Origin of the sequence: Sphingomonas sp. UV9, assembly GCF_004101245.1 — a bacterium.
Taxonomy (GTDB): Bacteria; Pseudomonadota; Alphaproteobacteria; order Sphingomonadales; family Sphingomonadaceae; genus Sphingomonas.
In genome coordinates, this window is sequence record NZ_SCIN01000001.1 from 996,107 (window position 1) to 1,050,350 (window position 54,244).

At 63.9% G+C, this 54,244-nt stretch carries 65 protein-coding genes, 2 tRNA genes and 1 pseudogene (2 of these 68 cut by a window edge); 33 read left to right on the plus strand and 35 right to left on the minus strand.

Annotated features, from left to right (window positions below; all coding sequences use genetic code 11):
* Positions 1 to 145, plus strand: the end of a protein-coding gene (locus EQZ23_RS04270; protein ID WP_240663213.1) for a GMC family oxidoreductase. It extends 1,403 nt beyond the left edge of the window; the window shows 145 of its 1,548 coding nt (coding positions 1,404-1,548); its start codon lies off the left edge, out of view; it ends in the stop codon at positions 143 to 145.
* A 115-nt stretch (positions 146 to 260) separates the two neighbouring features.
* Here EQZ23_RS04270 and EQZ23_RS04275 read toward each other — a convergent pair whose 3' ends face one another.
* Entirely contained in the window at positions 261 to 806 is a 546-nt protein-coding gene (locus EQZ23_RS04275) for a sugar O-acetyltransferase (RefSeq protein ID WP_276318453.1), read from the minus strand.
* A 5-nt stretch (positions 807 to 811) separates the two neighbouring features.
* Complete coding sequence (locus EQZ23_RS04280; protein ID WP_206364157.1) at positions 812 to 1,486, minus strand: DUF1349 domain-containing protein; 675 nt, start codon at positions 1,484 to 1,486, stop codon at positions 812 to 814.
* Positions 1,487 to 1,572: 86 nt separating this feature from the next.
* Between EQZ23_RS04280 and EQZ23_RS04285 the strand changes: the two genes are divergently transcribed.
* A complete protein-coding gene (locus tag EQZ23_RS04285) occupies positions 1,573 to 2,121 on the plus strand; it encodes a TetR family transcriptional regulator (protein WP_128453173.1) in 549 nt (182 codons plus the stop codon).
* Between the two features lie 14 nt (positions 2,122 to 2,135).
* Here the strand turns inward: EQZ23_RS04285 and EQZ23_RS04290 are convergent, their stop codons facing one another.
* The 8 genes from EQZ23_RS04290 to EQZ23_RS04320 form a co-directional block, all read right to left on the minus strand.
* Positions 2,136 to 2,561 carry an antibiotic biosynthesis monooxygenase gene (locus EQZ23_RS04290; RefSeq protein WP_128453174.1) on the minus strand — a complete coding sequence of 142 codons (426 nt, stop codon included), beginning with the start codon at positions 2,559 to 2,561 and terminating at the stop codon, positions 2,136 to 2,138.
* Complete coding sequence (locus tag EQZ23_RS04295) at positions 2,510 to 3,088, minus strand: aldehyde dehydrogenase family protein (protein ID WP_206364158.1); 579 nt, start codon at positions 3,086 to 3,088, stop codon at positions 2,510 to 2,512. Before EQZ23_RS04295 ends, EQZ23_RS04290 begins: the two co-directional genes overlap by 52 nt.
* A gap of 11 nt (positions 3,089 to 3,099) precedes the next feature.
* Positions 3,100 to 3,270, minus strand: a complete 171-nt coding sequence (locus tag EQZ23_RS20030; RefSeq protein ID WP_206364159.1) for a hypothetical protein — start codon at positions 3,268 to 3,270, stop codon at positions 3,100 to 3,102.
* Positions 3,271 to 3,353: 83 nt separating this feature from the next.
* Entirely contained in the window at positions 3,354 to 4,244 is an 891-nt protein-coding gene (locus EQZ23_RS04300) for a polysaccharide deacetylase family protein (RefSeq protein WP_128453175.1), read from the minus strand.
* Positions 4,241 to 4,729, minus strand: a complete 489-nt coding sequence (locus EQZ23_RS04305; protein WP_128453176.1) for a heme-binding protein — start codon at positions 4,727 to 4,729, stop codon at positions 4,241 to 4,243. The genes EQZ23_RS04300 and EQZ23_RS04305 overlap by 4 nt, the downstream gene beginning before the upstream one ends.
* 40 nt (positions 4,730 to 4,769) lie before the next feature.
* Positions 4,770 to 5,171, minus strand: coding sequence for an MAPEG family protein (locus EQZ23_RS04310; protein ID WP_240663216.1), 402 nt, complete (start codon positions 5,169 to 5,171; stop codon positions 4,770 to 4,772).
* Positions 5,172 to 5,173: 2 nt separating this feature from the next.
* Complete coding sequence (gene uraH / locus EQZ23_RS04315) at positions 5,174 to 5,566, minus strand: hydroxyisourate hydrolase (RefSeq protein WP_128453177.1); 393 nt, start codon at positions 5,564 to 5,566, stop codon at positions 5,174 to 5,176.
* Positions 5,563 to 6,795, minus strand: coding sequence for an amidohydrolase family protein (locus EQZ23_RS04320; protein WP_128453178.1), 1,233 nt, complete (start codon positions 6,793 to 6,795; stop codon positions 5,563 to 5,565). Before EQZ23_RS04320 ends, uraH begins: the two co-directional genes overlap by 4 nt.
* A gap of 99 nt (positions 6,796 to 6,894) precedes the next feature.
* Between EQZ23_RS04320 and EQZ23_RS04325 the strand changes: the two genes are divergently transcribed.
* Both EQZ23_RS04325 and EQZ23_RS04330 read left to right on the plus strand, forming a co-directional pair.
* The gene (locus tag EQZ23_RS04325; RefSeq protein ID WP_128453179.1) at positions 6,895 to 7,770 is read left to right on the plus strand and encodes a LysR family transcriptional regulator; all 876 of its coding nucleotides are present in this window, start codon (positions 6,895 to 6,897) and stop codon (positions 7,768 to 7,770) included.
* A 5-nt stretch (positions 7,771 to 7,775) separates the two neighbouring features.
* Positions 7,776 to 8,480 carry an HPP family protein gene (locus EQZ23_RS04330; protein WP_128453180.1) on the plus strand — a complete coding sequence of 235 codons (705 nt, stop codon included), beginning with the start codon at positions 7,776 to 7,778 and terminating at the stop codon, positions 8,478 to 8,480.
* Positions 8,481 to 8,752: 272 nt separating this feature from the next.
* Here the strand turns inward: EQZ23_RS04330 and EQZ23_RS04335 are convergent, their stop codons facing one another.
* The 3 genes from EQZ23_RS04335 to EQZ23_RS04345 form a co-directional block, all read right to left on the minus strand.
* Positions 8,753 to 9,703: a polysaccharide deacetylase family protein gene (locus tag EQZ23_RS04335; RefSeq protein ID WP_164913375.1), complete on the minus strand. Its 951-nt coding sequence runs from the start codon at positions 9,701 to 9,703 to the stop codon at positions 8,753 to 8,755.
* Between the two features lie 433 nt (positions 9,704 to 10,136).
* Complete coding sequence (locus tag EQZ23_RS04340) at positions 10,137 to 10,541, minus strand: hypothetical protein (protein WP_128453182.1); 405 nt, start codon at positions 10,539 to 10,541, stop codon at positions 10,137 to 10,139.
* Between the two features lie 179 nt (positions 10,542 to 10,720).
* Positions 10,721 to 11,068 carry a hypothetical protein gene (locus tag EQZ23_RS04345; RefSeq protein WP_128453183.1) on the minus strand — a complete coding sequence of 116 codons (348 nt, stop codon included), beginning with the start codon at positions 11,066 to 11,068 and terminating at the stop codon, positions 10,721 to 10,723.
* Between the two features lie 429 nt (positions 11,069 to 11,497).
* On the opposite strand from EQZ23_RS04345, the gene EQZ23_RS04350 reads away from it, so the two are divergent.
* Positions 11,498 to 12,307, plus strand: coding sequence for a MipA/OmpV family protein (locus EQZ23_RS04350; RefSeq protein ID WP_128453184.1), 810 nt, complete (start codon positions 11,498 to 11,500; stop codon positions 12,305 to 12,307).
* Positions 12,308 to 12,474: 167 nt separating this feature from the next.
* Here EQZ23_RS04350 and EQZ23_RS04355 read toward each other — a convergent pair whose 3' ends face one another.
* Genes EQZ23_RS04355 through EQZ23_RS04365 form a run of 3 tightly spaced genes read right to left on the minus strand, consistent with a single transcriptional unit; the run spans position 12,475 to position 15,311 of the window.
* Entirely contained in the window at positions 12,475 to 13,071 is a 597-nt protein-coding gene (locus tag EQZ23_RS04355) for a response regulator transcription factor (RefSeq protein WP_128453185.1), read from the minus strand.
* 14 nt (positions 13,072 to 13,085) lie between these two features.
* Positions 13,086 to 14,738 carry a response regulator gene (locus EQZ23_RS04360; protein ID WP_128453186.1) on the minus strand — a complete coding sequence of 551 codons (1,653 nt, stop codon included), beginning with the start codon at positions 14,736 to 14,738 and terminating at the stop codon, positions 13,086 to 13,088.
* 9 nt (positions 14,739 to 14,747) lie between these two features.
* Positions 14,748 to 15,311 carry a heme NO-binding domain-containing protein gene (locus tag EQZ23_RS04365; RefSeq protein ID WP_128453187.1) on the minus strand — a complete coding sequence of 188 codons (564 nt, stop codon included), beginning with the start codon at positions 15,309 to 15,311 and terminating at the stop codon, positions 14,748 to 14,750.
* Between the two features lie 334 nt (positions 15,312 to 15,645).
* Here EQZ23_RS04365 and EQZ23_RS04370 point away from each other — a divergent pair, with 334 nt between their 5' ends.
* Genes EQZ23_RS04370 through EQZ23_RS04395 form a run of 7 tightly spaced genes read left to right on the plus strand, consistent with a single transcriptional unit; the run spans position 15,646 to position 20,815 of the window.
* Complete coding sequence (locus EQZ23_RS04370) at positions 15,646 to 15,963, plus strand: hypothetical protein (protein ID WP_128453188.1); 318 nt, start codon at positions 15,646 to 15,648, stop codon at positions 15,961 to 15,963.
* 4 nt (positions 15,964 to 15,967) lie between these two features.
* Entirely contained in the window at positions 15,968 to 16,849 is an 882-nt protein-coding gene (locus tag EQZ23_RS04375) for a CsgG/HfaB family protein (RefSeq protein WP_240663348.1), read from the plus strand.
* A complete protein-coding gene (locus EQZ23_RS04380; RefSeq protein ID WP_128453190.1) occupies positions 16,846 to 17,871 on the plus strand; it encodes a hypothetical protein in 1,026 nt (341 codons plus the stop codon). Before EQZ23_RS04375 ends, EQZ23_RS04380 begins: the two co-directional genes overlap by 4 nt.
* A 59-nt stretch (positions 17,872 to 17,930) precedes the next feature.
* Complete coding sequence (locus tag EQZ23_RS04385) at positions 17,931 to 18,311, plus strand: response regulator (protein ID WP_164913377.1); 381 nt, start codon at positions 17,931 to 17,933, stop codon at positions 18,309 to 18,311.
* Positions 18,295 to 19,065 carry a YaiO family outer membrane beta-barrel protein gene (locus EQZ23_RS04390; RefSeq protein ID WP_128453192.1) on the plus strand — a complete coding sequence of 257 codons (771 nt, stop codon included), beginning with the start codon at positions 18,295 to 18,297 and terminating at the stop codon, positions 19,063 to 19,065. The genes EQZ23_RS04385 and EQZ23_RS04390 overlap by 17 nt, the downstream gene beginning before the upstream one ends.
* Positions 19,066 to 19,079: 14 nt before the next feature.
* Positions 19,080 to 19,424, plus strand: a complete 345-nt coding sequence (locus EQZ23_RS20170; RefSeq protein ID WP_240663219.1) for a hypothetical protein — start codon at positions 19,080 to 19,082, stop codon at positions 19,422 to 19,424.
* Positions 19,421 to 20,815: a glycosyltransferase family 2 protein gene (locus EQZ23_RS04395; protein ID WP_240663350.1), complete on the plus strand. Its 1,395-nt coding sequence runs from the start codon at positions 19,421 to 19,423 to the stop codon at positions 20,813 to 20,815. The genes EQZ23_RS20170 and EQZ23_RS04395 overlap by 4 nt, the downstream gene beginning before the upstream one ends.
* A 186-nt stretch (positions 20,816 to 21,001) precedes the next feature.
* Here the strand turns inward: EQZ23_RS04395 and EQZ23_RS04400 are convergent, their stop codons facing one another.
* The 3 genes from EQZ23_RS04400 to EQZ23_RS04415 form a co-directional block, all read right to left on the minus strand.
* A complete protein-coding gene (locus EQZ23_RS04400) occupies positions 21,002 to 22,801 on the minus strand; it encodes a sensor domain-containing diguanylate cyclase (protein WP_128453194.1) in 1,800 nt (599 codons plus the stop codon).
* Positions 22,802 to 23,272: 471 nt separating this feature from the next.
* Positions 23,273 to 23,346 (minus strand) — tRNA-Gly (locus EQZ23_RS04410).
* A 113-nt stretch (positions 23,347 to 23,459) separates the two neighbouring features.
* The gene (locus tag EQZ23_RS04415; protein WP_128453195.1) at positions 23,460 to 23,966 is read right to left on the minus strand and encodes a helix-turn-helix domain-containing protein; all 507 of its coding nucleotides are present in this window, start codon (positions 23,964 to 23,966) and stop codon (positions 23,460 to 23,462) included.
* 41 nt (positions 23,967 to 24,007) lie between these two features.
* Between EQZ23_RS04415 and EQZ23_RS04420 the strand changes: the two genes are divergently transcribed.
* From EQZ23_RS04420 to EQZ23_RS04475, 12 genes are all read left to right on the plus strand, one after another.
* Complete coding sequence (locus EQZ23_RS04420) at positions 24,008 to 25,117, plus strand: branched-chain amino acid aminotransferase (protein WP_128453196.1); 1,110 nt, start codon at positions 24,008 to 24,010, stop codon at positions 25,115 to 25,117.
* Between the two features lie 52 nt (positions 25,118 to 25,169).
* Positions 25,170 to 25,244 (plus strand) — tRNA-Gln (locus EQZ23_RS04425).
* 552 nt (positions 25,245 to 25,796) lie between these two features.
* The gene (locus EQZ23_RS04430) at positions 25,797 to 26,018 is read left to right on the plus strand and encodes a hypothetical protein (protein ID WP_128453197.1); all 222 of its coding nucleotides are present in this window, start codon (positions 25,797 to 25,799) and stop codon (positions 26,016 to 26,018) included.
* 471 nt (positions 26,019 to 26,489) lie between these two features.
* Positions 26,490 to 26,798 carry a metalloregulator ArsR/SmtB family transcription factor gene (locus EQZ23_RS04435; RefSeq protein WP_240663222.1) on the plus strand — a complete coding sequence of 103 codons (309 nt, stop codon included), beginning with the start codon at positions 26,490 to 26,492 and terminating at the stop codon, positions 26,796 to 26,798.
* A 317-nt stretch (positions 26,799 to 27,115) separates the two neighbouring features.
* Positions 27,116 to 28,042, plus strand: coding sequence for an MBL fold metallo-hydrolase (locus EQZ23_RS04440; protein WP_128453199.1), 927 nt, complete (start codon positions 27,116 to 27,118; stop codon positions 28,040 to 28,042).
* Between the two features lie 11 nt (positions 28,043 to 28,053).
* Entirely contained in the window at positions 28,054 to 28,473 is a 420-nt protein-coding gene (locus EQZ23_RS04445) for a YeeE/YedE thiosulfate transporter family protein (RefSeq protein WP_240663224.1), read from the plus strand.
* Positions 28,473 to 28,922 carry a DUF6691 family protein gene (locus EQZ23_RS04450; protein ID WP_128453596.1) on the plus strand — a complete coding sequence of 150 codons (450 nt, stop codon included), beginning with the start codon at positions 28,473 to 28,475 and terminating at the stop codon, positions 28,920 to 28,922. Before EQZ23_RS04445 ends, EQZ23_RS04450 begins: the two co-directional genes overlap by 1 nt.
* On the plus strand, positions 28,915 to 29,568 hold the full coding sequence (locus EQZ23_RS04455; RefSeq protein WP_128453201.1) for a peroxiredoxin: 654 nt from the start codon (positions 28,915 to 28,917) through the stop codon (positions 29,566 to 29,568). Before EQZ23_RS04450 ends, EQZ23_RS04455 begins: the two co-directional genes overlap by 8 nt.
* Before the next feature lie 71 nt (positions 29,569 to 29,639).
* The gene (locus EQZ23_RS04460; protein WP_128453597.1) at positions 29,640 to 29,834 is read left to right on the plus strand and encodes a DUF2892 domain-containing protein; all 195 of its coding nucleotides are present in this window, start codon (positions 29,640 to 29,642) and stop codon (positions 29,832 to 29,834) included.
* A gap of 38 nt (positions 29,835 to 29,872) precedes the next feature.
* Positions 29,873 to 30,361, plus strand: a complete 489-nt coding sequence (locus tag EQZ23_RS04465; RefSeq protein ID WP_128453202.1) for a TIGR01244 family sulfur transferase — start codon at positions 29,873 to 29,875, stop codon at positions 30,359 to 30,361.
* Positions 30,358 to 31,161 (plus strand): sulfite exporter TauE/SafE family protein, encoded by an 804-nt coding sequence (locus EQZ23_RS04470; protein ID WP_206364161.1) that lies wholly within the window; start codon positions 30,358 to 30,360, stop codon positions 31,159 to 31,161. Before EQZ23_RS04465 ends, EQZ23_RS04470 begins: the two co-directional genes overlap by 4 nt.
* Before the next feature lie 297 nt (positions 31,162 to 31,458).
* Positions 31,459 to 32,025 (plus strand): hypothetical protein, encoded by a 567-nt coding sequence (locus EQZ23_RS04475; RefSeq protein WP_128453203.1) that lies wholly within the window; start codon positions 31,459 to 31,461, stop codon positions 32,023 to 32,025.
* A gap of 1 nt (position 32,026) precedes the next feature.
* On the opposite strand, the gene EQZ23_RS04480 is transcribed toward EQZ23_RS04475, so the two are convergent.
* From EQZ23_RS04480 to EQZ23_RS04495, 4 genes are all read right to left on the minus strand, one after another.
* Positions 32,027 to 32,737 carry a Crp/Fnr family transcriptional regulator gene (locus EQZ23_RS04480; RefSeq protein WP_128453204.1) on the minus strand — a complete coding sequence of 237 codons (711 nt, stop codon included), beginning with the start codon at positions 32,735 to 32,737 and terminating at the stop codon, positions 32,027 to 32,029.
* Positions 32,738 to 32,844: 107 nt separating this feature from the next.
* On the minus strand, positions 32,845 to 32,967 hold the full coding sequence (gene cydX, locus EQZ23_RS04485) for a cytochrome bd-I oxidase subunit CydX (protein WP_128453205.1): 123 nt from the start codon (positions 32,965 to 32,967) through the stop codon (positions 32,845 to 32,847).
* Between the two features lie 25 nt (positions 32,968 to 32,992).
* Positions 32,993 to 34,132 (minus strand): cytochrome d ubiquinol oxidase subunit II, encoded by a 1,140-nt coding sequence (gene cydB, locus EQZ23_RS04490; RefSeq protein ID WP_128453206.1) that lies wholly within the window; start codon positions 34,130 to 34,132, stop codon positions 32,993 to 32,995.
* Between the two features lie 14 nt (positions 34,133 to 34,146).
* Positions 34,147 to 35,718 (minus strand): cytochrome ubiquinol oxidase subunit I, encoded by a 1,572-nt coding sequence (locus tag EQZ23_RS04495; protein ID WP_128453207.1) that lies wholly within the window; start codon positions 35,716 to 35,718, stop codon positions 34,147 to 34,149.
* Between the two features lie 118 nt (positions 35,719 to 35,836).
* On the opposite strand from EQZ23_RS04495, the gene cydD reads away from it, so the two are divergent.
* Complete coding sequence (gene cydD / locus EQZ23_RS04500) at positions 35,837 to 37,528, plus strand: thiol reductant ABC exporter subunit CydD (RefSeq protein ID WP_128453208.1); 1,692 nt, start codon at positions 35,837 to 35,839, stop codon at positions 37,526 to 37,528.
* Entirely contained in the window at positions 37,525 to 39,153 is a 1,629-nt protein-coding gene (locus EQZ23_RS04505) for an ATP-binding cassette domain-containing protein (protein WP_240663227.1), read from the plus strand. The genes cydD and EQZ23_RS04505 overlap by 4 nt, the downstream gene beginning before the upstream one ends.
* On the opposite strand, the gene EQZ23_RS04510 is transcribed toward EQZ23_RS04505, so the two are convergent.
* Both EQZ23_RS04510 and EQZ23_RS04515 read right to left on the minus strand, forming a co-directional pair.
* The gene (locus EQZ23_RS04510; RefSeq protein WP_240663229.1) at positions 39,154 to 39,867 is read right to left on the minus strand and encodes a Crp/Fnr family transcriptional regulator; all 714 of its coding nucleotides are present in this window, start codon (positions 39,865 to 39,867) and stop codon (positions 39,154 to 39,156) included.
* Entirely contained in the window at positions 39,857 to 41,176 is a 1,320-nt protein-coding gene (locus tag EQZ23_RS04515) for a radical SAM protein (RefSeq protein ID WP_128453209.1), read from the minus strand. The genes EQZ23_RS04510 and EQZ23_RS04515 overlap by 11 nt, the downstream gene beginning before the upstream one ends.
* A gap of 124 nt (positions 41,177 to 41,300) precedes the next feature.
* On the opposite strand from EQZ23_RS04515, the gene EQZ23_RS04520 reads away from it, so the two are divergent.
* The 3 genes and pseudogenes from EQZ23_RS04520 to EQZ23_RS04530 all read left to right on the plus strand — a co-directional run.
* On the plus strand, positions 41,301 to 42,029 hold the full coding sequence (locus tag EQZ23_RS04520; RefSeq protein WP_128453210.1) for an OmpW family outer membrane protein: 729 nt from the start codon (positions 41,301 to 41,303) through the stop codon (positions 42,027 to 42,029).
* Positions 42,030 to 42,107: 78 nt separating this feature from the next.
* Entirely contained in the window at positions 42,108 to 43,616 is a 1,509-nt protein-coding gene (locus tag EQZ23_RS04525) for an acetyl-CoA hydrolase/transferase family protein (RefSeq protein WP_128453211.1), read from the plus strand.
* Positions 43,617 to 43,646: 30 nt separating this feature from the next.
* Positions 43,647 to 43,748 (plus strand): annotated as a pseudogene (locus EQZ23_RS04530) (IS481 family transposase); the annotation flags it as partial.
* 522 nt (positions 43,749 to 44,270) lie between these two features.
* On the opposite strand, the gene EQZ23_RS04540 reads toward EQZ23_RS04530, so the two are convergent.
* The 6 genes from EQZ23_RS04540 to EQZ23_RS04565 form a co-directional block, all read right to left on the minus strand.
* Entirely contained in the window at positions 44,271 to 44,483 is a 213-nt protein-coding gene (locus tag EQZ23_RS04540; protein ID WP_128453212.1) for a hypothetical protein, read from the minus strand.
* A 97-nt stretch (positions 44,484 to 44,580) separates the two neighbouring features.
* Positions 44,581 to 45,399 (minus strand): pyrroline-5-carboxylate reductase, encoded by an 819-nt coding sequence (gene proC / locus EQZ23_RS04545; protein ID WP_128453213.1) that lies wholly within the window; start codon positions 45,397 to 45,399, stop codon positions 44,581 to 44,583.
* Between the two features lie 2 nt (positions 45,400 to 45,401).
* Entirely contained in the window at positions 45,402 to 45,905 is a 504-nt protein-coding gene (locus EQZ23_RS04550; protein WP_128453214.1) for a YbjN domain-containing protein, read from the minus strand.
* A 100-nt stretch (positions 45,906 to 46,005) separates the two neighbouring features.
* Positions 46,006 to 46,293, minus strand: coding sequence for an accessory factor UbiK family protein (locus EQZ23_RS04555; RefSeq protein ID WP_128453215.1), 288 nt, complete (start codon positions 46,291 to 46,293; stop codon positions 46,006 to 46,008).
* Positions 46,294 to 46,321: 28 nt separating this feature from the next.
* A complete protein-coding gene (locus tag EQZ23_RS04560) occupies positions 46,322 to 46,873 on the minus strand; it encodes a TspO/MBR family protein (RefSeq protein ID WP_240663232.1) in 552 nt (183 codons plus the stop codon).
* Positions 46,874 to 47,026: 153 nt separating this feature from the next.
* Positions 47,027 to 47,815, minus strand: a complete 789-nt coding sequence (locus EQZ23_RS04565) for a TlyA family RNA methyltransferase (protein ID WP_128453216.1) — start codon at positions 47,813 to 47,815, stop codon at positions 47,027 to 47,029.
* A gap of 183 nt (positions 47,816 to 47,998) precedes the next feature.
* Between EQZ23_RS04565 and EQZ23_RS04570 the strand changes: the two genes are divergently transcribed.
* Positions 47,999 to 48,670, plus strand: a complete 672-nt coding sequence (locus tag EQZ23_RS04570; RefSeq protein ID WP_128453217.1) for an alpha/beta hydrolase — start codon at positions 47,999 to 48,001, stop codon at positions 48,668 to 48,670.
* A 129-nt stretch (positions 48,671 to 48,799) separates the two neighbouring features.
* Here the strand turns inward: EQZ23_RS04570 and EQZ23_RS19735 are convergent, their stop codons facing one another.
* Complete coding sequence (locus EQZ23_RS19735; RefSeq protein WP_164913331.1) at positions 48,800 to 48,967, minus strand: hypothetical protein; 168 nt, start codon at positions 48,965 to 48,967, stop codon at positions 48,800 to 48,802.
* Entirely contained in the window at positions 48,964 to 50,892 is a 1,929-nt protein-coding gene (gene dxs / locus EQZ23_RS04575) for a 1-deoxy-D-xylulose-5-phosphate synthase (protein ID WP_128453218.1), read from the minus strand. Before dxs ends, EQZ23_RS19735 begins: the two co-directional genes overlap by 4 nt.
* Before the next feature lie 91 nt (positions 50,893 to 50,983).
* Here dxs and EQZ23_RS04580 point away from each other — a divergent pair, with 91 nt between their 5' ends.
* Complete coding sequence (locus EQZ23_RS04580) at positions 50,984 to 51,538, plus strand: GNAT family N-acetyltransferase (protein ID WP_128453219.1); 555 nt, start codon at positions 50,984 to 50,986, stop codon at positions 51,536 to 51,538.
* Here EQZ23_RS04580 and EQZ23_RS04585 read toward each other — a convergent pair.
* Entirely contained in the window at positions 51,535 to 52,002 is a 468-nt protein-coding gene (locus EQZ23_RS04585) for a transcriptional repressor (protein WP_128453220.1), read from the minus strand. The genes EQZ23_RS04580 and EQZ23_RS04585 overlap by 4 nt on opposite strands.
* Before the next feature lie 41 nt (positions 52,003 to 52,043).
* The gene (locus EQZ23_RS04590; protein ID WP_128453221.1) at positions 52,044 to 52,427 is read right to left on the minus strand and encodes a MerC domain-containing protein; all 384 of its coding nucleotides are present in this window, start codon (positions 52,425 to 52,427) and stop codon (positions 52,044 to 52,046) included.
* Between the two features lie 301 nt (positions 52,428 to 52,728).
* Here EQZ23_RS04590 and EQZ23_RS04595 point away from each other — a divergent pair, with 301 nt between their 5' ends.
* Both EQZ23_RS04595 and rplM read left to right on the plus strand, forming a co-directional pair.
* Positions 52,729 to 53,781 (plus strand): COX15/CtaA family protein, encoded by a 1,053-nt coding sequence (locus EQZ23_RS04595; protein WP_128453222.1) that lies wholly within the window; start codon positions 52,729 to 52,731, stop codon positions 53,779 to 53,781.
* Between the two features lie 125 nt (positions 53,782 to 53,906).
* Positions 53,907 to 54,244: the 5' portion of a 50S ribosomal protein L13 gene (gene rplM, locus EQZ23_RS04600; RefSeq protein WP_060524218.1), read on the plus strand. It continues 142 nt past the right edge of the window; 338 of the gene's 480 nt are visible here — the first part of the coding sequence; it begins with the start codon at positions 53,907 to 53,909; its stop codon lies off the right edge, out of view.

A 54,244-nucleotide genomic window follows, 5' to 3' on the forward strand; every position in this document is an offset into this window, starting at 1 on the left:
CGACCCGTGGGGCCGCAGCTTCGAGATCGACAATCTGTGGATTTGCGACAATTCGGTCTTCCCCAGCTCGCTCGCAGCCAACCCGGCACTGACGATAATGGCGTTGAGCATACGTACCGCGAACCGGATACTAGCGCGCGCATGAGGATCACGTGTGCTGCAAAACCCAATTGCCGACGTTCGCGGGCGCTTCTGACTTTCCGAACTTCGGACATTCATTCACATCCGGGCGAATTTTGGCGTGTATGAGTAATCGGCCACTATTTCAGCAGGCGAGCGGGATTGCCCGCAACGGTCACGCCGTAGGGAACATCGCGCGTGACGACACTGCCTGCGCCGACGATCGCATCGTCGCCGACGGTGACGCCGGGCAGGATCAGCGCGCCGCCGCCTATCCAGACGTTTCGGCCGATGGTGACCGGCCGGCCCAACTCGAGCATTTGACGCCGTTGAGCCGGATCACGCGGATGGTCTGCGGTGAGGATCTGTACGCCCGGACCGATCTGCGTACCCGCGCCGATCCGTACCGGGACGACATCCAGCACCGTGCAGCCGAAATTGAGGAACACCCCCTTATCCAGGTGTATGTTGTAGCCATAGTCGCAGTGGAACGGCGGCCTGATCGTCGCACCGCGCCCGGCATGGCCGAGCCCTTCCACCAGCAGCGCATGACGCGCCGCCGCCGTCGCCGTCGAGGCGTGGTTGTAGCGATCCAGCCAAGCGGCGGCGCGTGCTGCGTCCGCGACCAGTTCCGGGTCGTCGGCGGTGTAAAGCTCGCCCGCCAGCATGCGCTCCTTCTGCGTCATCGCGATCAACTCAGGTCGTGGAGATCCTTGCCGAGCGGCGCGGTAATGCTGAGGTCGGAGAAGCGTACGTCCAGTCCGGCACGTTCGGGCGTGCAGGCCATCGGTCCGACCTGATAGGAGGATGCGACCGGAAAGGGCGCGAGCCTGACCAGCGGCCAGGTCTTGCCATCCGCCGACACCTGCAAGCGCAGGACGCCCTTGGCGACGGTCGCGCGCATCCAGAAATCCTGCGCGTCATGCTCATAGGGGCCGGTCGCCCAATCGGACTTGCCGTCGGTCAGCACGCTGCTCAGCATGGCGCGCCCGTCGGACAATTCGATCCCCGCCTTGACCCAGCGCCGTTCGTCGACCCGCACCATGATGCCGGCCTGATCGTAGAGCTTCTGATACTGGCCGCGAATGCGCAGTTGGGCCGTGAACGCGGCAGGCGCGGTGAATCCAAGAAAATGACCACTGTCGCGGGTGAAGCCGTAATGCGTCTCGCGCCAGAAATCGCTGCCCTTGTCGGTGACGAGCGTCAGGTCTCCGCCGGGCGCGACCTTCCAGGACTTCGGCGCATTCAGCCAGCGACCGTTACGCCGCCCAAGCGCCGCGATGCCCGAGCCCTGCGCCGTCACCGCGCCGGCATTGCCCGCGATCGCAATCGCCGCAACGCCGCCGATCATCGTCCGCCTGCTCACCCGATCCTCCGTCACAGCCGCTACCTTCCAATAACCATCGATGTTATGTACATATGTACACATGCCGAGATCGAGGTAAAGAGGCGATGACCCAACAGTCCCGGCGCAACGATCCGGCGCGGCGGCAACGTATCATCGATGCGACACTTGCGGTCATCGCCGATCACGGCACCGCGGCGACGACCCATCGCCGCATCGCCGCGGCCGCACAGGTGCCGCTCGGTTCGGTCACCTATTATTTCGCGACGCTGGAGGATCTCCTAACGACGGCCTTCCTGCAATTGGCCATGGAGTCCTCCGCGGCCTTTCGCGCCCGTCTGGAAGCCGCGACGGACCGGGCAACGGCGTGCACAGCGGTGATCGACATCATCGCAAATCAGGTCTGGGCGGAACCCCGCACGCTGCTGTTGAGCTACGAGCTATACGCCTTTGCCGCGCGTCATCCCGCAGTCGGTGCCGTGATGCAGCAATGGATGGACAGTAGCCGCGATGCGCTGGGGCGTTTCTTCGACCCGCTCACGGCGCGCGCGCTCGACGCGCTGATAGAAGGTATCGGCATCCACAATTCGATCGATCGTGCACCCCTCGATCGTGATGCGGTCCGGATCATCGTCGAGCGAATTGCGGACTGTTAGCCGGGCAGATCCTTTCAGACCGCCAGCACACATGGCACGCCGGTCAGGGTCAGGACCATGCCGACGGTCTCCCGCCGCATGATCGCGATCGATGCGCCATTCATGTGTGCATCAAATGCGGCCTGGTCGGTATAGACCTCGTACAGCATGACGGTATCGGGCACGTCGTGCGGCACCAGAATCTCGAACGCATGCGTGCCCGGTTCCTCGGCCAGGCATCGGAGCCGGTGTTCGGCGAGGTGACGGACGAAGACATCACGCACGCCAAGTGCCAGGGTCATCGTTGCGACGATCGCGTCTTTGCCGCGCAGAGACTTTGCTTGCGCCGGGTTGTGATAGGTGACGTCGTCGGTCAGCAATGCGGGGAGTGCGTCCCAGTCGCGCGTCGTCACGATGCGATGCCATTCGGCGAGCGAGGCGTGGAGTGTGTCGGTCTGCATATCGGTGCTCCCTGCATCGCGCCGACAAAGGCCTGCGTGAACGCGTCGGCGATCCCGCGCTGGACGATGAAACGCTTGGCCCCGGTGCAGATCTGCCCGGCATTGCCGAGCCGACCGAAGATGCCACCCCCCACTGCTTTGGCCAGACCGCCATCGTCGAGGACGACGAACACGTCGCTGCCACCAAGCTCCAGCGTCGATTTCTTCAGCATCTCGGCGGCCCGTGCGCCGACCTTGCTCCCCGCGCCTTCCGACCCGGTGAGCGCGACACCCTGGATCCGGTCGTCGCCGATGAGTTCGGCGATCTTGGCGGCGCCGATATACAGGTTGGTGACGGCACCGTCGGGCGCTCCCGCCTGACGGACGAGATTCTCGAACAAGGCGGCGCACTGCGGCACGATCCCGGCGTGCTTGTACAGGACGGGGTTACCCACCGCGATGGCCGGCGCGACGACGCGGATGAGCTGGTAGATGGGGAAGTTCCACGGTTCGACCGCAAGCAGGACACCGACCGGATGGAACTCCACCCAGCCCTCGCCTACATCGCCAGCCGCGGGCTGCGGTCGCCGCGACACCAGTCCAAGCGATAGAGGGCGGCGGCGCGCGCGAGCGCCTGCTCGACATAGGCGTCGGAATGCTCGTCGAACGCCTTGATCGTCTGTTCGGTAAACGGGTTGGTCGCGCGATATGCCGTGGCGGGACCTTTCACAGGGAAACTCGCGGTAAGCCGACCTTGAAGATGAATCCACCAACCTCACCTGAAACCTCGGGAGGTATCGCCAACCTATCCCGTCAGGCAGGCTTGCCCGGTCCCTCCGCCATATGTTCCGCGATGGCGCCGGCCGTCGTCCACCAGATGCGAGGGTCGGCAGCCTCCCTCAACCGCGTCAGTACCCGGTCGAGATGGAGCGCACGGTGCGGCTGCCCCATGATGTAGGGATGAAGCGCAATGCCAAGCACCAGCGGGCGGCGATCGCATTCGGCCAGAAGCTGTTCGACCGCATCTGCGATCATGCCGGCAAACGTTTCGGCTTCTTGGTGGCGAGCGATGATAGAGGGGATGTCGTTGACCTCCTGAGAATACGGGATCGACAGGATTCCCTTGCCGCTCCGGGTATCCAGTCGTGTCGGCTGATCGTCATGTGCCCAGTCGAGGACATAGCCGAACCCTGCTTCTTCAAGCAGATCGGGCGTATTGTCGCTTTCCGAGATCCATGGCCCGAGCCAGCCGCGTGGGCGAACGCCGATGGCTTCGAATTCCTGAAGCGTACGCGCGATCATTTCGCGCTCCTCGTCTTCGCTCATGTGGCCCTCGGCCTGTGCATTGGTGCGGCCATGCGCGGCAATTTCATCACCCCGGTCACGGCACGCCTCGGCAAGCCCCGGACAATGCGTGATGATGGCGCTGTTGACGAGCGCCGTCGTCTTCAGTTCGAGCCGGTCGAACATCTCCATGAAACGCCAGGCGCCGACGCGGTTGCCGTAATCGCGCCAGGCGAAGTTCATGACGTCGGGATCGGTCTTGGATGGGGCCAGGGTTGCGCCCATCCCGTCGCCAAAGGCAAAAACCTCATGGTTCACGCCGAGGTACACCGCCAGACGGCGGCCTTCCGGCCAGCTATAATCGGGGCGGCCGATGATCGGGACGTACTCATACCGGCCGTGATGTGGCAGTTCCGTCATGGACGCATCCTCGCTTTGCCCAATACCTGCGCGATGGCCTCAGTCGCACAGCGCTCGTCATTGGCCGATCCACCTGATCCGGCGACGCCGATACCTCCGATCACGTCCCCATCAACGACAATCGGCATGCCACCGCCCAACAAGAGCAGTTCGGGTATCGTGACGAGGTTACGGGAGGTCGGGTCGCTTGCTGCACGCTGGGCCAGTACAGTCGTGTTAGCCTTGGTCGACAAGGCGGTGAACGCCTTGCGCTGCGCGGCGAGCGTGTTGTGCGGGCCGATGTCGTCGCCGCGCTGGAGCGAGACCAGGTTTCCGCCGCGATCAACCACCGCGACCACAGATTCCCGACCGATCGTACGGCACGAAGCGATTGCGGCGCCCGTCAGGCTGTTGGCGAGCGCCAGCGACACGGTTTTACGCTCGAGCGGTACCGCGGGTATTGTGGCGGCGATAGCCGCCGACAGAATAGCGACCAGGCTTAACACCGTGATGTGACCTTTCGAGGATAATCAGCGCGGGAACGCATTATGCGACACCTGCTGCGATCAGCGCGGCCCAACCGGCGAAGAATGCCAGCACAAGCCATGTCAGGATCGCCCCGCCTGCCCGCGGCACGTTGGAACGTCGCAGGTCCATTCCGATCGGATGAGCGATCCTCGCCACCACGAAGACCGCCGCGGTCAGCCCAAGCGGTAGGCTCGTACCCCGAGCAAGCTCGATCAGCGCCATGAGCGCCAGGACGAACGGTGCATATTCGACCAGATTGGCATGCGCCCGCATCCGTCCGGCGAGCAGATCCCCACCGCCGTCACCGATCAGCACATTGTAGCGGAGCCGCATGCGGAAGATCCGCAGGCCAAGCCACAGGTTGATCGTTCCAAGGGAGGCCGCTGCCGCCAGCGTGACGGGAAGCGTCATGCCAGCCATGCTCAGTTTCCCCGGTAGGTCGAATAGCCATAGGGGCTGACCACTACCGGGACATGATAGTGACCCGCCTTGTCGGTCACGCGGAACGTCAGCGTGATCTCTGGAAAGAACGGGCTCGCTGACGCGTCGGGGTAACCCGACATGTCGAACTGCAGCCTGTAAATTCCGGTGTCGAACGACTTAGGGTCTCCAAAACGGCGGACGCGGCCATCGGCATCGGTGGTCGCAGCCCCGACTTTCTGCCATCGTCCGTCAACGGCGCGCTTCGAGAGGGTTACAGGGACAGCCTTGCCGCCAACGCCTCGGGCGAGGTCGAGAACGTGAGTGGAAATGTCGGCTGCCGCGGCGGGGGTGGCGACTGCGCCGAGCAAGAGAGCGAGAGCGATGGGCTTCATGGACGATATCCTTGCTGAGTGTCGTATCGGGGAAAGACGGTATCGAGCCGGGATGTGCTCGATGGTACGATTGCGCCTCGCTGGACCAGACGACGGTCGCTGGGCGGAGCGGCGACCGCGGCTGCGGCGTTTTCCGCATCGACTATGACGAACGTCGCTTCGTCACCGACAGCCATGCCGTAGCGTTCGAGCCCCAAAACCATTGCTGCGTCCGTCGTGGCCATATCCAGTGCGGTTGCGAGATCGGCGTCCGTAAAGAAGCCTGATCGATATCCGATCATCCTTGCGCGGCCGAGCATGTCCGCATCGCCGTACGGCCACCAAGCATCGCGGATGTTATCGTTGCCGGCGAACACACGCACCCCCGCAGCGCGCAACAGGGTGATGGGCGGAAACGCACGATCGCCGGGCGCATTGGTCATGATCGCGACTCCGGCTTGCGCCAATATGTCCGCGGTGCGCGCCGCTGCGTCCAGATCAACGTCGCCGAGCGCATAAGCATGGCTGACTACGACCAGCCCGTTCAAGCCGCTCGCCATCGTTCGCGCTGCGATCCGACGAAGTTGCTCAATCCCCTGATTTCCGGGTTCATGGAGATGGATATCGATTTTCACGCCGTGCCGCTCGGCAATGCCGAAGACCACATCGAGGTGAGCATCGGCATCGCCATCGAACGTCGTTGGATCCAGCCCGCCAACGATGCCAGCGCCTTCCCTCACCGCGGCGTCGAGCAGATCGGCAGTGCCCGGTGAAGCGATTATGCCGGCCTGCGGAAAGGCGACAAACTCTACATCGACACGCCCGCGCCAAGGTTCACACGCGGCCATAACCGCATGCAGATTGGCAAGGCCTGTGGTGGCATCGATATCTATGTGGCTACGCATCGCGATCGTGCCGAATGCATGCGCTTGCGCGAGCAACGCATCGGCGCGATCAGTGATAGGCAAGGCATTGGTCAGCATCCGCTTTTCAATGTTCAACCGCTCCTGAAGGCCATCAGCCGGGCAGTGCGAATGCCACCGGTCGCCCACGAAGCTTTTGTCGAGATGGATATGGCCATCTACAAATGCGGGAAGCACGGGCAAACCTTTCAGGTCCACCTCGTCGGCTTCGGTGACAAGGAAACCGGGTTCAACAAACAGGCCGTCGCGCACTGCCAGATCGACAGTGCTGCCATCCTGAAGTCTCGCATTGCGAAACAGCCGTTCCGGCGGGGTGTCAGGAGTCATCAACATTCTCGGCGATAGTGAACATCTGAATTAGGAAAGCCTGAAAGCATTTGCTAATTAAATGTTTGAATATAGATCATTCGATTATAGAATGTGGTCATGCTAGATCCAAAATTGCTACGCACTTTCGTCGCCGTCGCTGATGCTGCCAGCTTCACAATCGCAGCGGATCGCCTCAATTCCACCCAGTCCACCGTCAGCCAACATCTGGGGCGGCTTGAGGCCGCGACCGGTCGCCAACTGATTGACCGGGCGGCACGCCCGATAGGACCGACCCCGGCGGGCGAACGCCTGCTTGGCTATGCACGACGATTATTGACGCTTCAGGCCGAGGCCGAAGCGTTACTCGCCGATCCCGCCGGTACAGCGACCATCCGCATAGGCGTGCCCGATGACATAGTGACGGCACCGATGAGCCAGAGGTTCGCGCAATTTGCAGAGCGCCATCGCGCCATCCGTCTTGACGTAACAACCGGATTGAGCAGAGATTTGTCGCGACGATTTCGCGCTGGCGAGTTTGACATCGCCATCGCCAAGGAGCCGGCAGCCGGCAACGATGCCCGCGCCAGCTTTCCCGAACCGCTCGCGTGGTTCGAAAGCTGCGAACTGTCCGGGGGCTGGCCTGATCCTATCCCCCTTGTGACGTTCCCATCGGGCGGACTTTACCGTGACCTCATGATCGACCGGATCGAACGCGAGCAGCGACGATGGTACATCGCCTTTACCGGCAACAGTCTCGGCAGTGTGCTGTCAGCAGTAGAGGCTGGGCTTGGCGTGTCCGTGCTGCCCGTCAGCACCGTCGCGGCACACGCCGTTCGTGCTAGTGGCATCTTTACTGCGGACGCACCGTTGGTGGTGTCGATCTATGCCTGGGAATGCGGTGGCGCGACAGGAGAGCTCGTCGCGGCGATGAGTGAAGCGCTGTCCAACCGTCCGGGCGAGCAGATCAATACAAAGCCCCTCAACAAAAGGTAATCTGCTTGCGTGCGTTTTTCGCTCCGATCCTTGCTGGTGCCACGTTCAGCGATCGGCTGTTGGCATGTACCGGTGCCGCCGTCGGGATCACGCTCACCGCGATCGTTACAGCGATGGCGTTCGGAGAAGGGTGGACGGCAATTCTGCTTGTTGCCCCGATGGGCGCGTCCGCGGTGCTCATCTTCGCCGTTCCGGCCAGTCCGCTTGCGCAGCCGTGGTCAGTGATTGGTGGCAACGTCGTCTCAGCTCTTGTTGGGGTTGGGATCGCAGCCATGGTGTCATCGCCCGCGCTCGCGAGCGGCTTGGCGGTCGGAGGCGCGATCTTGGCTATGTCGTTGCTGCGCTGTCTGCACCCTCCTGGCGGGGCTGCCGCACTGACCGCAGTCATAGGCGGACCGGCCGTCACGGCAGCGGGTTGGATGTTTCCGGTATTGCCTGTCGGTATCAATGCCGTGATCCTGACTGTCGCTGGGATAGTCTTTCACCTGCTATCCAGGCATTCCTACCCGCATCGTGCTGTTTCAATAATGGCCGGGCCTGCCGTTCCGGGAGGGGGTATTACTCCGCATCCTGAAGACCTCGACGCCGCGCTCGCAGACCTCGGTGAGACGTTCGACATTGGCCGTGAGGATCTCGATTTGCTCTTAGAGCGCGTGAGAGTGCATACGGCGATACGTCGCGCAGACAACGATGCTGGAAAACGGCGCTGACGCCCACACGGACAGACATTTCGGAAAGTGGCATTTTTGGTGTTGGCACCGTGCGGATGCTGAAAACCAGCTATCTACTATTAGGGTCGCAGCAAAACGGTTGTGATACCAGCATCGGCGAGAGTGCTGCGAGCGATCGGCGTCAATCTTTTCCCGTTTTCATGCTCGCGGCTGATTTTGGGAAGCCGCTCGCGTTCCCAAAACGCGATCCTTTTGGAAACGCCCTGGCCTTCTCGACCGCCCTGCCCAACCGGGAAGCTGCAAAAGCGCCCTTATGGCGTCTTACTGGCGTAGGCGCTGATCCAATCTGGTGGCTCCTGCTCCAGCCGCCCGTCGACCTTTACCTGTCGTTCCCGAGCCCATCGGTACGCCCACATGGGACCGAACTTCGTCGCGACCGCAGGCATCGCCGAATAGGCCGGGTCGGCTTGTGCCCGTGCGAGCGAAACGAACCCGTAGCCGGCTGAACGAAACAGGCCAAGTAGCGCTTCAATCGTTGCCGCGTTCAAGCGGTTGGCGTGTAGGAGCATGATCGCTGGCACATCGCGGCCAAGAACCTTGCGGTCCAGCTCGCCATAATAGGCAATCTGGACGCGGGTATGATCTAGATACGCCCGCCGGACCCGCTGCATCATGCCCTTATCGCGCTCGATGAGGGCGCGTTCGTAGGCATTGTTGAATAGGTAATCGGATGTGTCGATCGTGGATGCGGCCAGTTTGTAGCCATGACTGGCGAGAAGCTTCTCGATCGCGAGCCGTTTGGTCTCGGTGTCGCCGACGTGGTTCAAGGGGAAGCGGAAGAACGAGATGGGACGATCGCTCGATGTCGCCATTGGTCGGATGGTTGCTTCTCCCCCTGTTATCTCCTTCTCGATCCCCGCAACGTTGAGGTCGTTGCTGTCGAAATGACTGTAGCCGTGATTGCCGAGCGCTAAGAGGCCCTTGTTCCACTCGGCAAGTAGGCGAGGACCAGCAGGCCCAAGTGCCTGCACCTTGTCCTCGTTGACGAAGCCGGTTGCGGGAACGCGCGCGCGCCGCAGCACGCTGACGATGTGGCGCTGTGCTGCAATAGCGGCGTCAGGGGAGACGGTCGATCCGTCGCTGGCATACGGGAGATCATCGAAGGTGATCGCAACGACCCGACCGGCTTTTGCCGGCGTAGATCCTTCAGCGGAGGCGATGGCCGCGCAGGTGGCGAAGCCGACAAGCGCCAGTGCGGTCATCAAGGGCCGGCGAAAGGAACGAGCTGTGCGACGGACATTCATGACCTCAACACCTAGCCGATAGTAGGAGAGCGTGAGAAGCTTTCCCGTTTGACCATTCTAATCGGGAACACCGCTCGGATCAGCGGATATCATCCACCTCGAGCAGAACACGATAAGCGCTGTCTTCGCTCTGCATTGCTCGAGCCGCTTGCTCAGCCGTTATCGCACGCTGGAGACGTCGGCTACCGGCTGACTTTCCGCTGTCGTATTCGGCTATATAACGGTCGTCTTCGTAGGTGATCAGCAGACCCCATCCCTCGGTGGTGAGTTTTCGGACGGTCTAATATGTTTTGCGACAGGGACAAAAGGTAGCTCGCGACCAGAGCCAGCCGTTCGCGCTGGAGGAAGGGGCAAACGGACTATACCTCCCGGCGGAAATTTAACCCAGCACTCACGCCGACAAGGCTTCTGCCACTTCGACAACCCGACCGAGATGACTGTCGGATTTCAGCCAGGGGTTCGGCTCAATCGGTTGTACATTCCTATTAAAAAGCGATCCGGACCGGTCTTCCAAAGCGCGATACACCAACAACGGGGCAACCTTTTCGGCGTAAGTCTCGGCACTTTGAAAAAGCAGGCCGACAAGTATTTCTTGCATCCGCTGCGGTAAAGACGACTGACCGAGGACGCCAGACATGATGTCGGTCTTTATAGCTCCTGGATTCATGCCGAAAGGGTTGATGGCGGGGAAGCGAGCGGCCGTATTAATAACCAGCGTTTCATTCAAAATCACGCTATTGCTATGGGTAATCTGCCAGCGATAGTTATGTTCGGATTCAATATCGGCAAAGTTCAAGGATCTTTCGCCACCGGGACCCCCCAGATGAACAAACGTGGTTTCACCCGGCCCGGAAGCGTTCCCTGACTCAAATTTGATGCCATTTCCCGAACAATGGCCCACCTGCTCAGCGCGCTCGTTGCCAAGTCCTTTTCAAGTCCCTCCGACGTCACAGCGCGGCTCCTTCCGGTAAAGATTCAATGCGTGAACAGAAGCGCATCCCATGTTTCAACCGCTAAATCCTGCGCAACATTCCGGGCATTGACCAGAGATGAGAGATCAGCCGGGACAAACACTCTGCGGTGATGCGTAAGGTCCTTGAGCGACCGCCCAATGACGGTAACCTCAGCTCCCTTGTTAAGCAGTGACTGCGAAATGGCTCGAGCAAGACCACCAGTGCCTCCAAAGATCGCAACCTTAAGTCCCGAGAACGCCGATGGATCGGCAGCGAGTGCAGAGGGTTTCCAATCCTGCCTCAATATTCCAAACGATGATACTGGCGTCTCCTGGCCGACCCGTTCGTTTCTGCCGAACGGCAGGCGCATGCTTAAAGCCGGAGTGTCGGCTTTGCATCAAATGAAACTCAGTGGGGGCGCGGCTGGATCGAGCGCAATCATTTTCCCGGAAGAGGTAACGTCCAGAACATCTCAAACGGCTGCACTAGCTGTAGCGGCTCACAATGATGCGCGGCCGGAACTGCAATAGATGGCTCTTTCGCGCTCGGATTATGTGAAACGCTGGCGGTCGGGAAACACACGTTCGTTCACACGCAAATCACGTTCAGTACGACGGACACGAGATGTTTAGCGAGCGAAGCACGAATGGCAAAAATCGGTGGAAGCGGACATAGTATATAGTATGATACACTGAGTCCGGCTTTACCTTTTCCCCAGCTGCTCACAAGCCTCGAGCGTCAATCGCGGTAGGCACGTTCGCCGGCTTTGATCCGCTACCGAATGGAGTAAAAGCCTTCCATGACAGCACGAAAGTTCATGGCCCTCGCAGCCGCACCGCTCGCCTCGGCGCTGCTCGTCACCTGCCCTTCGCCAGCCGCGGCGCAGGCGGAGAGCGACACGAGCGGTGCCCGACGAACCCGTATCGCTCTGGGTCCCCAGATCGTGCCGAGCTTTCCCGGTGCCGACAGCGTCGGTATTCGCCCGCTCGTCGATGTTGCGCGCGCACGCGGCGACGAGCCGTTCGCCTTCGAGGCACCGGATGAAAGCTTTGGCTTCAGCGTAGCCCGCAAGGGCGCATGGCAGTTCGGCCCCGCGCTCGGCTTCGAGGGACAGCGTTCGCGCGACAACACGAACGGATTGCTGCCCAAGGTTGGCTTCACGTTTGAGTTGGGAGGCTTCGTCCAATATGAACTCACCTCGAATGTTCGGCTTCGAACCGAAGTCCGTCAGGGCATCGGTGGTCACAAGGGGCTGATCGGAACCGTTGGTGCCGACTATGTCATCCGCGACGCCGACCGATGGCTGTTCTCCGTCGGTCCACGCGTCACGGGTGTGAACGGTCGCTACAGCCGCGCCTATTTCGGAATCGATCCCGCAACCGCGATGACCGCATCGCTACCCGCCTTTCGGGCGAACGGCGGCTTGCAGGCGGTCGGCATGGCCGCAGGCGCCATCCGCCAGTTCAACGACAGCTGGGGGATCTACAGTTATGCCAAGTATGATCGGCTTGTTGCGGACCCTGGCAGGTCGCCAGTGGTGCGCGCATTTGGGAAGCGTGACCAACTCTCGGGTGGCGTCGCGCTAACCTATACCTTCGGCGGCAGTTGAACGTCCGCAACTGGGGCGACAGCCGCCGATCTGGCGGACGCCGCCACCACACGGAAAACGTCCGGTTTTCTCGCCGTCGGAAAATGACTGCGCTGCGGGTGACGCTGGAGGAGCGCCTGACTACGGCGAACACCGGACGCGGATTTTCAACGGGCGCTGCCACAGCATCAGAGAATGCCGCCCCGGAGCGACTTGATGACGATCTCGGTCCGGTTCCGCGCGTCCAGCTTAAGCGCAAGCGACCGGAGATGAAGCTTGACCGTCGTCTCCTGTATCCCAAGCGCCCTGGCGATGACCTTGTTAGCCTCGCCCTCGTGCAGCCGCCGCAGGACGTCCATCTCGCGGTCGGTCAGCTTGGTATCCGCGGTAGCCAAAGCGGGCAGGTCGGCCGGCGCGAAGCGTTGGCCGGATAGCATCAAGTGAACGGCGGCAATCATCGATTCCGCAGGCATTGCCTTGGGGATAATTCCCGACGCACCATCATTCAGCAACTGGACGGCCTCGCGCTGGCCCACAAAGCCTGACAAGATCGCATAGCGGCTCGCATTGCCGGTCATCAGTTTGCCAATGTCGACGAGCCCTTGCACCCCGGGCATATGCAAATCGAGCAGGACCAGGTCGAATAGGCCGTTGCCATCGAGCCTGATCTTGACGTCGGCCGCGTTTGTCGCGGTGACGACGTGCGCTTCAGGCCAATGCGCCTGAAGCATCGACGCGACGGCATCGAGCACTAGCTCGTGATCGTCCGCGATCAGAAATTTCATCCCTCCCCCTTTTTCTAGCCGGCAAGGTTCAGCCTTACCAATATGGCCTGCAGACTTTCGCCACTCGGCGGCTTGGCGAGTGTGGCATCAATCTCTGTCGGGATAGCCGATTTCAGTGCGTTGGAACATAAAATGATGGGCAAGTCGGGGCGAATTTGCTTGGCGCGTACTGCGAGCTCGTCGCCGCTTATCTCCGGCATGGACCGGTCGGTCACCAGCAGCTGTATAAAATTCGGCGCCTGTTCCAGAAATGCCAGGGCTTCGCGAGGGTCGGAGAAGCTGGCGACCTCCCATCCCCGTGCTCGAAACAGACGATCCAAGCGGTTCAATGCGATCGGGTCGTCATCGACAAGCAAAACATTGGCAATGGTGTCGGGCAGGATCATGTGTTCCGCAGTGTCCGCAGGAACATCCGCGTTAGCGCGTGCGGGCAAATCCAAGACGAAGACGCTCCCGACACCCGCTGTGCTGAAAATTGCCAAGCCACCGCCGCACGTCTCGACAAGATCCTTGACCGAAGTCAGGCCGATCCCGCGCCGACGCCCATTGGATTTGGTCGTTACGAACCGCTCGAGCGCGTGATCGAGAACGGCTTGATCCATGCCGATGCCCTCGTCATGGATGATGATCCGTGCCACCGCGCCGTCAATCGCGGAGCCAAAGATAAGGCGGGCAGCGGGGGCGAAAGGCAGCGTTGGTGGCGCATATCCGGGCAGCATCTCCACCTCGATCCGCAAGACGCATCCGGTCCCGGTCATCGCCTCGATCGCATTCTTGAACATATTGGTCATCGAACGCGCAAAGAGCGTGGGTTCTGCCAAAACAAAGAGCGGCGTGTCCGGGACCTTGCAATAGGCTGTCTGCGTGATGTCGAGCAGTGGCGCCATGAGATCGCACAAGCGCGGCACCAGATCGGTCAGATCGCAAATCTGCTCCGCCGGCGCGGTATAGCCGGGGTGAAGTTGATTCAATACCGAGCGGGCTTGATGGAGCGCGTCGAAGACCGACATCATCAGCTTACGCGGCTCGGACTGGTCATATTGCTTCGCTAGCAACGTCATCGACGCGTCTATCGCACCCAAAAAGTTTGAAAAGTCGTGCGTGACCGTTTCAACGAGCTGATCCAAAGCTGCGGCGCGGTCTGCTTCTATGACCCTTCGCCGCAGATCGGCCGTTTCTTTTTCCCTGATCCTACGCAGGCCGGTATCGCGCGTACAACACAGGATGCCTCCATCGCGCAGCTGGGTGAGGGCTAGGTCCTGAAAGACGATAGCACCATCGCCGCCGCGTCCTGTCATCTCGCCGCTCCATCGGCCTTCGCGCGCAACCTGTGGCATCACGTCACGGTCAAACCGCGTCAGAGCCTCGCTGTCATATAAGCGCGTCCAGGATTGCCCGATCAGATCTTTGCCGCAAGCAAATCCGAACATCTGCGCATGAGCGTTGTTCATATAGGTGAAAATACCATCGGTATCGGCGATCGCGATACCTTCCCCTGCAGAGTCGATCGCAGCAGAAAGTCGGGTTACCTGGGCAATCTGAGCGAGCAGTTCATGGTGCGAGGCGTCCAGTTCGTTGGATTTGCGCTCCAGCAGGTTTTCCGCACTCTTGCGGGCGGCGATTTCCCGCTCCAGCCGAAGCTTCAGCAGATGAGCACTGTCCGGCATCAAGGCGGCCTATTCTTTCAGATCGACTCCGAACTCGGCGAAGAAGTCCGTATGCGGTCGTACATCGATACGCTCGATGCGGTAAAGCCCGGCACAGCCGAACAAGTCGATCGTTGCTTCCAGCATCCCGCGACAGAACGCGGCCATGGGGCGCTTGGATTCATAGCGCAGGACGAGTCGACGGCTCCCCTGGCGTGCCGCGACCTGCACCATCGGGGGATTGGCGTCGCGGTAGAGCTTGCGGACATCCTGATGGATGACACCGTGCACCTGTTCGAGAAAATCGAACGGGTGCGTGGTCAGCGGGATCGCGCGTCCCGCCACGAGCAAGGGAAGCGCATACCGGCCGAATTGGCGGCTGAGCGCGTCGCCTTCCATATGCATCGCCGCTGCGAAGGCTTGACGCAATTGTTCGAACTCAGCGAAGGAATACATGCCGATCGCCGTGTAGGCGCCGCGCGATGGAAGGTTCAGGCGTGCGATCTCGCGTTCGACCGCCTCTTCGCCCAGTTCGCGCTGCCCGAATTCGATCAGATGAACGAACAGGGCGCCCTTCATGTTGTCAATATCCATGCGAACAGCATCACCTGTCCGTCGGGACGATTCAATCTGTCCGTCTGGTCAGGTGGGGCGGCGCAAGCCTGTCCATATGGTCAGGTAGCAGCCGCACGCGATTGCCAGAGGGAATAAGTCTGTCGTCGCCGTGCGGGTCGCCCCGCACGTCAACGCGCTGCCGAGATGCCCCGCTTTGTAATGCGCTCGGCGTGATCGTATTACCGACATAACTAGCATAACGGTCATACTCCTATGACCTTTTGTACTATTCGTGGTGACCGACCGGAGAATATACGGCAGCAGAAACTTGGCTCAGGATGCACTCATCAGATCGAAACGATGTGAGGGTGACATGATTGGTCTTCTTCTTTTACAAGTTGCTGCATCAGGGGTCGTCGGCGACCGCCTGCCCAGCGCGCCGATGGATTTTCAGCGGGACGCCAATTTCAACCGCGTGGTCATCACCGGCTCGGCATCGGATCGCGGACGCAGCTTCAATACCGCCGCGCGGAACGGCGGGCCGGCCGCAGACCGCGCCACCGCGATCGCCAACATGATCAACGTCACCGTGTATGGCAGCAACAACACCGTTGTTGTCCAGGCGCGCCAGCTGAACACCGGGACACAGCAGGCGATCGTCGGTGTCAGCCCGTCCGCGCTGGGACAATGACGTGATGAACATCACGGTCAAACGGCTTCGCGCCATCGCCCTTCTAGCCACCAGCGCATCGCTCGCCGCGTGTTCCACCTTGGAGGCCCCGCCCCCGCGTTACGTAACCCCGCTCAGCGGGGCGCAGGTGATCGATGATGACACCGCGTATTCGCCAATCCTGCGCTGCCTGGCTGCGACCGCCGCCAATGCGGTCCGTCCGCGGATCGCGGTGGGAGAGGTCGCCGATTATACCGGGCGGCTCGACGGGCTGAACGGCACGGTCGCGACGCAGGGCGCAGCGCTGATGGTGATGTCGGCGGTGTCCAAAGCCGGTTTCCCGCTGGCCGAACGGCTCGACCTGCGGATCGCGCGCCAGGAACTCGAATATGCCAACAGCAAGCTGCTGGGGCCCGATGGCAAGCCGACCGACGCCTATCGCCGGATCTTCTCCGGGTCGATCGCGGAAGCCGACATGATCGTTCTGGGTGGGATCACCGAGCTGGACTTCAACATCCAGAACGATGTCGCTGAAATCTCGGTCGGCCCGGTCGGTGGCGGCGCCCGTTCCTACGTCATGTCTGTCGGCGTCGATCTTCGCCTGATCGATGCGCGCAGCTTGCGGGTGATCAAGGTGATCAGCCTGCAAAAGCAGATCCGCGGCCGCGAACTGCGCGCCGGAATTTTTGAATTTATCGGCAAGACAACCCTGGATCTCGGCGTCGGCAGACGCCGCCAGGAGCCGGTCCACGGAGCAATCCGGGCGATCATCGAAAAAGCGGTGATCGACCTGATCGCGGGGCAACGCGGGGCCAATGCGCCCGACTGTCCCACCACCGTCCCGATGGTGACCTACACCGTCGGGTCCCGCCCACAACAAGTCGCTTCAACAGGAGAGAAGAAATGAAGAAGTTCAATTTGCTGGCTTCGGTTTGCGTCATCTTGCTCACGGCAACCCCCGCGATGGCACAGGTCCTTCCCGTCAGTCCGCCGCCGCTCCTCGAACTCAACGTCGATCTGTCGACCGGCCAGGCGCTGGGCGATCTTTCGGTCCTCGACGCGATCGTCACTGTCGGTGGTCCCGGGCTGCTCGACGTCTATCTCGGCCTGCTTGACGGGGCGACCGGGGGCGGGAACACCGCGCTGCTCGATCCGTCGATCCTGGCGGCATTGAACACCGTCGGCGGTCCCAGCCTGGTCAGTTCGTTCCAGTCGCTGATCGGCTCGACGGCGCGCAATGTCGATTATGTCAACGGGCAGATCAACGATGCGAACCAGGCCGCTACCGCGAACGTCGCAGCGTCCACGACGACGACGCTCACCGCCACGGCCGCCGCGATCGGCAACAGCTACTCGATGGACGCGGCGGCCAGAGCGGTTGCCGATCTGACGCAGGGCAATACGGGGACCGGCACGAGCACCCTGAACAGCGTGCTGACCACCGTGAATACCGCCACGCAGACCGCAGCCTCGATCGGCAACTCGGCCTCGTTCACGTCGCCCGCATCGGTGCTGGATCTGTCGATCGACCAGAACAACAGCGGTATCCAGACCGCGACGCTGGTCAGCCTGGGGACGGCGGTTTCCGATGCAACGATGACCGCCGCCGCGATCGGCAACTCGCTTTCCGTCGAAATGCCCGGCGGGAGCATGATTGCCGCGGCACAGCGCAACTCCGGTACGATGACGGCGGACCTGACGGGTACGCTCACCACCGCGGTCGACTATGCGGGAACCGCCGCCGCGATCGGCAACTCCTACTCGCTCACCAGCCTGAATAGCGGGCTTGCGGGTAATGTCGGCAGCTCGGTCAACCAGTGGAACACGGCGGGCCAGATCGCGAAGATCGGTTCCACGCTCGCCACCACGACCGCGGCCGCCGTAACCGCAGCCGCAATCGGCAACAGCGTGAGCATCAACGTTCAATGATGCGGTTCCCCACACCGCGCCGATGCGCGGTGTGGGGACTGTTTCCCAGGGGACAAGTCATGAGCATAATTCATATCGCTGAGAATGACCCCTTGCTGAGCGCCGTACTGTGTCAGCGGCTCGGCGCGCACGGGCACACCATCGTCATGACGCCCGATGGTGATTCCTGCGTGCGCGCGATGCAGTGGGCACGCCCCGATCTCGTCATTGCAGACGCGCGGCTACCCGACATGACGTCGATGGAGTTGCTCGAGACGCTTCACGCGAGTGGCTTTGGACGACTCCCCAAGATCATGCTGTTCCAGTCGGGCGCGGTCCGCGACCGGGTCAGGATTGCCCGGACCGGCTTGGCTGCCTGTATTTCCAAGCCGGTGAACCTAGAGGCGCTGCTCAAACAAGTGCTCCGCAGCCTGGACGTGAGCCATGCGGCGGCAGCTTGACCCCGGTCGCTGGCTGACGGCCATGTTGGTCGCCACCTGCGCGACGCCCGTAACGGCACAGACGCCTCCAGAGTGGCAGGCCGATCTCGACGCGGGCGTATCGGTACTCCCGGGGCGCGATACGAGCTGGTCCGACTTCGTGCTGTCGCTCGGCCGGGTCGGTCCGGACAGTGCCACCGCCGCATGGGTCCAGCGCGCGCGCCGGTTCGGCTCCAGCGAATATCTGATTGGCGCTCGGCACGAGCATATCGGCGATGCGCTCGCCTGGTATGGCGGCGCCGCGGTCGGCACCGACAACCGGTTCCTGCCGGACTGGCGTATCGACGCCGGGGTTTCGCAGCGGGTTCGCCGTAACGAGAGGCGCAGCGATGCGATCCGTCTCGGCGCAACCATCGCGCGCTATGACAGCGGGACGTTCGTCACGCTGACGCCCGGCGCGGTGCGGTACTTCGCCGTGCGTAATGCCTTTGTCGGGATCGACGCGATCGCGGTGGTCGCGCCCGACGCGCGATGGCGCTTCGGCGCGCGCGGCCAGGCCGGAATCGACCTCAATCACCGCCTGTCTGCCCGCGCATGGCTCGGCATCGCCCCCGAAACAGAACGGGGCCGAACCGATATCGTGAAAAGTGCCGCGCTGGGCGTGGTGGTCGCTGCCACGCAGCGCCGCAATTTCCGCCTGACACTCGCTGGCGAAAACCGCGCACGCGGCCCGGACCGCGTCACGGTCTCGATCGGCGTGACGCAAAAATTCTAGCAAGGGGAGATATCATGATTGCGAGCACGCTACTGTGGAGCTGGGCGGTTGTCCTGACCCTGCTCGGGCTGGCGTTCGTGGCAGCCTCGATCCTTGGTCGCCGGATCGGCGATGCCCGTCGCCGGGATGCCGCCGATCTCGCCGCGGTCCGCATCGGCGTGCTGATCGACGGGCTGGCCGATGCGACGAAGCTTCCTCCGCGGCCGGCGCCAAAGGAGCGCCCCGCATGGATAGTCGCGGTCCGCGACCTTGGTGGGGTGATCGACGGCCCCGATCGCGACCGCCTCGACCATATCGTCACGCGCTGGATGGGCAAACCACAGCGCAGCACCCACTCCCGGGAAGGAGCGCAATCATGACCGAAACAACCATCATTTTCTGGGCGGAGACCGTTGCCTGGGCCGTCTTGATCAGCGGGGTTGTGCACGGCCTACTCTATGGCTTGCTGCTGATCGTGGCTGCAACCGGCTTCTTCCAGCGGACCAGCGAGCGTGATTCGATCCGGCTCGTGCGCCAGCAGGATCCCGATCTACCCACCGTCTCGATCATCGCGCCTGCGTTCAACGAGGTGCACACGGTCGTCGATTCGGTCCGCGCACTGCTGCGGCAGAACTATCGCGATTACGACGTGATCGTGGTGAATGACGGATCGACCGACGCCACGCTCGAGACCTTGCTCGGCGCGTTCGAACTCAGTCGCCGCATCGACCACACCCCGGCGCATCCCGCGATCCGTGCCGTGTATGTCTCGGACGTTTACGGCCTTACCGTCATCGACAAAACAAACGGAGGAAAGGGTGATGCGCTCAACGCGGGACTCTCGGTCGCGACCAGCACGTTATTCTGTGCCATCGATGTCGACTCGGTGCTTGAACCCGACGCGCTGCTGCGCGCGGTGCAGCCGTTTCGGGACGATGCGCGGACCGTGGCGGTGGCCGGAACCGTCCGCGTCGGCAATGGCTGCCCAATGCGCAAAGGGCATGTCCTTCATGCAGAACTGCCGAGCACGCTCCTGCCGCTGATCCAGACGGTCGAATATCTGCGTGCCTTCCTGATCGCACGGTATGCCTGGAGCCGGCTCGGTGCGCTGATGATCGTTTCGGGCGCCTTCGGACTGTTCGACCGCGAGCGCGTGCTCGCCGCGGGCGGCTACCGTACCGATACGGTCGGCGAGGATGCGGAGCTGATCGTCCGGCTTCACCGCATCGGCGCTGACGAAAAGCAGCCCGCGCTCATTCGGTTCGTGCCGGAGCCGGTGTGCTGGACGCAGGTGCCGACGCGGCTTCGGGATCTGGGGACGCAACGCCGCCGCTGGCAACGCGGCGCGCTGGAAACGATCAGCCTTCATGGTGGCATGATCGTCAAGGCGCGTTACGGGAATGCGGGCTGGCTTGGCTTGGGATCGATGGCGCTGATCGACGTCATCGGCCCTGCACTGGAGGTCGCCGGCTATGTCGCGGCCTTTGTCCTGGCCGTGCTGGGGGCCATTTCATGGAGCATCTTTTTCGCGCTCTTCGCCGTCGTATCGTCCTTCGGCTTTCTGCTCAGCGCGGCAGCGATTGCGCTGGAAGAAGTCGAGATTCGTCGCTTCAGTGACCGCTCCGCCTCGCTCCAATTGCTTGGCGCCGCGTTCATCGAGAATTTTGGATATCGCCAGATCAGCAACTTCTGGCGTCTTCATGGCTGCTGGGATCACATCCGCCGGCACCGCGGATGGGGACAGATGACACGCGCGCCATTTGCCACGTGACCGTCGATCCGAAATTTACCTTTGGCGGCTTTTAAGCAAAATGCGACCCGGAAGCTAAGATTAACTCTACGACAAATCTTTTCATTTCATTCACCGCTAGCAGGTGAAATCCATTAGAATGGAGATCAAGAATATGAGCCAAGCTGCGCGGGCAGCGATACTCGACCGCAACCTCTGAAACCAAAGTCAGGCGGCGAGACGCGACATGTTGCGGCCTGAGTTCTTTGCGGCATACAGCGCCTGATCTGCGCGTTTGAGAAGCGTCTCGGTCGACTCGTCGCACAAAAGTTCGGCGACACCGACGCTGATCGTGACGCGAGGAATGCTGCTCTCGCACTCGATCCTCAGGCGTATGCGCTCGGCGACCATCATTGCGGTCTGCGCAGTCGCATCCGGCAGAACGATCACGAACTCCTCGCCGCCAAAGCGCCCTGCGGTATCTCCGGTGCGCAACTCACCGGCCGCATCGACTGCGATCCGCTTCAATACCTCGTCGCCCGCCTGATGGCCGTAGGTATCGTTTATCCGCTTGAAGTGATCGACGTCGAACATGGCGATCGATACGGGCTGCTTAGTCTGCCGCGACGCCAGTACCGCCTGATCGAGTGCGAAGGTGGTGCGCCGCCGATTGGCGATGCCGGTCAGTAGATCGGTTTCCGCCAAGATCGTCGCTTCGCGCGCTGCCGCCTCGGCGCGTACGCGTGCGCCCTGGATCGCCGCCTCGTGCGCGACCTGCGTCGTGACATCCTGGATGATGCCGAACAGACCGATCGACTCGTCTTCCCCGACGCAATCGATCTCGCCCTTAGAAAAAACGTGCCGCACTTCACCGTCAGGCCGTACGAGACGCGCGGTGAACTCGAAACCATGGCGTTGTTCGATCGCGCGTTCGATAAGAGCGGCTACCCTGTCCTGGTCATCGGGATGATAGGCATCGATGGCTGCGTCTACCGACAGGGGCACATCGCCGTCGCGGCCGTGTATGCGGAACACTTGCTCAGACCATGTCACGGTCTGTGCCGCGATATTGAGGCGCCAGTGACCGACATTGGCGGCGCTTTCGGCGAGTTGGAGAAGCCGCATTTTTGTGGCGAGACGATCGAGCAGCTGTTGGCGGGCAGCGAGCAACGTGGCGACAGGCAGCGCTGCTGCGAACAGCGCCAACAGGTAGAATTGCATGAACAGGCTACGGGCGATCGGCCCCGATCGGATAAGCGACTGGGGCCCCACCCCAACAATTATCGCGATTGAACTAACGATGGCGACAATCAGAACGCCGCCTGCGGCCCCGAGCGGCCCCAAGCGGAACGCAGCGATGAGAACAGCGAGCATGGGCATGAAAAGGAGCGGATAGCTGGATTGCGAAAATGTCACGCCGGCCACGATCCCGACGATGGCGAAGACACCCATTGCCCCTGCAGCGGCACGCAGCCCAACGCCGAGGCCATTGCGGTAAAGCGCCCGGCCGACGATCATGATCATCGGTGTCACGACAAGAAGCCCGAGCAGATCGGTCGAGAACCAGGAAAGCCACACGTCGATCGACGCGATCGGAGCCATGATCGTGGCCATCGTGGCGCTCAGCATCGTTGCGAGGGTGGCCGCCATGCAGAAGCAGGTCAGCCCGCGTGGATTGACGAAGGAAACCCTGCACTTGCCACGGGTGCGCACTAACCAGGCTGCAAATGCGGACTCCGTCATGTTCGCGACCGTAAATCCGATCGAAACCACGACTGCATTTCCGGAGCCAAGATTTGCGGCAAAGCTCGCCATTGCAGCAGTGGCGAGAAACCACCCTGCGCGCTGCGGCGGCACGACCAGCAATGCGGCAAATAGTATGCCGCTTGCTGGCCAGAGCATAGCGATGCCATCCTGCCCGCGAGTGAGAAAAAGCGATACGACGGCCGCTATATAATAAGCGATCCCCATTCCTACCGGTGGCAGTGCCAAGCGCACGAGATGGGTTACGGTTTGGGACCGGATCATTGGCAAAGTTTAGTCCCCAATGGTTAATGGGACTTCCGCTCTGCGGATATTCTGCGCCTTTTGGCGAAAGCCGGGGGCACGACCCAACTGCGGTCCTCGCCACCTGTCTTCTCGAAAGCGACAGGTTCCCTTTCCGCTTCGTTGACGCCGTTCAGTGGTCAGATCGATGGTAAACTCGGTTTCAATCCCACTGCACGACAAACAGGTCAGACCGTCCGAGAACTCCGGGATGGCCATGCTATTAGGCGAGCGCTGTCAGGCTGAACTCGGCATTGACGTTGGCGAGACCGCGCATGAGGAACGCACCCTGGCTCATCCACTGTTTGATTGATCCCAACGGGTGCTCGCCCGTCTCGCGTCGCCTGTCGAGAATATCGGGCCGCGCGACAAGTCCGTGAGCCGGACAGCGCAAAAAATACCGCAGATTTCTGCAGTTTACAAAGCTCTGGAGAATGTCCTGAGATCGGAAAATGGAGCGGGTGAAGGGAATCGAACCCTCGTCACTTGCTTGGGAAGCAAAAGCTCTACCATTGAGCTACACCCGCGAATGGCGATCTACGCCGATCGGTCCGGTGCGTGCACCGGCTCTCGATGGTCGGCCGAGTGCCACAGTCCTTGCGGCGACGTCAACGCAAAACCGCCCCGCCTGCCGGACTGGTTAGCCGCGCAACCCGATCACCTGCGACCGCTCGCTCTCGGGCACGAGTCCCTCCAGCACGGCCCAGAAGCCCGACACCGCGCTCTGCCCTGCGCTCGCATACGCCGCAGCCATCTGGATCCGCGCCGCCTCGAACAGTTCGCGCTCCATCTTCGAGCCTTCCGCGGTCAAGCGCAGCAGGCGTTGTCGACGATCGCGTTCGCCTGGCCGGGTCTCGACCAGCTTGCGATCGGCCAGCTCGTTCAGCACGCGGCCGAGCGACTGCTTGGTGATCGCCAGCAACGACAGGAGTTCGCTGACCGTCATGTCGGGCTTTCGCGCGATGAAATACAGCGCGCGGTGGTGCGCGCGCCCCAGTCCCTCCTCGGCAAGCCCCTGATCGATCGATCGGGTCAGGTGGCTATAGCCGAAATACAGCAGCTCCATGCCGCGGCGGAGTTCGGGTTCCCGAAGGAACAGGGGTGAAGCAGAAGACGCTGTGGCAGGCATGTTGACCGGTTTAGACATCGCCCGTAGTCGTCGGCAACCCGCCACGAGAGAGATTTTCGATGTCCGCTCCAGCTTTTACGTCGTCTTCCGCCTTTCGGCACGAGCCGAACGCGACTCCGGTCGAGGCGAACGAGCGGGCTAAACGGCTGATCGATCCCGGATTCGGGCGCGTCTTCACCGATCACATGGCGATGATCCGCTATAGCGACACGGAGGGCTGGCATGATGCGCGCATCACCGCTCGCGCGCCGCTGACGATCGATCCGGCATCGTCGGTGCTGCATTATGCGCAGGAGATCTTCGAGGGGATGAAGGCCTATCGACTCGCCGACGGCGGCACCGCGCTGTTCCGCCCCGAGGCGAATGCGCGCCGCTTCCAGGATTCGGCACGGCGTCTCGCTATGCCCGAACTGCCGACCGATCTGTTCCTCGAATCGGTCGAGCGCCTCGTCAAGACCGATGCGAACTGGATTCCGGAGAGCGATGGCGGTGCGTTGTACCTGCGCCCCTTCATGTTCGCATCCGAAGTGTTTCTCGGCGTGAAGCCATCGGCCGAGTATCTCTACATGGTGCTCGCTTCGTCGGTCGGTGCGTATTTCAAGGGCGGCGCCCCGACCGTGTCGATCTGGGTAAGCCAGCAATACACGCGCGCCGCACAGGGCGGCACCGGCGCGGCCAAGTGCGGCGGCAACTACGCCGCCAGCCTGCTCGCCCAGTCCGAGGCGATCCGCAACGGCTGCGACCAGGTCGTCTTCCTCGATGCGGCCGAGCGCCGCTGGGTCGAGGAACTCGGCGGCATGAACATCTTCTTCGTGTTCGACGACGGCAGTATGACGACGCCAGCGCTGACCGGTACGATCCTGCCCGGCATCACGAGAGACTCGATCCTGACGCTCGCGCGGGCGCAGGGCATCGAGGTCCGCGAGGAGGGCTACACCATCGACCAGTGGCGCGCCGACGCGGCGAGCGGACGGCTGGTCGAGGCGTTCGCGTGCGGCACCGCGGCGGTCGTGACGCCGATCGGCACGGTGGCGAGCCCCGAGGGCCGCTTCACGATCGGTACGGGTGGCCCGGGCCAAGTGACGATGCGGATGCGCGATGCGCTCGTCTCGATCCAGCGCGGGACCGCGCCCGACGAGAACAACTGGCTGCGCCATCTCGTAGATTGACGTCCGCAAGGGCTTTTCACGCGCCGCCGCCCCGCTATAAGACCGCCTCTGTTGGGGCGTCGCCAAGTGGTAAGGCAGCGGCTTTTGATGCCGCCATGCGCAGGTTCGAACCCTGCCGCCCCAGCCAACAGACGTGATCTCAGGTCATGAACCGCGGAAATCCGTGTGTCTTGCGGTCGAAAGGCTTAGCTGGGCTGGCGCGGTCACAGGTCGCTATATCAAGTGACTGTGGTGAGTGCTCATACCGGATGTCCAGAACGTGTTCCGCCGCGACGGTGCCTGTTGGTGGCGTCGGACCTTAAGTTGGCTGGATGGCAACTCCCGACCTATAACTATCGCGCTAAGCCTGGGGACAAAGGACTTGGCCGTCGCGCGCCACGCTGGCGGCGACGATGACGGCGCAGGGCGAGGTTGTGCGGATGGGATTGTATGAGCGCGTGGCTCCTGAAGGGTTGACGGCAGAACTGCGAGACGCCGTTCTGCGGACCGAGATGCGGGCCTGTCGTGATGCTCTACGACATCTAAGACCGCGTGGCAGTTCGATCCAACGCTGGCCAAGATCACCGATGTCGAAACCGATCTTCAGATCTACGAGGCAATCTGGACCGCTTTCGCAAAGACCGGTGTCATCGATGGCAAGCCGAGCGTAGCCTATTGAGTGAGCACCTGGCGGGCCTGAGTGGCGATCAGCAGGTCGCTGTTCATTCCAGCAGAGCCGTCGATCAGCTTCGCAGCGCTCGGACGTCTGGTCATCGCGCGCAGTCACGAGATCGCGGCTGCGCAGGCCAATGCCGACCGGCGCGAGGGAATCCGCGCGCGCGCCGAAGCGTTGCGCGCGATCCTGAAACTGGCAATCGATTCCCACGTTGTCTGGATCGACACCGACGATCATGATGCGTGACCTGATTGCGGCACGTGGCGTCCGTGTATCAGGTACACTGATCACGACGCAAAGCCCGGATTCGAGCTATCAGTCCGCACTGTCGGCACCCGCTACGACAACGCATTAGCTGAGACGACCAATGGCCTGACGAAGCCAAGGCAGGCAACAGGCTGGGGCGCGACCGCAGCTTTGAAGCGTCCAACAAAGTTGCGGCGGAATCGGTATCCTAATTCATATGCGCAGAGGTATTTTCAAGCAGTCAATATCCCGCCCGCTACAGCCCAGGACAGCTACTATGCTGTGGAGGAAGGAATCGAGGTAGCATCTTGAATAGCCCTCCCTCACGTTTCAATCGGTCGTGTGCGTCTGTCCAGTGCGATCAGCACGGCAGCTCGAGACAAGCCATGAAACTCCCCCATTGACAAAGCATTAGAGATACCTAATTTAGATGTCTCTAATGGATAGGTTGAGCCGATGCCGAAAGCTGCCATGGACCTTGCAACCTTCGAAGCGAAGGCGAGCGAGGTATCGAACCTGCTCAAGGCAATGAGTAACGAGCGTCGCTTGATGGTTTTGTGCAAGCTCGTCGACCACGGCGAGATGAGCGTGAGCGGTCTTGCCCGCGAGGTTGCCCTATCGCAATCAGCGCTATCCCAACACTTGGCCAAAATGCGCGACGAGGGCCTCGTCGACTTTCGCCGCGATGGACAGACGCTGTGGTATCGGATCGCTGATCCCCGGACCGAGGCACTGCTTGGTACTCTTTACCAGCTTTACTGCCAAAGTCCTGAAGCATGACACCGATCCGTGGCGCGTCCGACTTGGCAGATACGGCATGCCGTCATCATGCGACCAGCAGGCTGACGATCTCCGGATCAGGCCGTCAGTCGCAACTACGTGTTTCCCGAACCTACGGTCCCGTTCGGTAATCGACTAGAACACCTGACGAACAGCGTTGCTAAACCGCGGCCCGAATACTGGTTGGTAACCTCAGGGTTGCGCGGATCGCCAATGAGGCTTGCGAAAACAATCTTCGCCATCACCGAACCAGCAATGTGTTCGGCCGATTTACCCCACACTGACCTCAGTCGGCCCAGGTCGACTTGGAGCTTACTATGTCCGATACTCATCTGGTGCAGGCATCCGCCATCGTCGAGAATGCGCACGTCGGCCCCGGCCTGGTTCCGTTCGTAAAAAGTTTCTTCGATCAGCCGACTAATACGGTCAGCTATGTCGTTCACGATCCGGCGACACACAAAGCGGCGGTCATCGATAGCGTCCTTGACTTCGATCCGGCAGCGGGACGGACGTCATTCGCGTCAGCCGATACCATTATAGCCTACGTCAAGTCGGAGAACCTCAAGGTCACCTGGCTGCTAGAAACGCACGCTCACGCCGACCACCTTTCGGCCGCGCCTTATCTTAAGGACAAGCTCGGCGGCACGCTCGCGATCGGTCGCGAGATCATTCACGTCCAAAACGTATTCGGCAAGATTTTCAACGAAGGCACCGAGTTCGCTCGCGATGGCTCGGAATTCGACCGCCTGTTCGAGGATGGCGATCGGTTTCAGATTGGCGGGCTTGAGGCTATGGCGCTGCATCTTCCCGGCCATACGCTGGCGGACCTCGCATACGTGATCGGCGACGCCGTATTCACCGGCGATACCTTGTTCATGCCCGACTACGGCACCGCCCGTGCCGATTTTCCAGGCGGCGATTCTCGTCAGCTGTTCCGCTCGATCCGGCGCCTGATGGAGTTGCCCGAGCGCACCCGGCTATTCCACTGCCACGATTACAAGGCTGCCGGGCGGGACAGTTTCGCCTGGGAAACCACTGTCGGCGCACAGCGCGCCAGTAACGTCCATGTCCACGAAGGCGTGACCGAAGACGATTTCGTCACGATGCGCGATGCCCGCGACGCCACACTGTCGATGCCCCGGCTTATCCTTCCTTCGATCCAGGTCAACATGCGCGGCGGGCATCTGCCCGAGCAGGAATCGAACGGCACGCGGTATCTCAAGCTCCCCCTGGACGTGCTGTGATGGCGAACGCCATGCCGATACAGGGTCTGCTCGGCGGGCTGATGATCGGCACTGCGGCGGCGATCATGCTGCTCGGCCTTGGTCGTATCGCTGGCATCAGTGGTCTCGCGGCACGCGCCGCCGGTATCTCCTTGAACGGGGCGCCATGGTCAATCGCCGCGGCGTTCGTCGTTGGTCTGCCCTTGGGCACGCTACTGGTCGCATCGGTATTTGGTCCGGTCGAAGCCCGCTTTCCCACCAGCTTAGGGACGATCGTGCTTGGTGGCCTGCTCGTCGGTTTCGGCACAAGATTGGGCAGCGGATGCACGAGCGGGCACGGCGTATGCGGCATGTCGCGTTTCTCGCCGAGATCCTTGATCGCCACCGCGAGCTTCATGACCGCAGGCGTCGCCACGGTCGCTGCGATGAACGCGCTCGGCTTCGGGCAGTGATCCGGCGGGTCCTGTTCGCGCTCGTCGCGGGGGCATTGTTCGGCGCGGGGCTCGCCGTGTCTGGCATGGCCGATCCGCAGCGCGTGCGCGGTTTCCTAGACGTGTTCGGCGCCTGGGATCCCACGTTGGCCTTTGTTATGGGGGGCGCGCTGATACCGATGGCGCTGGCCTGGTCCGTTCAGAAGCGCATGGCCGCGCCGATCGCAGATATGAAATTCTCGCTGCCTACCCGCCGAGACATCGATCCGTCGCTGATCAGCGGCGCCGTTCTGTTCGGTGTCGGCTGGGGAATCTCAGGGCTCTGCCCCGGTCCCGCTCTCGCCGATCTCGCCATCGCTCCCGTTTCCGCTGCCATTTTCCTGATGGCAATGCTGGGCGGAATGATCCTGCACCGCCTGCTGCCCGCCACCCCGGCAAAACAGCCTTCACTGGAGACAGAAAATGTCTGACACCACCGCCTCTGTTGGCTTGCCGCGCCTCAACGCTCCAGCGCCCGCCTTCACCGCCAAGACGACGCACGGTGACCGCTCGCTTGCCGACTATGAAGGCAAGTGGCTGGTGCTGTTCTCGCACCCTTCCGATTTCACGCCCGTCTGCACGACCGAGTTCATCGCCTTCGCCGGTGCTGCTTCCGATCTCCAGGCGATGAACTGCGAGCTACTCGGCCTGTCGATCGACAGCATCTATTCCCACATCGCCTGGACCAGAAACATCGCCGATAAGTTCGGCGTCGAGATCCCGTTCCCGATCATCGAAGACCTCAAGATGAACGTGGCGCGCGCCTATGGCATGATTCACGAGGGTGCCAGCGACACGTCCGCGGTGCGCGCGACCTTCGTCATCGATCCCGAAGGCGTGCTGCGGGCTATGCTCTATTATCCGATGAGCAACGGCCGCTCGATCCCCGAGATCGTCCGACTAGTCACTGCGATGCAGGCAAGCGACGCGAATGGCGTCGCTACACCGGCAGGATGGCAGCCGGGCGACGACGCGATCGTCTCGCCGCCCAAGACGATCGCGGCGGCGGCCAGCCGTGAAGGCGAAGGCTTCAAATATACCGACTGGTATTACTCGACGCGCCCGCTGGCTGCCTGATCGCGTTGCCCGGCTAAGCGCCATTGCCGACGCCGGAGAAATTCTACCAGAAGGATAGAACCTTGAAAAACATGGGATTAATCGACCGGATTGTCCGCCTCGGCGTCGTGTTCGCGATAGCTTATGCATACGCCTTCGGACTGATCGGGGGAACGCTGGCGCTCGTGATGGGCGTCGTCGCGCTCGTGCTGCTCGTGACGAGCCTGACCGCGACTTGCCCCGCCTACATGCCGTTCGGACTTTCGACCCGCCGCAAAGCAGGCTGACGCCACGCGCTCTTCATCGCCGTTCAAGGACGATCACCATGCCGTTCAAAGTCCTTACCCCGTCTTTATCGGTATCGCCGCAACTCAGCGCGGCCGACGTCGCCGAGGCCGCGCACCGGGGGTTTCGTGCGATTATCGACAATCGGCCAGACGGCGAGGAGCCGGGTCAATTGTCGGCGGCCGACATGAAAGCGCTGGCTGCCAGTCACGGTATGGGCTTCGCCCATGTGCCCGCCATTCCGGGTCGGATCGGCGATGAGGAAACGGCGCGCATGGTGGATGCGCTGGCTCGCCTGGATGCGCCGGTCCTAGCTTATTGCCGGACAGGAACGCGTTCGGCGACGCTCTGGGCACTTTCACAGACCGGCCAGCAATCCGCAGACACGATCATCGCGACCGCGGCCGACGCGGGCTGCGATCTGGAGCTGCTTCGGCCCAGGCTGGAAAGGAGCGAAACCGTGCCTGCCGGCGCAGATCCCAAAGACCGCGGGCGGAGGGCGCATCCTCGCCATCGCGACGCGGCGTGATCCTTGACCCTTTCCAATATGGTCTTGGCGCATTCTCTGGAGGACTGGTCGGATTCACCCTGGGCCTGGTCGGTGGTGGTGGATCGATCCTCGCGGTACCGCTTATGGTCTATCTCGTTGGTGTCTCCAGCCCCCATGTCGCGATCGGCACCAGCGCGTTGGCGGTCGCCGCCAATGCGGCCGCCGGGCTTCTGAACCATGCGCGCGCGGGCACCGTCAAATGGCGCTGCGCGCTGATGTACGCCGGGGCGGGCGTTGCCGGGGCCTTTGCTGGATCGACGGTCGGCAAGGCGTTTGACGGTCAGAAACTGCTGTTCCTCTTCGCCATCGTCATGCTCGTGGTCGGCGTGCTCATGCTGCGCGGTCGCGGCGAAGTCGGCAATCCAGGCGCACAGTGCAACCGCGAGAAGGCGCCCAAGGTCGTCGGCTACGGCCTCGGCACCGGCCTGTTCTCCGGGTTCTTCGGGATCGGCGGTGGCTTCCTCATCGTGCCGGGGCTGGTCGCCTCGACCGGCATGCCGATCCTCAACGCGATCGGCTCGTCGCTCGTCGCAGTGACGGCGTTCGGACTGACGACGGCGCTCAACTACGCCTTTTCCGGGCTGATCGACTGGCCGCTTGCGGCGGTCTTCATCCTGGGCGGCCTCGTCGGGAGCTTCGGTGGGGCGCTCGCCGCAAAGAAGCTGTCCGGCACGACCGGTCTGCTTACCACGGTCTTTTCCGTCCTCATCTTCATCGTTGCAGCCTATATGCTCTGGAAGAGTGCCGGCGCGTTTTTCGGGACAACGCTTAAAGCTTGATCATCTGCAGCGAACGGCAACAATCTGGTTTAAAGCGGACACGCTTCTGTCGAGTGGCCGAAATGGCGTGAACGGACTCTTGTTCATGAAACTCGGGATGGCGCTTACGGGCCTCCATAACCGGCAGTCCTGCGGAGGACCGACTGGCTTTGAATGCTGTTGCCGAGTTAGTTCATGCTCGGTCGCCGCAAACTGGCGGAGGCCGTATGACGGTTCCGGATGTGACCGTGGCTTTGACGGCGATCAATGGTGTCTGGGGTGGAGGTGTGCATAGCTTGGCGCACGAAGGAGTCAGCTATGACGGACGATCGAGACGTGCCCGGCGACGCCCATCCGACGGACAAGGTCGTGCCGTTCTGCCGTCGCAGGCACGCTATGGGCGCGCTCGATCTGGCGCAGCTGCTGGCGGGGCATGCCGAGCTTCGCATGCTGTGCGACCGGCTGGAGAGGTGCGCTGATGCGTTGCCCACCATGCCATCCTACGCAGAAAACCGCGCCATCCGTACGCGACTGAGCCAGTCGATCGACCGTGATGCGCATGGCAGAGACCCGCTGCTGGACGCGATGTTTGGGCGCGAACCGCAACAGCCCCTGACCACCGCGCTGCTCGCGCATATCCGGGCGCGTCACGCGGTGGACGCTGCCAATGCCCAGGACCTGATTGACGCGCTAGACCCGTCACCCGACGAACAGGACCGGTTTCCGCCGGAAATGCTCGGCTATATGCTCCGCGGCGTCTTCGACGGATGCCGCCGGTCTATGGACTTTACCGAGCTCGCGATCCTGACGCTGTGCGACCGGCGGCTTAACGAGCAAGCGCGGGGGCTGCTGATCGCCAGCCTCGAACGCAACGTTCCCGCCTAGACTAGGCGGCCACCGCCCGCGCCTCGAGAGCGCTAGGGTCGGCAATCGTGATCGCACGGCCGCCGGGAAGCCGGATGATGCCCGCACTCTTCAGATTCGTCATTTGGCGGCTGACGGTTTCGATCGTCAGGCCGAGGATGTCGGCAATCTGGCCGCGCGATAGCGGCAGGTCGAACGTGACCGGCCCGCCCGCGGTGCCCCTGCACCCGGTCGATGCAGCGCGCGATGCCATGTCCATCAGGAAACCCGCGATCTTTTCCGCCGCCGACGTCCGGGCGAGCGACAGCATCCGCGCGCGCGCCACGTTGAGCGCGGCGAGCGTCCTCTGAAGCAGCAGGCGCTCCATCCGTGCATGATCGGTGAGTACGCGCTCGAATGCGGCGCGCGGGAATATGCACAGCTCCGAATCGGTCAGTGCGGTAATCGTAAAGTCTGCGCGGCCCGCATAGGGCTGCCCGACGAAATCGGCCGCGTAGAGCAGGCCGACGATCTGTTCACGACCATCCTGGGTCGAAGCGACCAGCTTGAGCACGCCGGACAGTAAATTGGCGCAGATGATGCTTTCGTCGCCCGCCCAGATTACGGTCTGGCCGCGGCACACGGCCTGCCTGCGGCCGATCGTGTTGAGTGCGGCCAGTTCGCCGTTCGTCAGGCTACCGCACAACGCTTCGTCGCGGACCGCACAGTCGGCACAGATGGTCGTCGAGAGCATGCTTCCATCATAGGCGCAGTGCAACACTATCAACGCATCAATTCGGGCACGCAACGAAACGGCCCGAAACGCGACCCAAACCATGGGCGCGTTCCGGACAGTGACCGTCATCGGTTCGCCGGGGCCTCCATATCGTCCTCGATCGGCAGATGAAATTCGTGCCAGATGCCGTTGAGGACGCCGAAGCCGATGGCGAGACCAAGACCCAGGACCCAGGTGAAATACCACATGCTACGTGCTCCAGATCGGACGTGTTCAGTAGAAATCGGGGTTGGTGGCAACTGCGTGCGTCGTCACGCGCCCCCACATCACCTTGTAGGCCCAGGCCGTGTAGGCGATGACGATAGGCAGGAAGACCGCCGTCACGACCAGCATGATGCCAAGCGTCTTGGGCGTCGACGACGCGTTCCACACGGTCAGACTGGAGTGCATGTCGATGCTGGACGGCAGGATGTAGGGGAACATCGATAGCCCGACGGTGGCGATAATTCCCACCGCGGAGGCCGACGACCCGGCAAACGCCGCGACTTCCCACCGGCGGCGGATGCCGACCAGCGCGAGCAGAGCGCCGCCGAACCCTAGCACTGGCGCGATCAGCATCCAGGGATGGGTCCCATAATTGACCAGCCATGCCCCGGCGGCGACTTCACTGGTTGTGCGCAGCGGGTTGGACGGGCCGAACGGATCGACCTCGCCGACGATGCGGAAGCCGATGTCGGTGAACGCGACGAACGCCCAGCCGGCGGCGAACAGCGCTACTGACAGCAGTCCGGCAACGGTGCCGAACCGCTTGGCGCGATCATGCACCACGCCGCGTTCGATCTTGATCGCCAGCCACGCGCTGCCGTGCAGCACCAGCATCGCCACCGACAACAGCCCGCACAGCAGCGTGAACGGCGTGAACAATCCCAGGAAGCTGCCGTCGAAGAAGGCGCGCAGATCGCTGTCGAGGCGGAACGGGGCGCCAGTCAGCACGTTGCCAACGGCTACACCGAACACCAAGGCGGGCACGAACCCGCCGATGAACAGCGCCCAGTCCCAGCGCGACCGCCAAGCGGCATCAGGCCGCTTCGACCGGTATTTGAAGCCGACCGGCCGCAGGATCAGCGACGCCAGCACCACGAACATGGCGAGGTAGAAGCCCGAGAAGCTGATCGCATAGACGAACGGCCAAGCGGCGAAGATCGCGCCGCCCCCGAGGATGAACCAGACCTGGTTGCCCTCCCAGGTCGGGCCGACCGAGTTGATGACCATGCGGCGTTCGGAATCGGTCTTGGCGACGAAGGGCAACAGCGCCGCGACGCCGAGATCATAGCCGTCGGTCAATGCGAAGGCGATGAGCAGAACCCCCATCAGCGCCCACCAGAGGATGCGGAGGATTTCGTAATCGAACATCGTCTTGTCTCCTGTCAGGCGGCGACGGGCAGCGCGGGGATGTCTCCGGGCGCGGGCTGCGGATCCTCGTCATGCTCGAACGGCCCCTTGCGGATCGTCTCGAGGATCAGCCGGACCTCGATCACCGCCAGCGTGCCGTACAGGCCGGTAAAGCCGATGATCGTCGTCCACAGCGCGCCGCGGGTCAGCGACGAGGCCGCGAGGAAGGTCGGCAGCACGCCTTCGATCGCCCAGGGCTGGCGGCCGATCTCGGCCAGCATCCAGCCCAGTTCGATCGCGATCCACGGCAGCGGGATCGCGATCACCGCGAGCTTCAGGAACCACCGCGTGTGCATGTGCAGCCGGAGCGAGGTGAGCACGAACGCGGCGCCGAACAGCGCGATCATCGCAAAGCCGATCCCCGCCATGATCCGGAAGCTCCAGAACATCAGCGGCACGTTGGGCACCACGTCCCAGGCGGTGGTGGCGATCAGCTGCGCGCTGGCCATCCGCGGATCGGCGACATGCGCCTTCAGCAACAACGCATAGCCGAGATCGCGCTTGTGCGCCTCGAACCGCGCGCGCTGAACCAAGTCGGCCGGATTCGCCTTCAGCCGCTCGACCGCGTCGTAGGCGACGACGCCCGAGGTGATCCGCTCCTGCGCTTTGAGCACCAGTTCCGACATGCCGGTGACGGTGCCGTCCAGACTGCGCGTGGCGATCAGCCCGAGCACCCAGGGAATCTGCACCTCGTAGCGGGTCTCGCGCGCGGCGATGTCGGGAATGCCGAACAGCGTCAGCCCGGCGGGTGCGGGCGCGGTGTGCCAGGCACCTTCGATCGCGGCGAGCTTCATCTTCTGGTTGTCGGTCAGCGCATAGCCGCTTTCGTCGCCAAGGATGACGACTGACAGCGACGCGGCGAGACCGAAAGCCGCGGCGACCGTCATCGAGCGGCGCGCGACCGCCTTGTACTTGCCCTGCAGCAGCCAGAACGCGGAGATGCCGAGCACCACAACCGACGCGCAGACATAGCCCGCGCTGACGGTATGGACGAACTTGGCCTGGGCGATCGGGTTGAACAGCACGGCGCCGAAATCGGTCACCTCCATCCGCATCGTTTCCGGATTGAACGCGGCACCGATCGGGTTCTGCATCCAGCCATTGGCGACGAGGATCCACAGCGCCGACAGGTTCGTGCCGAGCGCGACCATGAAGGTGACGATCAGGTGGCCGAGCTTCGACAGGCGATCCCAGCCGAAGAACATGATTCCAACGAACGTCGCCTCGAGGAAGAACGCCATCAGCCCCTCGATCGCCAGCGGTGCACCGAAGATGTCACCGACATAGTGCGAGAAATACGACCAGTTGGTGCCGAACTGGAACTCCATCGTCAGCCCGGTGGCAACGCCGAGCACGAAGTTGATCGCGAAGATCCGCCCCCAGAACCGCGTGATAACGCGCCAGATCGGCCGGTTCGTCATCACGTACACCGATTCCATGATGACGAGCATCATCGACAGACCGAGTGTCAGCGGCACGAACAGGAAGTGATAGAGGGCGGTCAGTGCGAATTGCAGCCGCGACAGGTCGATAACCCCGAGGTCCATGGGAAAGGTCTCCTACCGGTTTGGGTACCGGTTCCACGCCGGCGATAAGAGCGGCGTGCGGACCGAACATTGACCGCGGTCAAAGACCCCCGGAAGCCGGTCGGGCGAAAGCGGCTGCATGAAAACGGGATACAAAGACCGCGCCGCATCCGCGCGCGCCGTCCCTGACCGGATCGCAGCGCGCGATCGCACGCGCTGGCTGGCCGCGGTGGCGGCGGACGGCGGCCGCGCGACCACCGCAACCGGGCTGCTGCTGCTCGACAGCGTTGCCGCGATCGGCTTTGCCGGCGGACTAGCCGGGGCGATCGTCGCGGTGCCGCAGGGTATGGTGGCCGTGTTGCCATGGGCAGCGCTAGCGGCGACCTCGGGGGTGGCGCGCGGCCTGTTCGCGATGCTGTCGGCGCGGACCGGCGCGGCGGAGGCCGAACGCGCGAAGATCGGGTTGCGCCGTCGCGTGGTCGGCGCCGCGTTGCACCGCGATCCCGCCTCCGCAATTACGACAGGCGCGTTCATGAGCGCGGTGGTCGACGAGGTGGAGGCGCTGGACGGCTATGTCGCGCGCTTCCTGCCCGCGCGCAAAGCTGGCGCAATCGCCCCGCTCCTCATTCTCGCCGCGACCGCGGTCGCCAGCCCGATCGCCGCGTGCATCCTGGTCACGACCTTAATACCGTTCGTTGTCGCGATGATCCTGGCTGGCGGGGCCGCTGCCGACCAGTCGCGCCGACAGTTCGTCGCGCTAGCGCGGCTGACCAGCCATTTCGCCGACCGCGTTCGCGCGCTGCCGATCATCCTGGCGTTCCGCGGTGAGGAGCGCGAAACGAAGGAGATCGGTCGCGCCGCAGAAGATCTCGCCACCCGGACAATGCGCGTGCTGCGCGTTGCATTCCTATCGTCGGGATCGCTCGAATTCTTTGCCGCGCTGTCGGTCGCGCTGGTCGCAGTCTATTGCGGCTTCAACCTGCTCCATCTGCTCCCCTTTTCGGTACCGGAACAACTCGATATCGGTGGCGCATTCTTTGTGCTGGCGCTGGCCCCCGAATTCTACGCGCCCATGCGCCGCCTGGCCGCGGCCTATCACGACAAGCAGGCCGCGGAGACGGCGGCCGACCGCCTTGCCATCCTGCCCGTCGTGCACGCTGCAGCGGCAGTACCGATCCCGGCCGGCCTGGTCGACATCGTGTTCGACCGGGTCACGATCCGCTATCCGGGTGAGGCGCGCCCGGCGGTATCGGACGTGTCGTTCGCAGCGCCCGCAGGACGCATCGTCGCGCTGCTGGGCCCGTCGGGCAGCGGCAAGTCGAGCCTGCTGCATCTGTTGCTGGGCCTGGCGCCGCTGGGCGGCGGCACCGTCCGCGTAGCCGGCGTGCCGCTGGCACCCGGCGGCTCGCTGGCGGCGCTCGCATCCTGGGCGGGGCAGCATCCGCTGATCGTCGCGGGGACGATCCGCGACACCCTGACGCTCGCGCACCCCGCCGCGACCGCATGGGAGATCGACGAGGTCGTGCGCCGCGCCGGCCTTGCGCCGATGCTGCGTGCGCGTCCCGGCGGCCTGGACGGTCCCATCGACGCGCGCGGCGGCGGGCTGTCGGGGGGCGAGCGGCGGCGGATCGCGCTGGCGCGCGCGTTGTTGAAGCCCGCTCCGATCCTGATGCTCGACGAGCCGACCGCGCATCTCGATTCCGAAGCCGAGTCGGCGCTGATCGCGACGCTCGCAGTCGCCTGCCGCGGCCGGACCACACTGATCGCAACGCACAGCGAGCGGCTGGCCGCCATCGCCGACCATATCATCCGCTTGGGAGACGCCGCGTGACCACGCCGCTCGACGCAATAATCTGTGCGCAGCGGCGCCGCCAGCGGCCGCTGCTGCGCCGCGCCGCCGTGTATGCCGCGCTGGTCGCGGCGGCCTCGATCACCCTGCTCGGACTGTCGGGCTGGTTTATTACCGCGGCGGCGATCGCCGGGCTGGCTGGGCCCGCCGTGGCGATGGCGTTCAATTACATGTTGCCGAGCGCCGGTATCCGCCTGCTGGCGATCGTGCGGACGGGCGCGCGCTATGGCGAACGACTGGCGAGCCACGACGCGGCGTTTGGTGCACTCGCGCGGATTCGCCCGGCGGTGTTCGCAGCGCTAGCCGCGCAGCCGCCCGCCGCCGCGCTCACCTTCACGACCGGCGATGCGACCGCGCGGATGGTTGGCGACGTCGATGCGATCGAGACGCGCTTCGTGCGGCTGTCTGCGCCGTGGGGCGTCGCCGCCGCGCTCTGCTCCGGCCTTTGCCTGGTTGCTCTTGGCGGGATCGCCGCCGCCGCGCTGGCCGCTGGCTGTACGATGCTGCTGCTGGTCGCGGGCCGGATCTTGTCCGAACGGATCGCGGTGCCCGGCCGCGCGGTGCAGCGGGCGTCGGGCCAGTTGCGCGACAGTTTCGCGAGCCTGGCCGATGCCGCGCCCGAACTGCGCTGTTTCGGGCTGGAAGACTGGGCCGCGGCGCGGATCGATGCACAGAGCCGGATCTTGGCGGCCGCGCAACGCCGCCATGCGAACGCCGCCGCCTGGTTCGACCTGCTCCACGCCGGAACGATCGGCATCGCCGCGGCCGGCACGGTAACGCTCGCCGCGGGATCGGGTGCGCCGCGCGCGGCGCTGGCCGCACTGGCCGCGGCAATGACGGTCGATGCGGCCGGTCCACTGTTGCGGGCGATGATCGACCGCGGTCGCCTGGCCGAGGCGCAGTTGCGGCTCAACGCAGTCTTCGTGCCTTCGCCGGCCTGGGAGGGGCAAACCCGGAGTCGTAATCACGCGACCGCGATCGTCCTGACCGTGCCGGCGGGCGCCTGTGTCGCGGCACCGGGCGCGCGGCTGGCGCTGACGGGGCCGTCAGGAAGCGGCAAGACGACGCTGGTCGAGCAGATGCTGGGGCTGCGGACGAGCGAGCCCGGCCGGCTGCGGCTGGGTGGTGCGGACATCGTGACACTCGCGCCCGACAGCCTGCGCCGCAGCTTTGCCTGGGCGCCGCAGGATGCGATGCTGCTGTCGGGCACCGTGCGCGACAATCTGGCACTGGCGAACCCGCACGCCGACGACGCTGCGCTGTGGCGGGCCCTGCATGATGCCGTGCTGGAGACGCGGATTCGGGCGCTCGACTTCGGGCTCGACAGCTGGATCGGCGAGAACGGCGCGCGGCTTTCGGGCGGCGAGCGGCGCCGGCTGGCGGTGGCACGCGCCTATTGCGCGGACGCGCCCTGGCTGCTGCTGGACGAACCGAGCGAAGGACTGGACGGCGAAACAGAGGCGCTGCTGGTCCAGCGGTTGATCGACCGTTTAGACCGGACTAGCCAGGGCCTGATCGTCGTCAGCCACCGCCCGGCGCTAACCGCGATCTGCACCCAGCGACTTGATCTCGCGCCGGGCGCGGCCCGGCTGCGCGATGCCGCCTGATCAGGCCGCCGCGCGGCGCGCGAGCCGGGCTTGATCGAGTATCACGACCGCCCGTCCGCCGGGTAGCGCGATAATCCCGGCGACGCGCAATGCTGTGAACTGCCGGCTGACCGTCTCGATCGTCGTGCCCAGCACCGCGCCGATCTCGGACCGGCTCATCGGCAGGTCGAACCGCCCCGCGACGCCGCCTGAACCATCCAGCCTGCGCGCCATATCGACCAGGAAGGCCGCGATCTTCGCACTCGCATCCTTGCGACCCAGCATCAGCATCCACTTGCGCGTCTCATCCAGCGTGGTGAGCGCGCGGCGCAACAGCAGCCGTTCGGCGGCGGGGTGAACGTCGAGCACGTGGCGCAGCGCGCCGCGCGGGTAGACGCAAAGATCGGCGTCGCACAGCACTTGGACCGTCTCACGCGCGCTCTCGGTAAAGAGGTCGCCGACGAAATCCCCGGGAAACAGCAGGCCGACGATATGCTCGTGGCCGTCGGACGCCACGCGCACGATCTTGAGCACCCCCGACACCACATTGGCGCAGATCGCGTTGGGATCGCCAGCCCAGACCAATACCTGCCCGGCCGCGACAGTGCGGCGCAACCCGATCGCACGGACCCTTGCCAGATCGCCATCGCCGAGAGCCGAACACATCGCGCTGCCGCGGACCGCGCAGGTCGGACACCTCGGCGGCGCGACGACCGCGCGTTGTTCAGACCGCACTACTGAAGCGTCCCGGTGCACTTGGCCGGTACAGGTCTAAAGCGCTCGCGATCGTCCGCGCATAGGGCAACGCATCAGCGGCTAGTTGCAGCGTCGTACCCTGCCACGCGACCAGATCGTGGCGTTCGAACGCGAGGAGTTGCGTACGGACAGCGTCGATGCCAGCGACTGCGGCCAGATCGGCGACGCCGCGCGTCAGGATCAATTCGATCGCGCGCGCGCGGCCCCGGTCCTCCGCCGTGCGCCGCAGCCCGCGCGCCGTCGCGAAGCCGCCGGCGTCGATCCGCATGCCGTACCGGCCGGTGTTCTTTTCGTTCTGCAGCAACGCAACCGGGAAGTCGCTGATCGAACTGGCGCCGAGGCCAAGCAACGTCTGCGCCGGATCCTCGGTGAAGCCCTGAAAGTTGCGGCGGAGCGTCCCCGCCTCGCTCGCGCGTGCCAGCGCATCGCCGGGACGAGCGAAATGATCGAACCCGACTGCGACATAGCCCGCATCGATCAGCACCGCGTGCGCCAGCGCGGCCTGTGCGAAGCGCGCTTCGGCGCCGGCCAGCGCCGCGGAGTCGATCCGGCGCTGACGCGGGATCAGGTCCGGAACATGCGCATAACCGAAGACCGCCAGTCTATCCGGCCCCATGGCGATGCTGTCTCGCAGCGTAGCCAGCAGGCTCGCCTCGGTCTGCCCGGGCAGACCGTACATCAGGTCGAAGTTGATCGACGCCACGCCTGCGCCGCGCAGCAGCGCCACGGTGCGGTGGATATCGTCCACCGGCTGCACGCGCCCGATCGCCGTCTGGACCTGCGGATCGAGCGTCTGCACGCCCAGGCTGGCGCGCGACACCCCCGTGGCACCGAGGGCCGCCGCCCATTCGGCATCGAAGCCGCGCGGATCGATCTCGATCGACAGGACCGGATCCTCACACCGGAAGGCGCCGCGTAACCGCGCGACGAGCGCCACGAACAGCGCAGGGTCGATCGCGTTCGGGCTGCCCCCGCCGAACGCGATCCGCCCGATCCGCACGTCGCCGACGCGGTCTGCGACCAACGCAATCTCCTCGTCGAGGCGCGCCATGTACGTCGCGAGACGCGCTGTGCGGTTCGCTGCACCGGTGTTGCAACCGCAATACCAGCAGATCGCGCGGCAATACGGGATGTGGGCGTACAGCGAGACCGGCGCGTCCACGTCGATGCCAGCGAGCGCGTTGGCCATGTCCCCGGGACCGACAGCGTCACCGAACTCGGCCGCGGTGGGATAGCTCGTATAGCGCGGGACCGCGCGCGCGAGCAGCTCTGGATGATATGACCACATGCCGGCGTGGTGCGCCGCCGCGCCCCCGCCGGTCTTTGATCCGCGTCAAACCGGTCCTTGGCGGCGATCAAGGTCCGCCGCCTCCAGCTGCCCTAGGCCGCGCTCAACCAATCAGGAGTCGGTCATGACCTATCATTCGTTCGGCAGCATCGTTCTCGCCGTCGGCGCGGCAACCGCCGCGGTCGCTGTCGCCAGCCCGGCCGCCGCGCAGGACACAACCTTGGCTGCGACCACGCAGGAGCCCGTGCGCCGGGGGATCCAGGCCGGCGACGTGCTGGTGCGGGTCCGCGCCATTCTTGTCGCGCCCAACGAGCGGTCGGGCGGCATCCTTCCCGCCTTCCCCGGCGAGCGGGTGCGCATCACCGACAGCGTCATGCCCGAACTCGATGTGACCTATATGGCGACGGACCATGTCGGGTTCGAATTGATCGCCGCGACCACCAAGCATCACGCGGAGGGGCGGACGGGGACGACAGGTTCGATCGGTAAGCTCGCTTCGACCTGGGTGCTGCCGCCGACGCTGACCGCACAATATCATTTCAGTCCGCGCGGCGTGGTGCGGCCCTATGTCGGCGCCGGGGTGAATTACACGATCTTCTGGAACGAGCAGGCATCGACGGGTTTGGAGAAGGCCGTAGGGTCGACCAGCGTGCGGATGAAGGACAGCGTCGGCTGGGCAGCGCAGGTCGGCGTCGATATCGACATCACCCCCAAGGTGTTCGTCAACTTGGACGTCAAATATATCGACATCGATACCAGCGCACGGCTCCGTACGACGGCGATCGGCACGCAGTCCGTTCGGGTCAGCCTGGATCCGCTAGTCTTCGGCATCGGACTAGGCCTGCGCCTGTAAAGGCATACATTCGCCTGCGGCTGTGCCACATCCCTTTCCAGGCGACCGTCCCCGTCCACCACAACCGTCAGGACATTCATGAGCCGGATTGCGTGCCACGGCCTTGCCGACCGGATTATGAACGCCGACGCGGCCGCCCGGCTGATTGCGCCGGGCAGCACGGTTGGGCTGAGCGGGTTCACAGGTTCGGTCGATCCCAAAGCGGTGCCGCTGGCGCTTGCTGCGCGGATCGAGGCGGAACATGCCGCGGGTAATCCGTTCCAGATCCGCGTCTGGACCGGCGCGTCGACCGGCCCTGAATTGGACGGCGCGCTGGCCAAGGCCGACGGCATCGAATTCCGCCTGCCTTATAATTCCGACCCCATAGCGCGCGAGAAGATCAACCGCGGGGAAATGGACTATTTCGACATGCACCTCAGCCAGGTCGCGCCGATGGCGTGGCAGGGCTTTCTTGGCCCGCTCGATACCGCGGTGATCGAGGTTTCGGGGATCCGCGCCGACGGCTCGCTGATCCCGTCGTCCTCGATCGGCAACAACAAGACGTGGCTGGACCGCGCCGATCAGGTCATCCTCGAGGTCAATCGCTGGCAGAACCCTGCGCTCGAGGGGATGCACGACATCTATTACGGCACCGCGCTGCCGCCGCACCGGGTGCCAATCCCGCTCGTGCGCCCCGACGACCGCATCGGCGAGGCCTATTTCCGGATCGACCCAGCCAAGATCGTCGCGATCGTCGAGACGGAGGCGCCAGACCGCAATCTGCCCTTTGCTGCGCCCGACGCCGCCGCCAATGCGATCGCCGGACACCTCATCGAGTTCTTTCGCCATGAAGTCGCGCGCGGCCGCCTGCCCGCGTCGCTGCTGCCGCTGCAATCTGGGGTAGGCAACATCGCCAATGCGGTACTGACTGGGCTCGTTGCCGGGCCGTTCGATGCGATGACGTCCTATACCGAAGTCATCCAGGACGGGATGCTCGACCTGCTCGACTCGGGCAAGCTGCGGATGGCGTCGGCGACCGCTTTTTCGCTCAGCCCGGAAGCGGCGGCGCGGCTGAACGCCAACATGGGGGCGTATCGCGACCGAATGGTTCTACGTCCGCAGGAGATCAGCAACCACCCCGAACTGATCCGTCGGCTGGGCTGCCTGGCGATGAATGGGCTGATCGAGGCGGATATTTACGGCAACGTCAATTCGACACACATCATGGGCTCGCGGATTCAAAACGGGATCGGCGGCTCCGGTGATTTCGCGCGCAACGCCTATGTCTCGATCTTCATGACGCCCTCGACCGCGAAGGGCGGCGACATTTCGGCGATCGTGCCGCAGGCGAGCCATGTCGACCATATCAGCCAAGATGTGCAGGTGCTCGTCACCGAACAGGGGCTGGCCGACCTTCGCGGGCTGAGCCCGAAGCAGCGCGCGAAAGTGATCATGGAAAACTGCGCTCACCCAGATTACCGGCCGGCGCTGGCCGACTATTACCGGCGAGCGCGTGCCGGATCCTACGGGCAGCAGACGCCGACCCTGCCGGGCGAGGCACTGTCGTGGCACCAGCGTTTCCTGGAAACCGGTACCATGCGATCCTGAGGGCTCGGCGCATCAAATCCCCTTACTCTCCGGCTTACCAAACCGAACCATTCTTGGACCAACGGCCAGGTCGAGCGGATGAACCGCGCCATCAAGGAGGCGACCGTCAAGCGCTTCCATTACGAAAGCCACGGCCACCGACGCGTGGCGCGCGCTTGGTCTATCGTCGCCGAGCTTGGGTGTCTGCACGTTCATATGCCGGTGTCGAAGCCGGCGGAGGACGTTACGTCGTCCAACGATGGTCAGATCGCGTCCGGTGACAGCATCGCCGTCTTTGGATCGTAGGTCATGCCCGATCGCGTCGTCGGCGGCCCCGGCGATCCGGGTTTCCACCTTGCAGCCGGTGATGCCGATCTCGTGGATCAGCGCGCGATGGGCTGCGATGGTCGGGTGCACTGATCGCCTGCGCAGGACGTAGAGTGTGCCGGTTGGCAAGCGGTCGGGTTCGTCTTCGGCACCGCCGCGGTCGCCGAACAGGGGGCCGGCGGTCGGCTCGCTGACGCGGCGACCGCCCTCGTCCTTGTACAGGGCCCACTGGAGCGAGCGGAGCAGCAGGTTGCTTTGCGTGCCGTTCGAATAGACGACGCGCAGCCATGCATCGACCTCGCCATCGCGTGCCGCGATCGGATCGCCCACGCCCGCGACATAGGCGATCTACCCGCCGACGATGAAGAACTCCCCCTGCTTGATGTCAGCCTTCGACGTGCCGAGGTCGCGTACGAAGCGACCTGTCGTCCGGATGCTGGCGTCGAGGTCGGCCTGGACCTGTTCGAAACGCGGCTTGAAAGTGGCGAAGTCCTCGCAGCGGGTTGCGGCGGCAATCTCGTCGGCGGCGGATCGCCCGGCGTTCGAGCGGACGTCGCGCAATCGGGTGATGTCGTCAGTTGGCGCGGCCCCGATGCCCAGTTCGGCCGCTGAGATCGTTAGCTGAGCCCCCTGCCGCGCCAGCCGATCCTTATTCGATCTAGCGCGCTGCGGCGGCCATTTCGGCGTTGCGGCGTTCGGACGCGGCAAGTGTCGCGGTCAGCAGCGCGACCAGCGCCTCGTCGCGGTCGAGCACGTTCATGCCTTCGCGGGTCGAACCGCCAGGACTGGCGACGCGGTCGGCCAGCACGGCGGGCGAGACGTCGGCGTCGGCGGCCATGATGGCGGCGCCCTCCAGCGTGGCGATCGCGAGACGGGCGGCCTGGTCTGTCGGTAGCCCCAGCGCCGCGCCCGCCTTGGCAAGCGCGTCGGCGAAGCGGAACACGAAGCCGGGGCCGCAGCCCGCCAGCGCAGTCACCGCATCGAAATGCGCCTCGTCGGCGATCCATTCATAGTGCCCCAACGGGCGTGCAAAGGCTTCCGCGGCCGCGATGGCCTCTTCGGACGCATCGCGGGCGTAGAGCGACGTCACGCCCTTGCCGATCGCGACCGGAAGGTTGGGCATCGCACGGACGATCGTGTCAGCCTCGAACCGCTCGGCAAGCGCCGCATGATCGACACCGGCAAGGATCGACAGCAATAGCTTCGGGGCGCCGTTCATCGATGCCAGCAACGCCTGCGCCGCTTCGATCTGCTGCGGCTTGAGCGCCAGCATCAGCGTCGCGGGGGCATCCTCGTCGGGTAGCGCGGTCAGCGAGCGAACGCCGTCAGGTGCACCCTTCCCGCTCCGCGTGATTACCGTAACGGTCGCGGGATCGAGCCCGGCGGCGATCCAGCGCCGCAGCATCGCCCCACCCATGTTGCCACAACCGATTAGCCACAGCGGGCCGGTCGGGAAGTCCTTGGCCGGAAACCCCATGCTCAAGCCTCGCCGTGCGTTTCGATCAGCGCAGCAGCGATCGCGTCCTTGGGACTCTTGCCGCCCCAGAGGACGAACTGGAACACCGGGTAGAAGCGCTCGCACTCCTCGATCGCCGATTCGACGAGCAGTTCGGCGGCCTCCAGCGACATCGTCCCGTCATCGCCACCGTCGACCATCGCCGCATGGCGGAACAGCAAGATGCCGCTCGACGACCAAAGTTCGAAATGCCCGATCCACAGTTGTTCGTTGACGAGCCCGATCGTCTCATAGACCGCCTGGCGGCGCTCGTCGGGCACCTTGATGTCGGGAAACGCAAGGAATTGCAGGACGCTGTCGTCCTCGCGCCACAGCGCGCGCAGCTCGTACGTCGTCCAGCTTCCCTTGACCGTCGCGACGATCTCGTCGTCGTGACGCTCATGCTCCCAGCCATGCGCAGCGTAATAGCTTTCGAGCATGTCGATCGGGGCGGCGTCTTCGTGGTCGTGATCTACTTGGTCGAGCATCATAGGGTCCTGGCGGTCCTTATCACACGACAAAGGGTGCCGAGGCAAAAATGCTTCGGCAACCCCATCGAACCCGTTTGTGCGGAAAACTGTGGAAAAGTCAGTCGACCGACGCCCCGGCCGGCGCATGAACTGTCGATTGCGACTCGAACTTGGCTTCGAGCGCATCAAGACGGGCCTTCAATACGTCATTCTCGTCCCGCGCTGCGGCGGCCATGGTCTTGACCGCGTCGAACTCTTCGCGGCTGACGAAGTCGAGACCGCCGAGCCATTCGCGCGCCCGCTCGCGCGCGCCCGAGCCAGCCTCGCGACCGACGCCCGCAAGCGTACCGGCCGCGCCGTTCAGGACCTTGACGATATCGTCGAACACGCGGTTTTCGGACTGCATTGCTTCTAATTCCCGTGAGATCAGTTCGTCACAGCATCTGGGACGTATGGTCGGCGGGTGCAAGGGTTTCGGCACCGGGGTTCAACTGCCCGATGCTGAACGCGAGCACCCCGGCAAAGCTGATCCACACCATGTACGGTACCATCAGCCACGCTGCGGCAGGCCGGATCCGTGCGAAAATGACGGTGGCAGCGATCGATAGCGCCAGCATCCCGACGATCACGAGCACCGACAGCCCGATCCTGTGCGCACCAAAGAACGTCGGCGTCCAAGTAAGGTTCAAGGCGAACTGCGCGACGAACAGCGCGACGGCGAGCCCACGCAACCGCGCACCTCGCGCGTTGAGGATCAGCGCGATCGCCAACCCGAGCATGATATAGAGCGTCGTCCAGACGACCGGGAACACCCAGCCCGGCGGGTTCAGTGCGGGTTTGGCGAGCGCCGTGTACCACGCATTGTCACTGCCGACCGATACGGACTGGCCGGCCGCAAGGCCGAGCAGCAGGATCAGGGGCACGGTCACGACCGCCCAGCGGAGGAACGACATCCTCAACTGGCCCTTCGAAGCGATACCGCCCACACACGTCCTTCCGTCTCTACGCGGGCACGTCCTGCCGCGCGCTTGGCGATCCGTAAACCATGAGTACGAAGGAATCGTTCCGCTAGTGGTTCATTCCGGCACGGTGGCAGGTACTCGGAGCGACGCCCCCCTCGTCCGTCATCCTGACGAAAGTCAGAATGACGGCGTGGATGTGGGTGGTGTTGCGTCTTCCGATTGGCCACCCTGCGCCGAATGCAGCGCAGCGATCAGGAACTCGACATTGCCTTCAGGACCAGTGATCGGGCTCTCGACTACACCTTCGACGTGCCACCCCTGCGCGGTTAGCCACGCCCCGACCTCGTCGCACACCCGCCGATGGATCGCGGTGTCGCGCACGACGCCGCCCTTCCCCACTTCCTCGCGCCCCGCCTCGAACTGCGGCTTCACGAGCGCCATCAGCCTTGCGTCGGGCTTGGCAAAGCTCATCGGCCGTTCGAGCACCTTTGCCAGGCCGATAAAGCTCGCGTCGCACACGATAAGGTCTACGGCTTCCGGAATATGCGCGGGCGTCAGGATCCGGGCGCTCGTTTGCTCATGGACGATGACGCGGTCGTCCTGACGCAGCGACCACGCAAGCTGGTTTGTGCCGCTATCGACCGCGTACACCTTGGCCGCACCATTCTTGAGCAGCACGTCGGTAAAACCGCCGGTCGACGAGCCGACATCGATCGCCACCGCCCCCGTCACGTCCCAACCGAAATGCACCAAGCCATGCGCGAGCTTGATCCCGCCGCGCGAAACCCAGGGATGATCGCGCCCGCGCACGTCGAGCACGACATCGTCCGCCAGCGTCTGGCCGGGCTTGTCGACCTTCTTGGTGCCCGCGAAGACAAGGCCCGCCATGATCAGCGCCTGCGCCCGCGTCCGCGACTCGACCAGCCCTCTGTCGACCAGCATCTGGTCCGCGCGCAATTTTCCCATACCCCGCCTATCGCGCCGCAATCCGGCCGCCGCAAGCTGTCTTCCTTTCGCCGCAACACCATTGCCCATTAGATCAGTAGGATTAGCTTTGGGTTCGGGGAGCGAAGCCGGACGGCGTCCCCTAGAGCGTCGTTCGGCTACGCTCTCCACCCTAGAACGGGGTCTTGGAGAAGGAGAAATGCCGTGGGTAGTTTCGCACCGTATGAGTCCGTCCAGCCGACCATCCTCACCGTGCCGGGCCTCGGCGGCTCCGGCCCCTCGCACTGGCAGACGCTGTGGGAAGAGGCGCGCCCCGATACCGTGCGCGTCGAACTCGGCATGTGGAACACGCCACACCGCAACGCCTGGGTCACGCGGCTCGATGAGGCGATCCGTCGTGCCGATGCGCCGGTTATCCTGGCCGCACACAGTCTCGGGTGCCTAGCGGTAGCATGGTGGGCCGAACTCAGCCCGCAGCCCTATGGCTGGCCGGTCGCCGGCGCGCTGCTGGTTGCCCCCGCCGATGTCGAGCGTTACGGCGCGCAGGCCGAACTCAAAGGCTTCTCCCCCACACCGCGGACACCCTTGCCCTTCCCCTCGATCGTGGTCGCCAGCTGCGACGATCCCTGGGCGACGCCCGACCGCGCGCACAGCATGGCGGCGGACTGGGGCAGCCACTTCGTCGACGCGGGCCCGCAGGGGCATCTGAACGCGGCGAGCGGGATCGGTTGGTGGCGTGAAGGGCAGGATCTGCTGGAGCGCGTGATCGCCGCGAGTGGCAATGGCCGGGGGCAGCCCCTGCCGCCTAGCCAGGCGCGATCGATCTTGGCGGTCAGCGCGACGGACGCCGCGCACACCCACTATCTTGGCGGGTGACGGGATGCGCTCCAAACACCACCCCGGCGAAGGCCGGGGCCCAATTGGGAAACGCGGCTGATCAGCGTCTGCACTAGGTTACAACAACCTCACCAATTGGGCCCCCGCCTCCGCCGGGGTGGTGGTGAACTACGGGATTCGCGATCCGTCTTGATCGAAAAGCTCGGGATTAGCCGCCTGCTCGGCTTTCGCCGCCGCCAGGCCACCCCGCATCCGTCGCCACATCGCGATATTCAGCGACACCATAACGATCACCGCCAGCGCGATGATGACGATCGCCTTGGTCGGCCCGGTCATGCGCGGGCTTCGGCGACTCCGCCCGAATTGTGGCGAAGCGCCTTGAGCACGGTATCGACCAGCGCGGTCGCGTCGAGCCCGGCCTCGGCATATTGGACCTCGGGCTTGTCCTGGTCCTGATAAACGTCGGGCAGGCGCAACGTGCGAAGCTTGAGCCCGCCGTCGATCAGCCCCTCGTCGGACGCCATCGTCAACACATGCGCACCAAAACCACCGACCGAGTTCTCCTCGATCGTCACCGCGACCTCATGCGTGGTGAGCAGCTTGCGGATCAGGTCGACGTCGAGCGGCTTGGCGAAGCGCAGATCGGCGACCGTGGTCGACAAGCCCTTCGCCTCGAGCACATCGGCGGCCTTGAGCGCCTCTTCGAGCCGGGTGCCCAGCGACAGGATCGCCACGGTCTTGCCCTTGCCCTCGCGGACGATGCGGCCCTTGCCGATCTCGAGCAGTTCGGGAACCTCGGGCAGCCCGACACCGGTACCGTTGCCACGCGGATACCGGACCGCGATCGGCCCGCTGTCGTGCTGTGCCGCGGTGTGCGTCATGTGGACCAGCTCGGCCTCGTCCGCCGCCGCCATCACGACGAAGTTCGGCAGCGTCGCCAGATACGTGACGTCGAACGATCCGGCATGAGTCGCGCCGTCTGCACCGACCAGCCCGGCACGGTCGATCGCGAACCGCACAGGCAGGTTCTGGATCGCCACGTCGTGAACGACCTGATCGTACGCACGTTGGAGGAACGTCGAATAAATCGCGCAGAACGGCCGCATGCCCTGCGCGGCAAGGCCCGCTGCGAACGTCACGCCATGCTGCTCAGCGATGCCGACGTCGAAGAAGCGGTCGGGATACGCCTTGGCGAACGCGTCCAGCCCGGTACCCGACGGCATCGCCGCGGTGATCGCGCAAATCCGGTCGTCCTTGGCGGCCTCGGCGACGAGCTGCGCGCCGAACACGTTCTGGTATTGCGGCGGCCCCGGCGGTGCCTTGGTCTGCACGCCCGAGATCACGTCGAACTTCTGGACGCCGTGATATTTGTCCGCGGCGGCCTCGGCGGGCGCATAGCCCTTGCCCTTCTTGGTGACGACATGGACGAGGATCGGCCCCTCCTCCGCGTCACGCACATTCTCGAGCACCGGGATCAGATGGTCGAGATTGTGACCGTCGATCGGCCCGACATAGTAAAAGCCCAGCTCCTCGAACAGCGTGCCGCCCATCGTCATCCCGCGCGCGAACTCGTCGGTTTTCCGCGCGGCGTTGTGGAACGGCCGCGGCAGGCGCCGCGCGAGCTTCTTGGCAAGTTCGCGCATCCCGAGGAATTCGCGACTCGACACCATGCGCGACAGGTATGCCGACAGCCCACCCACCGGCGGCGCGATCGACATGTCGTTGTCGTTGAGGATCACGACCAGGCGATTACCCGCCTGCTCGGCGTTGTTCATCGCCTCGTACGCCATGCCCGCGGACATCGCGCCGTCGCCGATCACCGCGATACCCTTGCCAGGCGTACCCGCGATCTTGTTGGCGACCGCAAAGCCGAGCGCCGCCGAAATGGACGTGGAGGAATGCGCCGCGCCGAACGGGTCGTACTCGCTCTCGCTCCGCTTGGTGAAGCCGCTAAGGCCACCGCCCTGCCGCAGCGTCCGAATCCGATCGCGTCGGCCGGTGAGAATCTTGTGCGGATAGCATTGGTGCCCGACGTCCCACACCAGCCGGTCCCGCGGCGTATCGAAGACATAGTGGATCGCGGTGGTCAGCTCGACCACGCCCAGCCCGGAGCCGAGATGGCCGCCGGTGGTCCCGACCGCGGAAATCGTCTCGGTGCGCAGTTCGTCGGCGAGTTGTCGAAGTTGCTCCGGCTTCAGCTTGCGGAGGTCGTCGGGCGTCGAAACGGTGTCGAGCAGCGGGGTCGCGGGAAGGTCGGCCATCGCACCGGCTTAATGCAGCGCGTGGATCGTGTCGATTGTTACCGTCGCATGGCGGTAGTATTCACACGGAAATTGCTCTGGATCTGCATTCATGGACTTTACGCACCGTGTCGCGACCGACGCCGACATTCCCGCGATCGCCGCGCTGATGGCACGGGCGATCGGCGAATTGCAGGCAGGCTTCCTGACGCCCGCGCAGGTCGTCGCCAGCCGCGCGGTGATGGGGCTGGATACGCAGTTAATCGCCGACGGCACCTATCTTCTCGTGACGAGCGCGGACGGTCGCCTTGCAAGCTGCGGCGGTTGGAGCCGGCGCGCGACACTGTACGGCGGCGATCACAGTACGTCGTTGCGCGATTCGGCTATGCTCGACCCGGCACGCGACGCGGCGCGGATCAGGGCGATGTACACCGATCCCGATTTCACGCGGCGTGGTGTCGGTCGACTGGTACTGTCGATCTGCGAGGCAGCAGCGCGAAACGCCGGCTTTGCGCGCGCCGAGATGATGGCGACGTTGGCTGGCGAGCCGCTCTATCGGGCCTGCGGGTATCTGCCGATCGAGCGGATCGAGACTCCCGGCGATGTCGCCGTGCCGATGATCCGGATGGGCAAAACGCTAACGCAGGGCTCGAACTGGCCGCCTTAGTTCGCTTCGCAGTCTGCGCAACGCCCGCGGACTTCGATCACCGGGCGGACCGGCGAGAAGCCTGCGTCCTTGGCCGCGTTGCGAACACCGCGGGTAATGACGTCGTTATCGAGATGCGTGGTTTGCCCGCACGAGTCGCAGACCAGGAAGATACAGTCGTGCAGGCAGTCCGGATGCGCGTTGGCGACATACGCGTTTGCGCTCTCGACCCGCCGCGCGAGGTTGGCGCCGACGAACAGGTCGAGGATGCGGTACACGCTGTTGGCTGCGATCCGGCGCCCCTCGGCCTTCGAGACCGCTTCGGCGATGTCGTAGGCGGAGGCTGGCTTGTCGAACCCGGCCAGCGCGGCGAACACGCTCGCCCGCATGGTCGTCCACTGCTCACCGGCCTTTTCCAACGTCGTCTGCGCGGCGGCGGTTAGGTCGGCGCCCAGCGGTTCGGTGTGTTTGTGAGCGTGCGCCATGGAGAGTGAAGTAGGATGCCGAAGGGGTTCCAGCAACCCGTTCAGCTATCGGCTCTTCGGTTCAGATCGTGACCGAACGCGAGCAGTCCCACCCCCACGATCGTCCACAACGTTTCGCCGCCCCCGCTATCGTGCGGCAAGGTCATTGCGCCGGCCATGATGCCGAGGCCGAGCGCACCCATCGCCGCGGGCATCATATAGCCGTGGTTCACGACGCCGCGCCCCAATGCCAGCGCACCAAGACCGATCGCGATCGTCAGCCCGACCTCGTGAAAGATAGGATCGAGCAGGAAGCCGCTCGCGGTCGACATCAGCGCGACCAGCACCGAGGTCGCCAGGCAATGCACCATGCACAAGCCGGAAAGCCCGATCGCGTAGCGATCGAGCCCGGCAAAGCGGTGGGTATGGGTGGCCGAAGGCGTCATCGTCCGCCGGATATAGCCCCCTCGACGACAGGATACAACATTACATCGCATTTTTCTTGCGGGGAATTTCCGGGTTTTCAGGCGGGATTACCGCTCAAAGGTCGCGTCATACTGCCAGCGCCGCCAGCTTCTTTCCCGGCGCCCCCTCCTCCTTGCTCTCTCGCGAAGGCGGGAGTCCAGACTGGGCTCCCGCCTTCGCGGGAGAGCAAGGAAATGAAGTGCTGCGGTAGGCCGACAACATGAAGCAACGGCGCATCATGAAGCAATGGCGCCGAGACGCGCAAAGCACTATCTCTCGTCCATGCTTCAACCCAGCGCCGCCTTTCTCACCAAAGCCCGTCCCCGTGCAGTCGCCCTGTGGCTGTACACGGTGGCGGCGCTGATCGTCGCGATGGTCGTCATCGGCGGGATCACGCGGCTGACCGAGTCGGGACTGTCGATCACGCAGTGGAAGCCGATCAGCGGGATCATCCCGCCGCTCAACGATACGCAGTGGCAGGCCGAGTTCGCCGCCTACAAGCGCATCCCCGAATATGCCGCGTTCAACGCCGACATGACGCTCGGCGGGTTCAAGGCGATCTTCTTCTGGGAATATCTCCACCGGCTCTGGGGACGGCTGATCGGCCTCGCCTTTGCGGCGCCGCTGATCTGGTTCGCGGTGCGCAGGCGGATCCCGGCCGGATACGGCTGGCGCTTGTCGGCGTTGCTCGCACTCGGCGCGTTCCAGGGCGCGATCGGCTGGTGGATGGTCGCGTCGGGCCTGTCGGTCCGTACCGACGTCAGCCATATCCGTCTCGCCGTGCATCTGCTGACCGCGCTCACGATCCTCGCGGGCATAGTATGGACCGCGCTCGACCTGATGGCGCTACACCGCAATCCGCTATCGGCCCCTGCCCGCATGATGCCCATCGCGATCGTCGCGCTGGCACTGTTGTTCGTGCAGCTGGTCTACGGCGCGTTCACCGCCGGGCTCGACGCAGGGTACGCGTTTGCGAGCTGGCCGCTGATGGGCGACGGGCTGTTCCCCGCCGACGTGCCAATGGTCAATCCGGCCTGGAGCAACACAGTCGACAACCCGATCGTCGTGCAGTTCATCCACCGCTGGTTCGCGTTCGCCGCTGCCGCAGGGCTCATCTGGCTGGCCGTGAAGGCGACCAAGGCGGGTAGCAATGCAGGGTTCTTCGTCGTCGGGCTGGTCACGCTGCAGATCATGCTCGGGATCGCGACGCTGATGACCGGCGTGCAGATCGATGTCGCCGTCGCGCACCAAGGCAACGCCGCGCTGCTGCTGATAGCGGCCATGTTCGCCGCACACGCCGTCGGCACAGCACCCCGCCAGAAGCAGCGGGTATAATAATACCCGTCAGGAAACCGGCGGAAAGCTTGACTTGAAGGCGCCGTTTCAGCATTAGGCCGGCATTCGCGCTGCGGGATCCTTCCCTTGGTGCGCTTGCATTCAATCTGGAAGGTCTAACGCCCATGAAGGCGCTCATGAAGACCACCAAGTCGGCGAAGCCGGCTGAGGTGGAGAAGCAGTGGCATATCGTCGACGCGGAAGGTCTCGTCGTCGGTCGTGCCGCATCGATCATCGCCAACGTCCTGCGCGGTAAGCACAAGGTGTCGTTCACCCCGCATGTCGATTGCGGTGACAACGTCGTCGTGATCAATGCCGACAAGATCCGCTTCACCGGCAACAAGGCCGCGAAGAAGATCTATTACAAGCACACCGGTTACGCCGGCGGCATCAAGGGCATCACGGCTGCCAAGGTTCTCGACGGCCGCTTCCCGGAGCGCGTTCTCGAAAAGGCCGTCGAGCG

Coding starts and splice junctions, on each gene's coding strand:
- EQZ23_RS04385 (WP_164913377.1), top strand. CDS start 17,931: ATGAGCATAATTCATATCGCTGAGAATGACCCCTTGCTGAGCGCCGTA.
- EQZ23_RS04380 (WP_128453190.1), top strand. CDS start 16,846: ATGAAGAAGTTCAATTTGCTGGCTTCGGTTTGCGTCATCTTGCTCACG.
- EQZ23_RS04345 (WP_128453183.1), bottom strand. CDS start 11,068: ATGCGCCTGCCGTTCGGCAGAAACGAACGGGTCGGCCAGGAGACGCCA.
- EQZ23_RS04525 (WP_128453211.1), top strand. CDS start 42,108: ATGAGCCGGATTGCGTGCCACGGCCTTGCCGACCGGATTATGAACGCC.
- EQZ23_RS04580 (WP_128453219.1), top strand. CDS start 50,984: ATGGACTTTACGCACCGTGTCGCGACCGACGCCGACATTCCCGCGATC.
- proC (WP_128453213.1), bottom strand. CDS start 45,399: ATGGGGTTTCCGGCCAAGGACTTCCCGACCGGCCCGCTGTGGCTAATC.
- EQZ23_RS04475 (WP_128453203.1), top strand. CDS start 31,459: ATGACGGACGATCGAGACGTGCCCGGCGACGCCCATCCGACGGACAAG.
- EQZ23_RS04285 (WP_128453173.1), top strand. CDS start 1,573: ATGACCCAACAGTCCCGGCGCAACGATCCGGCGCGGCGGCAACGTATC.
- EQZ23_RS04495 (WP_128453207.1), bottom strand. CDS start 35,718: ATGGACCTCGGGGTTATCGACCTGTCGCGGCTGCAATTCGCACTGACC.
- EQZ23_RS04395 (WP_240663350.1), top strand. CDS start 19,421: ATGACCGAAACAACCATCATTTTCTGGGCGGAGACCGTTGCCTGGGCC.
- EQZ23_RS04275 (WP_276318453.1), bottom strand. CDS start 806: ATGACGCAGAAGGAGCGCATGCTGGCGGGCGAGCTTTACACCGCCGAC.
- EQZ23_RS04555 (WP_128453215.1), bottom strand. CDS start 46,293: ATGCAGTCCGAAAACCGCGTGTTCGACGATATCGTCAAGGTCCTGAAC.
- EQZ23_RS04550 (WP_128453214.1), bottom strand. CDS start 45,905: ATGCTCGACCAAGTAGATCACGACCACGAAGACGCCGCCCCGATCGAC.
- EQZ23_RS04515 (WP_128453209.1), bottom strand. CDS start 41,176: ATGTGGTCATATCATCCAGAGCTGCTCGCGCGCGCGGTCCCGCGCTAT.
- EQZ23_RS04455 (WP_128453201.1), top strand. CDS start 28,915: ATGTCTGACACCACCGCCTCTGTTGGCTTGCCGCGCCTCAACGCTCCA.
- EQZ23_RS04325 (WP_128453179.1), top strand. CDS start 6,895: ATGCTAGATCCAAAATTGCTACGCACTTTCGTCGCCGTCGCTGATGCT.
- EQZ23_RS04375 (WP_240663348.1), top strand. CDS start 15,968: ATGAACATCACGGTCAAACGGCTTCGCGCCATCGCCCTTCTAGCCACC.
- EQZ23_RS04365 (WP_128453187.1), bottom strand. CDS start 15,311: ATGGATATTGACAACATGAAGGGCGCCCTGTTCGTTCATCTGATCGAA.
- uraH (WP_128453177.1), bottom strand. CDS start 5,566: ATGAAGCCCATCGCTCTCGCTCTCTTGCTCGGCGCAGTCGCCACCCCC.
- EQZ23_RS04415 (WP_128453195.1), bottom strand. CDS start 23,966: ATGTCTAAACCGGTCAACATGCCTGCCACAGCGTCTTCTGCTTCACCC.
- EQZ23_RS04335 (WP_164913375.1), bottom strand. CDS start 9,703: ATGACCGCACTGGCGCTTGTCGGCTTCGCCACCTGCGCGGCCATCGCC.
- EQZ23_RS04370 (WP_128453188.1), top strand. CDS start 15,646: ATGATTGGTCTTCTTCTTTTACAAGTTGCTGCATCAGGGGTCGTCGGC.
- EQZ23_RS04440 (WP_128453199.1), top strand. CDS start 27,116: ATGTCCGATACTCATCTGGTGCAGGCATCCGCCATCGTCGAGAATGCG.
- EQZ23_RS04320 (WP_128453178.1), bottom strand. CDS start 6,795: ATGACTCCTGACACCCCGCCGGAACGGCTGTTTCGCAATGCGAGACTT.
- EQZ23_RS04400 (WP_128453194.1), bottom strand. CDS start 22,801: ATGATCCGGTCCCAAACCGTAACCCATCTCGTGCGCTTGGCACTGCCA.
- EQZ23_RS04360 (WP_128453186.1), bottom strand. CDS start 14,738: ATGCCGGACAGTGCTCATCTGCTGAAGCTTCGGCTGGAGCGGGAAATC.
- EQZ23_RS04565 (WP_128453216.1), bottom strand. CDS start 47,815: ATGGGAAAATTGCGCGCGGACCAGATGCTGGTCGACAGAGGGCTGGTC.
- EQZ23_RS04595 (WP_128453222.1), top strand. CDS start 52,729: ATGCTTCAACCCAGCGCCGCCTTTCTCACCAAAGCCCGTCCCCGTGCA.
- EQZ23_RS04480 (WP_128453204.1), bottom strand. CDS start 32,737: ATGCTCTCGACGACCATCTGTGCCGACTGTGCGGTCCGCGACGAAGCG.
- dxs (WP_128453218.1), bottom strand. CDS start 50,892: ATGGCCGACCTTCCCGCGACCCCGCTGCTCGACACCGTTTCGACGCCC.
- EQZ23_RS04445 (WP_240663224.1), top strand. CDS start 28,054: ATGCCGATACAGGGTCTGCTCGGCGGGCTGATGATCGGCACTGCGGCG.
- EQZ23_RS04590 (WP_128453221.1), bottom strand. CDS start 52,427: ATGACGCCTTCGGCCACCCATACCCACCGCTTTGCCGGGCTCGATCGC.
- EQZ23_RS04310 (WP_240663216.1), bottom strand. CDS start 5,171: ATGGCTGGCATGACGCTTCCCGTCACGCTGGCGGCAGCGGCCTCCCTT.
- EQZ23_RS04465 (WP_128453202.1), top strand. CDS start 29,873: ATGCCGTTCAAAGTCCTTACCCCGTCTTTATCGGTATCGCCGCAACTC.
- EQZ23_RS04420 (WP_128453196.1), top strand. CDS start 24,008: ATGTCCGCTCCAGCTTTTACGTCGTCTTCCGCCTTTCGGCACGAGCCG.
- cydX (WP_128453205.1), bottom strand. CDS start 32,967: ATGTGGTATTTCACCTGGGTCCTGGGTCTTGGTCTCGCCATCGGCTTC.
- EQZ23_RS20170 (WP_240663219.1), top strand. CDS start 19,080: ATGATTGCGAGCACGCTACTGTGGAGCTGGGCGGTTGTCCTGACCCTG.
- EQZ23_RS04520 (WP_128453210.1), top strand. CDS start 41,301: ATGACCTATCATTCGTTCGGCAGCATCGTTCTCGCCGTCGGCGCGGCA.
- EQZ23_RS04585 (WP_128453220.1), bottom strand. CDS start 52,002: ATGGCGCACGCTCACAAACACACCGAACCGCTGGGCGCCGACCTAACC.
- EQZ23_RS04390 (WP_128453192.1), top strand. CDS start 18,295: ATGCGGCGGCAGCTTGACCCCGGTCGCTGGCTGACGGCCATGTTGGTC.
- cydB (WP_128453206.1), bottom strand. CDS start 34,132: ATGTTCGATTACGAAATCCTCCGCATCCTCTGGTGGGCGCTGATGGGG.
- EQZ23_RS04300 (WP_128453175.1), bottom strand. CDS start 4,244: ATGACGGAACTGCCACATCACGGCCGGTATGAGTACGTCCCGATCATC.
- EQZ23_RS04435 (WP_240663222.1), top strand. CDS start 26,490: ATGGACCTTGCAACCTTCGAAGCGAAGGCGAGCGAGGTATCGAACCTG.
- EQZ23_RS04460 (WP_128453597.1), top strand. CDS start 29,640: ATGGGATTAATCGACCGGATTGTCCGCCTCGGCGTCGTGTTCGCGATA.
- EQZ23_RS04355 (WP_128453185.1), bottom strand. CDS start 13,071: ATGAAATTTCTGATCGCGGACGATCACGAGCTAGTGCTCGATGCCGTC.
- EQZ23_RS04290 (WP_128453174.1), bottom strand. CDS start 2,561: ATGCAGACCGACACACTCCACGCCTCGCTCGCCGAATGGCATCGCATC.
- EQZ23_RS19735 (WP_164913331.1), bottom strand. CDS start 48,967: ATGACCGGGCCGACCAAGGCGATCGTCATCATCGCGCTGGCGGTGATC.
- cydD (WP_128453208.1), top strand. CDS start 35,837: ATGAAAACGGGATACAAAGACCGCGCCGCATCCGCGCGCGCCGTCCCT.
- EQZ23_RS04350 (WP_128453184.1), top strand. CDS start 11,498: ATGACAGCACGAAAGTTCATGGCCCTCGCAGCCGCACCGCTCGCCTCG.